Annotated in this window: 63 protein-coding genes, 1 tRNA gene and 1 pseudogene (1 of these 65 only partly in view); 24 read left to right on the plus strand and 41 right to left on the minus strand. The window is 52.0% G+C overall.

Going from position 1 to position 56,007, the window contains the following annotated elements; translation table 11 throughout:
* The 5 genes from SK32_RS16595 to SK32_RS16615 form a co-directional block, all read right to left on the minus strand.
* Window positions 1-831, minus strand: an 831-nt coding sequence (locus SK32_RS16595; RefSeq protein WP_048213510.1) for a phage tail protein, incomplete at its 3' end; no start/stop codon positions are given.
* Entirely contained in the window at window positions 828-1,433 is a 606-nt protein-coding gene (locus SK32_RS16600) for a phage tail protein I (protein WP_048213295.1), read from the minus strand. The genes SK32_RS16600 and SK32_RS16595, both read right to left, overlap by 4 nt.
* On the minus strand, window positions 1,426-2,334 hold the full coding sequence (locus SK32_RS16605; RefSeq protein ID WP_048213296.1) for a baseplate assembly protein: 909 nt from the start codon (window positions 2,332-2,334) through the stop codon (window positions 1,426-1,428). The genes SK32_RS16600 and SK32_RS16605 overlap by 8 nt, the downstream gene beginning before the upstream one ends.
* Window positions 2,321-2,680, minus strand: a complete 360-nt coding sequence (locus SK32_RS16610; protein WP_048213297.1) for a GPW/gp25 family protein — start codon at window positions 2,678-2,680, stop codon at window positions 2,321-2,323. The genes SK32_RS16605 and SK32_RS16610 overlap by 14 nt, the downstream gene beginning before the upstream one ends.
* Window positions 2,677-3,255, minus strand: coding sequence for a phage baseplate assembly protein V (locus SK32_RS16615; RefSeq protein ID WP_048213502.1), 579 nt, complete (start codon window positions 3,253-3,255; stop codon window positions 2,677-2,679). The genes SK32_RS16610 and SK32_RS16615 overlap by 4 nt, the downstream gene beginning before the upstream one ends.
* Before the next feature lie 95 nt (window positions 3,256-3,350).
* Between SK32_RS16615 and SK32_RS16620 the strand changes: the two genes are divergently transcribed.
* Entirely contained in the window at window positions 3,351-3,881 is a 531-nt protein-coding gene (locus SK32_RS16620) for a hypothetical protein (RefSeq protein WP_048213298.1), read from the plus strand.
* A gap of 11 nt (window positions 3,882-3,892) precedes the next feature.
* On the opposite strand, the gene SK32_RS16625 is transcribed toward SK32_RS16620, so the two are convergent.
* From SK32_RS16625 to SK32_RS16675, 12 genes are all read right to left on the minus strand, one after another.
* Window positions 3,893-4,339, minus strand: coding sequence for a phage virion morphogenesis protein (locus SK32_RS16625; protein ID WP_048213299.1), 447 nt, complete (start codon window positions 4,337-4,339; stop codon window positions 3,893-3,895).
* Window positions 4,332-4,763: a phage tail protein gene (locus tag SK32_RS16630; RefSeq protein WP_048213300.1), complete on the minus strand. Its 432-nt coding sequence runs from the start codon at window positions 4,761-4,763 to the stop codon at window positions 4,332-4,334. The genes SK32_RS16625 and SK32_RS16630 overlap by 8 nt, the downstream gene beginning before the upstream one ends.
* Complete coding sequence (gene lysC / locus SK32_RS26490; RefSeq protein WP_231591587.1) at window positions 4,726-4,974, minus strand: Rz1-like lysis system protein LysC; 249 nt, start codon at window positions 4,972-4,974, stop codon at window positions 4,726-4,728. The genes SK32_RS16630 and lysC overlap by 38 nt, the downstream gene beginning before the upstream one ends.
* A complete protein-coding gene (gene lysB, locus SK32_RS16635; protein ID WP_197081320.1) occupies window positions 4,859-5,287 on the minus strand; it encodes an Rz-like lysis system protein LysB in 429 nt (142 codons plus the stop codon). The genes lysC and lysB overlap by 116 nt, the downstream gene beginning before the upstream one ends.
* The gene (locus tag SK32_RS16640) at window positions 5,284-5,661 is read right to left on the minus strand and encodes a DNZ54_00345 family protein (RefSeq protein WP_048213302.1); all 378 of its coding nucleotides are present in this window, start codon (window positions 5,659-5,661) and stop codon (window positions 5,284-5,286) included. The genes lysB and SK32_RS16640 overlap by 4 nt, the downstream gene beginning before the upstream one ends.
* A gap of 4 nt (window positions 5,662-5,665) precedes the next feature.
* Window positions 5,666-6,175 (minus strand): lysozyme, encoded by a 510-nt coding sequence (locus SK32_RS16645; protein ID WP_048213303.1) that lies wholly within the window; start codon window positions 6,173-6,175, stop codon window positions 5,666-5,668.
* On the minus strand, window positions 6,156-6,371 hold the full coding sequence (locus tag SK32_RS16650; RefSeq protein WP_048213304.1) for an HP1 family phage holin: 216 nt from the start codon (window positions 6,369-6,371) through the stop codon (window positions 6,156-6,158). Before SK32_RS16650 ends, SK32_RS16645 begins: the two co-directional genes overlap by 20 nt.
* Window positions 6,372-6,374: 3 nt before the next feature.
* Window positions 6,375-6,578, minus strand: coding sequence for a tail protein X (locus SK32_RS16655; protein ID WP_045344753.1), 204 nt, complete (start codon window positions 6,576-6,578; stop codon window positions 6,375-6,377).
* Complete coding sequence (locus tag SK32_RS16660) at window positions 6,578-7,042, minus strand: head completion/stabilization protein (RefSeq protein ID WP_048213305.1); 465 nt, start codon at window positions 7,040-7,042, stop codon at window positions 6,578-6,580. Before SK32_RS16660 ends, SK32_RS16655 begins: the two co-directional genes overlap by 1 nt.
* 93 nt (window positions 7,043-7,135) lie before the next feature.
* A complete protein-coding gene (gpM, locus tag SK32_RS16665) occupies window positions 7,136-7,786 on the minus strand; it encodes a phage terminase small subunit (protein ID WP_048213306.1) in 651 nt (216 codons plus the stop codon).
* Between the two features lie 3 nt (window positions 7,787-7,789).
* Window positions 7,790-8,857 carry a phage major capsid protein, P2 family gene (locus SK32_RS16670; RefSeq protein ID WP_048213307.1) on the minus strand — a complete coding sequence of 356 codons (1,068 nt, stop codon included), beginning with the start codon at window positions 8,855-8,857 and terminating at the stop codon, window positions 7,790-7,792.
* A gap of 16 nt (window positions 8,858-8,873) precedes the next feature.
* Window positions 8,874-9,707, minus strand: coding sequence for a GPO family capsid scaffolding protein (locus SK32_RS16675; RefSeq protein WP_048213308.1), 834 nt, complete (start codon window positions 9,705-9,707; stop codon window positions 8,874-8,876).
* Between the two features lie 142 nt (window positions 9,708-9,849).
* Between SK32_RS16675 and SK32_RS16680 the strand changes: the two genes are divergently transcribed.
* Window positions 9,850-11,616 carry a terminase ATPase subunit family protein gene (locus tag SK32_RS16680; RefSeq protein ID WP_040233363.1) on the plus strand — a complete coding sequence of 589 codons (1,767 nt, stop codon included), beginning with the start codon at window positions 9,850-9,852 and terminating at the stop codon, window positions 11,614-11,616.
* A complete protein-coding gene (locus SK32_RS16685; protein WP_048213309.1) occupies window positions 11,616-12,635 on the plus strand; it encodes a phage portal protein in 1,020 nt (339 codons plus the stop codon). The genes SK32_RS16680 and SK32_RS16685 overlap by 1 nt, the downstream gene beginning before the upstream one ends.
* 48 nt (window positions 12,636-12,683) lie before the next feature.
* On the opposite strand, the gene SK32_RS16690 is transcribed toward SK32_RS16685, so the two are convergent.
* On the minus strand, window positions 12,684-14,450 hold the full coding sequence (locus SK32_RS16690) for an AIPR family protein (protein WP_048213310.1): 1,767 nt from the start codon (window positions 14,448-14,450) through the stop codon (window positions 12,684-12,686).
* Between the two features lie 593 nt (window positions 14,451-15,043).
* On the opposite strand from SK32_RS16690, the gene SK32_RS16695 reads away from it, so the two are divergent.
* Both SK32_RS16695 and SK32_RS16700 read left to right on the plus strand, forming a co-directional pair.
* Window positions 15,044-15,532, plus strand: a complete 489-nt coding sequence (locus SK32_RS16695; protein ID WP_040233356.1) for a helix-turn-helix domain-containing protein — start codon at window positions 15,044-15,046, stop codon at window positions 15,530-15,532.
* Window positions 15,533-15,656: 124 nt separating this feature from the next.
* The gene (locus SK32_RS16700) at window positions 15,657-16,301 is read left to right on the plus strand and encodes an Abi family protein (RefSeq protein WP_197081318.1); all 645 of its coding nucleotides are present in this window, start codon (window positions 15,657-15,659) and stop codon (window positions 16,299-16,301) included.
* Window positions 16,302-16,359: 58 nt separating this feature from the next.
* Here SK32_RS16700 and SK32_RS16705 read toward each other — a convergent pair whose 3' ends face one another.
* The 11 genes from SK32_RS16705 to SK32_RS16750 form a co-directional block, all read right to left on the minus strand.
* On the minus strand, window positions 16,360-16,620 hold the full coding sequence (locus SK32_RS16705; RefSeq protein ID WP_048213311.1) for a hypothetical protein: 261 nt from the start codon (window positions 16,618-16,620) through the stop codon (window positions 16,360-16,362).
* A gap of 73 nt (window positions 16,621-16,693) precedes the next feature.
* The gene (locus tag SK32_RS16710; protein WP_048213312.1) at window positions 16,694-16,927 is read right to left on the minus strand and encodes a DinI family protein; all 234 of its coding nucleotides are present in this window, start codon (window positions 16,925-16,927) and stop codon (window positions 16,694-16,696) included.
* An 11-nt stretch (window positions 16,928-16,938) separates the two neighbouring features.
* Window positions 16,939-17,127, minus strand: a complete 189-nt coding sequence (locus tag SK32_RS16715) for a hypothetical protein (protein ID WP_001154444.1) — start codon at window positions 17,125-17,127, stop codon at window positions 16,939-16,941.
* A gap of 158 nt (window positions 17,128-17,285) precedes the next feature.
* A complete protein-coding gene (locus tag SK32_RS16720) occupies window positions 17,286-19,694 on the minus strand; it encodes a replication endonuclease (RefSeq protein WP_048213313.1) in 2,409 nt (802 codons plus the stop codon).
* Window positions 19,688-20,542 (minus strand): DNA adenine methylase, encoded by an 855-nt coding sequence (locus tag SK32_RS16725; protein ID WP_048213314.1) that lies wholly within the window; start codon window positions 20,540-20,542, stop codon window positions 19,688-19,690. Before SK32_RS16725 ends, SK32_RS16720 begins: the two co-directional genes overlap by 7 nt.
* Window positions 20,539-20,766, minus strand: coding sequence for a TraR/DksA family transcriptional regulator (locus SK32_RS16730; RefSeq protein ID WP_048213315.1), 228 nt, complete (start codon window positions 20,764-20,766; stop codon window positions 20,539-20,541). Before SK32_RS16730 ends, SK32_RS16725 begins: the two co-directional genes overlap by 4 nt.
* The gene (locus SK32_RS16735) at window positions 20,766-20,999 is read right to left on the minus strand and encodes a DUF2732 family protein (RefSeq protein ID WP_001244238.1); all 234 of its coding nucleotides are present in this window, start codon (window positions 20,997-20,999) and stop codon (window positions 20,766-20,768) included. The genes SK32_RS16730 and SK32_RS16735 overlap by 1 nt, the downstream gene beginning before the upstream one ends.
* 67 nt (window positions 21,000-21,066) lie before the next feature.
* Complete coding sequence (locus SK32_RS16740; protein ID WP_000963480.1) at window positions 21,067-21,408, minus strand: DUF5347 family protein; 342 nt, start codon at window positions 21,406-21,408, stop codon at window positions 21,067-21,069.
* Window positions 21,372-21,572, minus strand: a complete 201-nt coding sequence (locus SK32_RS25040; protein ID WP_075551427.1) for a phage filamentation protein Fil family protein — start codon at window positions 21,570-21,572, stop codon at window positions 21,372-21,374. Before SK32_RS25040 ends, SK32_RS16740 begins: the two co-directional genes overlap by 37 nt.
* Window positions 21,573-21,579: 7 nt before the next feature.
* Entirely contained in the window at window positions 21,580-22,089 is a 510-nt protein-coding gene (locus SK32_RS16745; protein ID WP_000460858.1) for a phage regulatory CII family protein, read from the minus strand.
* A 34-nt stretch (window positions 22,090-22,123) separates the two neighbouring features.
* A complete protein-coding gene (locus tag SK32_RS16750; RefSeq protein ID WP_048213316.1) occupies window positions 22,124-22,360 on the minus strand; it encodes a hypothetical protein in 237 nt (78 codons plus the stop codon).
* Between the two features lie 100 nt (window positions 22,361-22,460).
* On the opposite strand from SK32_RS16750, the gene SK32_RS16755 reads away from it, so the two are divergent.
* The 5 genes from SK32_RS16755 to SK32_RS26070 all read left to right on the plus strand — a co-directional run bounded on the left by SK32_RS16755 (window position 22,461) and on the right by SK32_RS26070 (window position 26,017).
* Window positions 22,461-23,075 carry a phage repressor protein CI gene (locus SK32_RS16755; protein WP_048213317.1) on the plus strand — a complete coding sequence of 205 codons (615 nt, stop codon included), beginning with the start codon at window positions 22,461-22,463 and terminating at the stop codon, window positions 23,073-23,075.
* Between the two features lie 11 nt (window positions 23,076-23,086).
* Window positions 23,087-23,980: a BRCT domain-containing protein gene (locus SK32_RS16760; RefSeq protein WP_048213318.1), complete on the plus strand. Its 894-nt coding sequence runs from the start codon at window positions 23,087-23,089 to the stop codon at window positions 23,978-23,980.
* 3 nt (window positions 23,981-23,983) lie between these two features.
* Complete coding sequence (locus tag SK32_RS16765) at window positions 23,984-25,021, plus strand: phage integrase (RefSeq protein WP_048213504.1); 1,038 nt, start codon at window positions 23,984-23,986, stop codon at window positions 25,019-25,021.
* 5 nt (window positions 25,022-25,026) lie between these two features.
* Window positions 25,027-25,803 carry a hypothetical protein gene (locus SK32_RS16770; RefSeq protein ID WP_156182771.1) on the plus strand — a complete coding sequence of 259 codons (777 nt, stop codon included), beginning with the start codon at window positions 25,027-25,029 and terminating at the stop codon, window positions 25,801-25,803.
* Window positions 25,804-25,940: 137 nt separating this feature from the next.
* Window positions 25,941-26,017, plus strand: a tRNA-Met gene (locus tag SK32_RS26070).
* A 232-nt stretch (window positions 26,018-26,249) separates the two neighbouring features.
* On the opposite strand, the gene SK32_RS16775 is transcribed toward SK32_RS26070, so the two are convergent.
* The 5 genes from SK32_RS16775 to SK32_RS16795 form a co-directional block, all read right to left on the minus strand.
* Entirely contained in the window at window positions 26,250-26,573 is a 324-nt protein-coding gene (locus tag SK32_RS16775; RefSeq protein ID WP_001573898.1) for a DUF1889 family protein, read from the minus strand.
* Window positions 26,574-26,686: 113 nt separating this feature from the next.
* Complete coding sequence (locus SK32_RS16780) at window positions 26,687-28,498, minus strand: diol dehydratase reactivase subunit alpha (RefSeq protein WP_048213320.1); 1,812 nt, start codon at window positions 28,496-28,498, stop codon at window positions 26,687-26,689.
* 10 nt (window positions 28,499-28,508) lie between these two features.
* Complete coding sequence (locus tag SK32_RS16785) at window positions 28,509-28,937, minus strand: glycerol dehydratase small subunit DhaB3 (protein ID WP_005131409.1); 429 nt, start codon at window positions 28,935-28,937, stop codon at window positions 28,509-28,511.
* A gap of 2 nt (window positions 28,938-28,939) precedes the next feature.
* Window positions 28,940-29,524, minus strand: a complete 585-nt coding sequence (locus SK32_RS16790; RefSeq protein ID WP_040230555.1) for a propanediol/glycerol family dehydratase medium subunit — start codon at window positions 29,522-29,524, stop codon at window positions 28,940-28,942.
* A gap of 11 nt (window positions 29,525-29,535) precedes the next feature.
* Window positions 29,536-31,203, minus strand: coding sequence for a propanediol/glycerol family dehydratase large subunit (locus tag SK32_RS16795; protein ID WP_048213321.1), 1,668 nt, complete (start codon window positions 31,201-31,203; stop codon window positions 29,536-29,538).
* Between the two features lie 393 nt (window positions 31,204-31,596).
* Here SK32_RS16795 and SK32_RS16800 point away from each other — a divergent pair, with 393 nt between their 5' ends.
* The 4 genes from SK32_RS16800 to SK32_RS16815 are packed head-to-tail and all read left to right on the plus strand — an operon-like array spanning window position 31,597 to window position 34,111.
* Window positions 31,597-32,025, plus strand: a complete 429-nt coding sequence (locus tag SK32_RS16800) for a GlcG/HbpS family heme-binding protein (protein ID WP_048213322.1) — start codon at window positions 31,597-31,599, stop codon at window positions 32,023-32,025.
* Between the two features lie 22 nt (window positions 32,026-32,047).
* The gene (gene dhaT / locus SK32_RS16805) at window positions 32,048-33,211 is read left to right on the plus strand and encodes a 1,3-propanediol dehydrogenase (protein WP_048213323.1); all 1,164 of its coding nucleotides are present in this window, start codon (window positions 32,048-32,050) and stop codon (window positions 33,209-33,211) included.
* A gap of 15 nt (window positions 33,212-33,226) precedes the next feature.
* Window positions 33,227-33,580, plus strand: a complete 354-nt coding sequence (locus SK32_RS16810; RefSeq protein WP_048213324.1) for a glycerol dehydratase reactivase beta/small subunit family protein — start codon at window positions 33,227-33,229, stop codon at window positions 33,578-33,580.
* On the plus strand, window positions 33,581-34,111 hold the full coding sequence (locus SK32_RS16815) for a cob(I)yrinic acid a,c-diamide adenosyltransferase (RefSeq protein ID WP_048213325.1): 531 nt from the start codon (window positions 33,581-33,583) through the stop codon (window positions 34,109-34,111).
* Here the strand turns inward: SK32_RS16815 and dhaR are convergent.
* Window positions 34,089-36,014, minus strand: a complete 1,926-nt coding sequence (gene dhaR, locus SK32_RS16820; RefSeq protein WP_048213505.1) for a dihydroxyacetone kinase operon transcriptional regulator DhaR — start codon at window positions 36,012-36,014, stop codon at window positions 34,089-34,091. The two genes, SK32_RS16815 and dhaR, sit on opposite strands and share 23 nt — an antisense overlap.
* 92 nt (window positions 36,015-36,106) lie before the next feature.
* Window positions 36,107-37,204, minus strand: coding sequence for a glycerol dehydrogenase (locus SK32_RS16825; protein ID WP_005131422.1), 1,098 nt, complete (start codon window positions 37,202-37,204; stop codon window positions 36,107-36,109).
* A gap of 562 nt (window positions 37,205-37,766) precedes the next feature.
* On the opposite strand from SK32_RS16825, the gene SK32_RS16830 reads away from it, so the two are divergent.
* Entirely contained in the window at window positions 37,767-39,425 is a 1,659-nt protein-coding gene (locus SK32_RS16830) for a glycerone kinase (protein ID WP_048213326.1), read from the plus strand.
* Between the two features lie 90 nt (window positions 39,426-39,515).
* Here the strand turns inward: SK32_RS16830 and cfa are convergent, their stop codons facing one another.
* A complete protein-coding gene (cfa, locus tag SK32_RS16835; protein ID WP_048213327.1) occupies window positions 39,516-40,670 on the minus strand; it encodes a cyclopropane fatty acyl phospholipid synthase in 1,155 nt (384 codons plus the stop codon).
* 67 nt (window positions 40,671-40,737) lie between these two features.
* Here cfa and SK32_RS16840 point away from each other — a divergent pair, with 67 nt between their 5' ends.
* Window positions 40,738-41,586 (plus strand): helix-turn-helix domain-containing protein, encoded by an 849-nt coding sequence (locus SK32_RS16840; RefSeq protein ID WP_040230561.1) that lies wholly within the window; start codon window positions 40,738-40,740, stop codon window positions 41,584-41,586.
* On the opposite strand, the gene SK32_RS16845 is transcribed toward SK32_RS16840, so the two are convergent.
* The gene (locus SK32_RS16845; RefSeq protein WP_048213328.1) at window positions 41,583-42,365 is read right to left on the minus strand and encodes a siderophore-interacting protein; all 783 of its coding nucleotides are present in this window, start codon (window positions 42,363-42,365) and stop codon (window positions 41,583-41,585) included. The two genes, SK32_RS16840 and SK32_RS16845, sit on opposite strands and share 4 nt — an antisense overlap.
* 238 nt (window positions 42,366-42,603) lie before the next feature.
* On the opposite strand from SK32_RS16845, the gene SK32_RS16850 reads away from it, so the two are divergent.
* Entirely contained in the window at window positions 42,604-43,287 is a 684-nt protein-coding gene (locus SK32_RS16850) for a PadR family transcriptional regulator (RefSeq protein WP_048213329.1), read from the plus strand.
* Here the strand turns inward: SK32_RS16850 and SK32_RS16855 are convergent.
* Together SK32_RS16855 and SK32_RS16860 are read right to left on the minus strand one after the other, a co-directional pair.
* A complete protein-coding gene (locus SK32_RS16855) occupies window positions 43,284-44,849 on the minus strand; it encodes a methyl-accepting chemotaxis protein (protein WP_048213330.1) in 1,566 nt (521 codons plus the stop codon). The two genes, SK32_RS16850 and SK32_RS16855, sit on opposite strands and share 4 nt — an antisense overlap.
* Window positions 44,850-45,166: 317 nt before the next feature.
* Window positions 45,167-46,687, minus strand: a complete 1,521-nt coding sequence (locus SK32_RS16860) for a methyl-accepting chemotaxis protein (RefSeq protein WP_048213331.1) — start codon at window positions 46,685-46,687, stop codon at window positions 45,167-45,169.
* A 430-nt stretch (window positions 46,688-47,117) separates the two neighbouring features.
* Between SK32_RS16860 and ygjG the strand changes: the two genes are divergently transcribed.
* From ygjG to SK32_RS16875, 3 genes and pseudogenes are all read left to right on the plus strand, one after another.
* Complete coding sequence (gene ygjG / locus SK32_RS16865) at window positions 47,118-48,497, plus strand: putrescine aminotransferase (RefSeq protein ID WP_167335587.1); 1,380 nt, start codon at window positions 47,118-47,120, stop codon at window positions 48,495-48,497.
* A 70-nt stretch (window positions 48,498-48,567) separates the two neighbouring features.
* Window positions 48,568-48,969, plus strand: a pseudogene (locus SK32_RS16870) (MGH1-like glycoside hydrolase domain-containing protein); the annotation flags it as partial.
* A 145-nt stretch (window positions 48,970-49,114) separates the two neighbouring features.
* Window positions 49,115-51,133 carry an NADPH-dependent 2,4-dienoyl-CoA reductase gene (locus tag SK32_RS16875; protein ID WP_048213333.1) on the plus strand — a complete coding sequence of 673 codons (2,019 nt, stop codon included), beginning with the start codon at window positions 49,115-49,117 and terminating at the stop codon, window positions 51,131-51,133.
* 54 nt (window positions 51,134-51,187) lie between these two features.
* Here the strand turns inward: SK32_RS16875 and rlmG are convergent, their stop codons facing one another.
* Window positions 51,188-52,324 carry a 23S rRNA (guanine(1835)-N(2))-methyltransferase RlmG gene (rlmG, locus tag SK32_RS16880; RefSeq protein WP_048213334.1) on the minus strand — a complete coding sequence of 379 codons (1,137 nt, stop codon included), beginning with the start codon at window positions 52,322-52,324 and terminating at the stop codon, window positions 51,188-51,190.
* A gap of 84 nt (window positions 52,325-52,408) precedes the next feature.
* Here rlmG and SK32_RS16885 point away from each other — a divergent pair, with 84 nt between their 5' ends.
* From SK32_RS16885 to sstT, 4 genes are all read left to right on the plus strand, one after another.
* The gene (locus SK32_RS16885; RefSeq protein WP_048213335.1) at window positions 52,409-52,912 is read left to right on the plus strand and encodes a M48 metallopeptidase family protein; all 504 of its coding nucleotides are present in this window, start codon (window positions 52,409-52,411) and stop codon (window positions 52,910-52,912) included.
* 69 nt (window positions 52,913-52,981) lie between these two features.
* Complete coding sequence (locus SK32_RS16890; protein WP_048213336.1) at window positions 52,982-53,980, plus strand: Gfo/Idh/MocA family protein; 999 nt, start codon at window positions 52,982-52,984, stop codon at window positions 53,978-53,980.
* 270 nt (window positions 53,981-54,250) lie between these two features.
* Complete coding sequence (locus tag SK32_RS16895) at window positions 54,251-55,219, plus strand: TerC family protein (RefSeq protein ID WP_048213337.1); 969 nt, start codon at window positions 54,251-54,253, stop codon at window positions 55,217-55,219.
* Window positions 55,220-55,461: 242 nt separating this feature from the next.
* Window positions 55,462-56,007: the 5' end (the start) of a serine/threonine transporter SstT gene (sstT, locus tag SK32_RS16900; protein WP_048213338.1), read on the plus strand. 699 nt of this gene lie beyond the right edge of the window; the window shows 546 of its 1,245 coding nt (coding positions 1-546); it begins with the start codon at window positions 55,462-55,464; its stop codon lies off the right edge, out of view.

The following is a 56,007-nucleotide window of genomic DNA, read 5'->3' on the forward strand; positions in this document are numbered from 1 at the left end:
TCCCAAACCAAGGTTTTTGAGAAACTCTGAAACATCAGCAATGTCTTTTCCATTGGCTGCCTTGTCCATCTTTCCGGCAAGCGCATTTGTCATGGTGGTGGCAAAATTAGGATCGTTTCCCAGCGCCGCCGCCAGTTCGTTAAGCGTATCGAGTGCAGCTGGAGAAGATGCCACCAGTGCAGCAATTGCCGCCTGCACAAAAGCCGTGTTAGCAAGTTGCGTGGAATTATTGCCTGCCGCTGCCGTCGGTGCTTTTGGCGTGCCAGTGAATGTCGGACTGGCTTTTGGCGCATATTGCGTATGTGGATCTGCAGCAGCAAGATGTTTTGCCATCAGGTCATCCACATACACCTTAAGCTCCAGCACCTTGTCATCCACATATTTGCGGGTTGCCAGAACCACAGCAGGGTCAATTTTCAGGGTGATGTTATCGGTGCTGCTGGTAATCAGCACCATGCGTACGGTCTGCGTGCGTCCGCTGCCCTCCGCCAACTGCGGCTTATAGCTCTCCGGGCAGTTTCCCACAGCAATCAGCGCACCGGTTTCATCAAACAGGCCGACTTCACGAATCCACCACCCGCCCTCATTTTCCGGGATCACCTGCTCAGCAATAATCTGGCTGCTGTTCTGCGGGTCGATATACAGCATATTCAGCGCTGCGCGGCGCTTTTCAGCCACTAACGCGGTCTGTTGTGCGCTGGGAGTGGGCAGTGCTCCACCACCGTCACCCACCGCCATCTGGGTAATTTTAAGCGGGATACCGAGCGCGGCGGCGCTAGCCAGTTTCGCCGCGCCGATATCCGTCAGCAGGGTGTAAAATTTTGCGCTCATGGGTTCACTCTCATCGTGTCAATAACATGGACCGCTCCGCCCTCATAAGCGGTGCCGCCGGAAATAATGGTTTCGTTGATGTACGGATAGATCGTGATTTCTTCACCGATGTAGGTGGCTGCACCCACAAAATACGGACCACCTGTCTGCAAATTGATGGACATGCCAACCAGATGACGGCTGCACGGTTTGGCGTCACCGATCAGGCGCTCCAGCTCCAGATAGGTTTCTTCTGTTATGCCCTGCTCCTGCACGCCAATATCCAGACGGAACGTCCCCGGCGTTTCGCCGGTCTGCCACCACTCAATGATGCGGATCAGGAAACCGAACGGCTCCACTACACGCCGCACGGCGCTGGTTGTCCCCTTGTGCTGATGGATATAAAACGCGTCCTGCACAACGCGGCGCTTGACGCTTTCTGTCCAGCTTTCATCCCAGCGGTCAACAGAAAACGCCCAGGCCAGATAAGGCAGGAACCTGATCGGGCAGGTTGCCGGATTCCATAAATCACGCAGCGAAACCTGCAGATCGGAAATCCCGCTGCAGGTCTGCGCCAGTCGGCGTTCAAGCGGCGACGAACCCGGCGGCAACAGACTACTCATCCGTACCCCCGTTGGTGACGCTCCACTCTGTGCAGGACGCTGCCTGCGTCTTATCCAGCACCACATCATCCAGCGGGGACGCCAGCTCCACACGCTGGACGCCCTCTACGTGCAACGCGGCATAAATGGCGCTGCGGCGGATATCACGTCCCAGCCGCGTCTGACTGGCGATGTATCTCTGCAGGCTGGCTTTTGCTTCTGCCATCACCGGCTCAGCCTCCGGCCCCGGATAAAGGAAGATCGTCGCATCCACGCTGTACGGAATAATTTCAGCGCTGCGCACCGTCAGGCGGTCTGCCACCGGGCGAACCTTTTCACTGTTAAGCGCCAGCTCAACCACCGCCAGCAGGTCAGCCCCTGCCGTACCGTCACCCTCACGACTCAGCACGGTAAGTACCACCTCTGCCGGTGCCGGACTGGTTGCGCTGGCATCAGCCACGCGCCCGTCGGCGCTTCTGGCGTGGAACTCATAGGCTCCCGTCGGCCCTGCAACGGACAGCCCCTCAAATGCTGCAGGAATGCGCTGGCGTAATGCTTCATCACTTTCCATCACTGCGGCGACTGGCGGCACCGCGTCATTATCGGCAGGGACTACCGTCAGGCGCCTCACGTTGCAGTTACCTGCCAGTTGCTCAAGGTCATTTCCCATGGAATAGGCCACCATGACCGCCTGGGCAGCCTCATTAATACGCTGGCGCAGCAGGATTTCGCGGTAAGTATTTTCCTGCAGCAGTTTGGTGACAGGTTCTGACTCCAGCGCTAACGTGCGCATAACGGCCTCCTGTTCATCAGCCGGATGGAGGGCCACAAAGGCGGCCTTGCGTTCTGCCAGCAATGTTTCAAAGTCCGGCACGTCCACAATCTGCGGCGGCGGTAGTTGGGAAAGATCAATGACTGGCATTGTCTGCTCCTGTTGGTACGGAAAGGGAAACTGGCGCGCCGTTATTGCGGTGTCCTGTAAGCTCAACCACCATAGAACCATCAAAATTGCCGTTGATGGTGATGGAATCCAGCGTAAGACGCGGCTCCCAACGACTCAGCGCCACATAGACAGCAGACATAACCTGCAGGCGCAGCGCCGGGTTCTGCGGCTGGTCAATCAGGGCAGACAGCAGGGAACCATATTCCCGGCGGGCAAGACGGCTGCCCTGCGGCGTCATCAGAATATCCCGCACCGACTGGCGCAGATGGTCTGTATCTGCAATGGCCTGCCCGTCATTCCTGCTCATACCGATATACAACGTCATACCGGACCTCCCGTGTTAGCGCCGCCTTTCAGAACGCCAGTATGCTCATGGTCATCAACTACGATCCCGTTAGAACTCATTGCGCCGCCGCCCTGGGTGACGCCGCCATTGATCACCACCTTGCTGTTAATGCGCGTGGTGTCAGCCTCCACCACAAACTCACCGGTTTTGTAGGTGACACTGTCTGATGCCTCGATCACCATGGATTTGATGCCCCTGACATGCCACCGTCCGGTGGCGGGTTCATACTCAAACCATCCCCCGTCCGGGTACTCCGTCACGCAGCCGTCCACGGAATCCGACGGTGGCGGAAACTGATTGGAGTAGATGGCGGGCAGCACAAAAGCGGTTTCCAGATTGCCGCCCATGCTCAGCACCACCACCTGCTCATCCGGCGACGGACACCACCATGTACGGGCACCACCGGCACGCAGCGTCAGCCAGTTAATCCAGTTGGTTTCAAGTTCGCCTACTTTCACCCGGCACAGCCATTTCTTCCGATCCACTTCGGTCACGATGCCGGTGCGGATCAGATTGGTGATAAGGCGCATGATTTCTGTGAGTTGTGCATTCATGGAGTTAGGTTGCACGTACATTGAATCTATGGCATCAATACCTCCTTGTGTGGTGGATAACACAAATACAATTCTAATCGGAGAAGGGAAAAAGCATGAGCCATCCTATTGATTATTACGCCATAGAAGAGCATGCAAGGATAATTGAACAATTATGCTGCTCATCAGAGGTTTATTTACAGCGTATACAGTCTACCCAGAAGGAATATGATGGCGTCATGGTAACTGAATTTGAAATAGAGGAGTTATCGTACAACGGTTGGTTGGAGTATAGTATTAGCAATAATCTCATTAACCTTTGTACTAAATTACGAATTCTTCAAGACTCTAGTAAACATGAATGGGACCCAGATTACTCACCCGAGATAGAAGCATTCGAAGAATATAAAAATATATTTTTTGTTATTGATGGCCATGTTAAAGGCTCCATACGCGAGTGTTGCAATAAAGTTATTCACGCACTAAATTTTGAACTAACAAAAAAAACCTCCAAAAATGGAGTAAAGTATTGGGACGGTTCTATTATTGTTTCAGGAATTCAAAACAAAAAGAACTGGAAAATAAAAATCAACCTTTTTCTTTTTTGTCAAAGCGTAAAGCTCTATTTAAGATTATTAAGTGCGTAACCGTCCTAACTTTACATTAACAAATAACTCAAAAGTAAATCCCTTATGTCACTTTTAATATGGTCATTTAAACCTAGTAATCTTCGAGATGAATACTTAATTAGCATCCCCTTACGGCTGGCGCGATCACGCAGACCGTAGTGGTGAACACGGGCAATGCGCTGCACCTTGCCCTCAAACTGCACGCTGGCAGAGTCGGCACTGGCTGCAGTTTTCAGGTATTTTGTGGTGCGAAGCTTTGCAAACATCTGGCGTTTGATGCGTCCCTTCTTGTTACGGGCTGTCACCCGGCGCGGCTCATAGCCGCTGCCGTCAGGATTACGCTGCATCCTGATGTTCTGCTGCTGCGTCCGGCGTAGCTGTTGCGCCAGTTGCCGCATCATACGGCTGCGTGCTGCAGGCTCCAGATTTGCCAGCAATGCCGTTAGCCAGTCATCCACCCTCTGCAGTTCATCCACGTTTCACCGTCCACATTTCTTCGGATTCGTCCGGCTCCGGCACCGCTTCAACGCTTGACACGCTGCTATCAGTGCTGACCAGTACACGCTCCGTCAGTTGCAGATTCAGGCTGATATCGCACACATCATTGCGCAGAATATCCACTTCAAAGGTGAACAGTTTTTCGCGCAGCTCCGGGTTGTTGATGGCGTCCGGCTGATTTTCGCTGAGCCATAGCAACACGGGAGCCATCAGCAGATTCTGGTCACCACTGAAATCCTCGATCACCACGTTCAGGGTGTAGCGGTATTCCCATGACATGGAGCTGGCACCGGTTGCCACCAGTGAGCCGTTATCAACGAAAAGGTGCAACTTGTCCGGGTTAGATCGGACATAAGCAACCGCTTTATTCAGGGCGCTGCGTAAGGACTGCGGTTTGTTCACTGTCTCGCTCCTGACACGCAATAATCGTGTCCACTTTGTCAGCACAGACCGCCCAGGCGGCCTCGGTTTCATCCAGCGCTGCATTCAGATCACCGTTACTGCGCGGCGCTGACCTTTCCAGGCGGCACTGCGTCACTCTGGGACAACCACTCACGGTAAGCTGCACCTCCGGCGAGGACCGGACGTTCGCGCAGCCTGATAATGTCAGCAGGCAAAGGAGCGTCAGCCCAGCGGCGCAAATCCTCGTTTTCACGTTTCAGTTCCTCGATCCGGTGATGACGGCTGCGCAGTAGTGCGGTGGTCTGTTCCGCTGCCGCATAAAGCCGCATCTGCTCCCGGCTGTTGGTTTCGGTCAGAATGGACAGGCCGATCAGCTGGCTGTTTTTCTTCGTTAGTTCCTGCGTTTTGCTTTTCAGCGACGCGCCCTGCATTTCGATGGTGTGGCTGGCATTGTTTAGCCGCCACGACTGCCAGCCCAGCGCCATAAGTGCCAGCGCCAGCACTATCGCCAGCGCACGCATCAGGCCTCCATCGGCTCATGAAGCTGCGCGCGGGCAATCTGATACAAAACCAGCGTCAGCAAGTAAAACACCAGGGTGATCACCCATCCAGAAAACGCCAGGCACAGAACAATAAGCAGCCTGATTACCCATGTACGCACGGGTTTTACGGGGTGCGCCCTGAATTTCAGCAATGCCGCCCTGACCTCATCGCGCGCCCGATCTCCGGCGAACCACCCGACAGCGCACAGCGCAGCAAGCAGCCAGGCGAGGAAGCATGACACCCAGACAGACGCACCAACCAGAACCGGCGCACCGCTGCGCGGATAGAGCAGGCTGATAACCAACAGCGCAGCCCATGCCAACTGGAAAAAAACGCTCATGACTTTCTTTTTCATTCCGTTATGCCCCTTTTAAGCACCAGGCCATTTCCCGCGCGCGGCGGTTGTCCAGCCCCTGATTAAACACACCTTTGACATATACCCAGCGCGGCAGTTGATAGCAGGCATCCGCCCAGCGCCGCTGGTTCAGCAACTTAACCAGCGTGGAGCTGCAGGCGTTGCCGGTGCCCACGTTGAAAGCAAACGACACCACCGCGTCATAGACCTTTTGCGGCACAGGCTGCACCACACATTTTTCCAGCGCCCGCTCCACGCGCAGCACGTTGGTGATAAGTCCCTGCGCCGCCTGCCGCTCCGTGATGGTTTTCCCCGGCACCACACCGGAAGTATTGCCGATCCCGTCAGTCCACACGCCCGCACTGCACTGATACGGCTGCAGGCGGCATCCCTCGTAATCGGCAATCAGTTTCAGCCCCTCGACGGAGGTATGAAGCGACTGGAAACCGGGCAGCGTGGCGGCGATAGCCAGCACCGCCCCGACAAGGCAGCGCTTAACGATTGAAGGATTCATATTCCCCCCGCGAAATTTTGCCGCCACGTAACAATTTGAAAGACTGGTATTTGTAGTACCAGTTGATAGCCAGCATCAGCACACCAATCAGTACGCCGCCAACCGTTGACGCATCCTTGAGCGACAGATCGCCCAGCCATGCCAGCAGCACGGCGATGCAGTAAGTGATAAAGGCGCTGATTCGTTCAAGCGTCATAATTCAGTCCCATAGCTGGACGGTCTGCGCCGTGGTTGACGCCGTAATGTCCGGCAGCTCCACCTGCAGCCCGTGCGGTAAAAATGGGCCGTACTCAGCCAGCCCCGGATTTGCCTGCAGAACCTGCTCAGTGACACCCTGCGTGCGCCCGTAATGACGCCAGCAAAGCGCGTCCACCGTGTCATACTGATGCGCACACACTTTCATCAGATAAGCTCCACCGTACAGTGCGGTGCATCCTGCACCCGGCTGATAGCCCAGCGGGCATCACGCCACAAATCACCGCTGGCCTCCGCCAGTTCCTCCCCCCGTTTCACACCTGACGCCGTGGCGTCATAGTCCTGATAACGCTCATTGAGTACGGCACGCGTCCAGCAAAAAACGGCGTTATGGTAGTGCTGGATACGCTCGCTTTTACCGTCCAGCATGTCCGCCGGAACCTCAGCCAGTGCCCGGTAGCCCAGCAACTGCTGGCGGTTGCGGAAGTCGTACAGCTCAGCGTTAACCTCAGAAATAGCCATCAGCACAACCTGCTTTAAACGCGGCTGCGTCACCGTGCCGTCAGTTCGCATCACACTGCGAAATTCCGACAGGTCCACATCAGGCCAGAACGGCGTATTTTTGATGACCTCCGCCTGTTCCGGTGCCTGTTCGGGCGCAACAAACTTCATGCGGCTTTCTCCTGAATAAGTGGGCGGTGGACGGAATTTTGATATGGCAGTGCCTTTCGCCATCCCGTGCCGCCCGTGCGCGGGGCACGTTCTTTAGCGGCTGTCATTGCGCAGTCTGCGCTCCAGCTGCTGCTTTTCTTTTTTCACACCGCAGCGGGGATCAAGCTGCAGCGCATGGGTAAGGTGATTCAGGGCAGACGCCGGGTTGCTTTCGCTCAGTACAGCGCCTATGGCTTTATGCAGGCGCGCCCGCGACTGGTCCGGCATATCCAGATCGGTTGTCAGGTCCAGCGTCTGCAGAAGCAAATCGGCATCAAAACCGGCAGCGGCAAGCAGAGCGCTTTGCGCCGCGTCTGCCATTTCTTCTGCCAGCACGGTCTGCACGTTACGGTTGCCCAGCGGCATCACCCAGCCATGGCTCAGCGCATGACGCCCGATTTCCAGCGCACCGGCATAATCACCGGCGTCGATACGCCACAACATCACGTACATCAGCACGTCATCCTGCTGCGCACCTCCGGCAGCCAGTACGCCCTCTGCCCAGGCAGAATATTTCGGCAGCAGCTCCACCTTGATTTCCGCCTTTTTCACCGTGGACTGGATGCCTTTAAGCCTGCGGCGATCTTCTGCCAGTTGCAGCAGCATCAGGTCATAACCCGACGCATGGCGAACACTGCCGCCCTCACGGGCGGCCTGTTCGGCCTGAATGCGCAGGCGGTGCTGCCGTGCGGGACTCAGGCTCATGCGTTACTCTCCGTTTCCTGTTTCTGCTGCAGGCGGGGTGAAATCACCGATTTCGATGTTTTCAACCAGCGCCGCGCAACGGTAGTCCTCGACCACATACGCCTCGTTGACGGATTCAAAGTTTTCGATCCGGTCACGTTTCGGGTTGTCGATAACAGAACGGCGGCGGGTGTCTTCCTGCCAGTAGATGGACAGGTTATCCAGACGGGTGATCAGCAGCGCATTTGCCGGGAAGAAAGGCGCACGCACGGCCTGCAGGCCGCCCATGCGTTTCTGGCTGATGATCAGATCGGCGGCGATTTTTTCGCTGTTGTCCTGCTCTTTGTTAACCAGCGGGAAATACTTGTCAGACAGCAGTTCACGACCACAGACGACAACCAGCTCGTCATCGTCCTGATACTCCACATCGATCAGCTCGTTGACGGTATCCATCACCACCGCGTCAAGATTTAGATACTTACCACCCGGACCAACTTTTACCGGCTCCGCCGTAGTGGTGCCGTCTTCTGCGGTTTTGCTACCCATGACATGATCCGGCGCGTCTTCGCGGATTTTCTGCAGCCAGCCTTTATTGACGTCCTGCAGCAACGGGTTTTCAGCGCGACTGGAGGTTTTGGCGCGCTTCACGCCGTTAAAGCCAATCATGATGCGGTCCAGCGCCTGACGCTTGACGATGGCGTTGCGGATACGCACCTGGAAGTCCTGGAATTTCGCCCACAGGTCCAGTTTTGCGTAGGTCAGCACCGTATCAAAGTTGGTCTGCTCGCATTTGTATTCCACGTCTTCCATCAGCGTCGGATCGGTAGGCTCTCGCTCTTTGGTGGTGGTATCGGTGGTTCCGGCAATGGTGCTGCCCACGCCCAGCCCCAGCAACTGCCCTGACTGCTCAGTGACCGGCGTGATGTTAATCAGCGTCAGGAAAGCGGCTGACTGCTGGATCTGGTCTTCCAGCGTCTGCTGCACGGACGGCTCCACGGTGAACTTGCTGGAGAGCTCTTCAACCTCCACACCGTTCAGGCGCGCCAGTTGCTGCAGGTAAGCGTTAAAGGCAAAGCGGGTTTTCTTTTTCATCGGGTTTTATGCTCCATCAGCAATTGGTCAGGGTGCCTGCCGGTGCGTCACCGCCCGGCGCGCGCTGGCGGTAATCCTTGCGGCTGTCTTCACGGCTCAGCTGCTGCTGTAACTCGGCAAAGGCGGCCTGCTGCTTCTGCAGGGAGGACTCCAGCGCGGAAAGGCGTTCACCGTTTTCAGTCAAGGATTTATCAGTGCGCTCGCTCAGGTTCTGCTGCTCGGTGGCGACAAGTTCCACGGCTTTATGCACGTCTGAGAAACGCGCATCGTCGGTCTGCTCTTTTTTGGTGAACAGCGCGGTGACGCGGGCAAAGAGGGACGGCTTTTCGTCCTGGGCTTCTTCGAGTTCGATCAGCGTTTCTTCGGCAGCGGTAAAAAGGTTTTCAGGATTCTGCTTACGGTTTGCCAGCGGGTTATGTGCGGCACTGGCGCTGAATGCCAGCATTTCGGTGCCGAGACTTGCCGGATCATCTGTTGCCGCCAGCCCCACAAGATAGGCTTTACCGGTGTCAGCAAACTTCGGGCTGACCTCCATGGAGGTAAACAGCTTCTGGCCTTTTTTCACCAGTGCCACCAGGGAGTCTGTCGGTTCAACATCGGCGTAAAGTGCCATCTTGCCCGCCAGCGGACCGTCCTGGATTTCTTCCGCAACCAGCGCCGTCACTTTGCCGTAACGGTTGAAGGCACTGTCCGGGGAATAAGACTTGATGTGCTCAAGGTTAATCAGCGCGGTATAGACCGTCGGGTTGTAGCTGGCAGCCATCTGTACCAGCCATTCACGCTGGATCTCGCGCCCGTCAGTGGTGGCACCTTCCACCCCGATACGGAAACGCTTTGCTTTCACTGTCATGAGCCGTGCTCCGTTAGAAATAACTTACTGGAGCCTTATGTTTGCGGTGATGGGGGGAGTGAGACAACGCGCTGTATTTGTACGGTAAACCACACAAACCGCAGCCGGGGAAAGCCGCCATCCAAGGCCGTATGTTTGGGCCATGAACACGACACTGACCCCCGCAGACCTCGATCCCCGTCGGCAGGCCATGCTGCTGTACTTTCAGGGATACCGCGTAGCCCGCATTGCCGAAATGCTGGGCGAAAAAGTTGCAACCGTTCACAGCTGGAAAAAACGCGACAAGTGGGGCGACTATGGGCCGCTGGATCAGATGCAGCTCACCACCGCCGCACGTTACTGCCAGCTCATCATGAAGGAGCAGAAAGAAGGGAAAGATTTCAAGGAAATTGACCTGCTGGCGCGCCAGTCAGAGCGCCACGCCCGGATCGGCAAATTTAACGACGGCGGGAACGAAGCTGATTTAAACCCGAAAGTCGCCAACCGTAACAAAGGTCCGCGCAGACAGCCGGAAAAGAACGTTTTCACCGACGAACAGATCGAAAAGCTGGAAGAAGTCTTCCACGCCTCTATGTTCGACTATCAGCGTCACTGGTTTGAAGCAGGGAAAACAAACCGCATCCGCAATCTGCTCAAGTCACGCCAGATTGGCGCCACGTTTTATTTTGCCCGTGAAGCATTGATCGACGCCCTGCTGACCGGACGCAACCAGATTTTCCTTTCTGCCAGTAAGGCACAGGCGCACGTTTTTAAGCAGTACATCATCGACTTTGCCAAAGAAGTTGAAGTGGAACTGAAAGGCGATCCCATGGTGCTACCCAATGGGGCAGCATTGTACTTCCTCGGCACCAATGCCCGTACGGCGCAGAGCTACCATGGCAACCTGTATCTTGATGAATATTTCTGGATACCGAAATTCCAGGAGCTGCGCAAGGTGGCCTCCGGGATGGCCATTCACAAGAAATGGCGACAAACCTACTTTTCCACACCGTCCAGCCTGACCCACAGTGCCTATCCGTTCTGGTCCGGTGCGCTGTTTAACCGGGGCCGCGCCAAAGCGGACAAGGTGGATATTGACCTGACCCACAGCAACCTTGCGCGCGGCCTGCTCTGCCCTGACGGACAGTACCGGCAGATCGTCACCGTGGAGGATGCGGTGCGCGGCGGCTGTAACCTGTTCGACCTCGACCAGTTGCGCATGGAGTACAGCCCGGACGAGTACCAGAACCTGCTGATGTGCGAGTTTATTGACGATCTGGCGTCCGTATTTCCGCTCAGCGAGCTGCAGGCGTGCATGGTGGACAGCTGGGAAGTCTGGACTGATTTTCACGCACTGGCGCTGCGCCCGTTTGGCTGGCGCGAAGTGTGGATCGGCTATGACCCGGCGAAAGGCACACAGAACGGCGACAGCGCAGGGTGCGTGGTGATGGCACCACCCACCGTTCCGGGCGGCAAGTTCCGCATTCTTGAGCGCCATCAGTGGCGCGGGATGGACTTCCGTGCCCAGGCGGACGCTATCAAAAAACTGACGCAGCAGTACAACGTGACCTATATCGGCATCGACTCCACCGGCGTCGGTCATGGTGTTTATGAGAACGTGAAGGCGTTCTTTCCTGCCGTCCGCGAGTTTGTCTACAACCCTAATGTCAAAAACGCCCTGGTGCTCAAGGCATACGACATTATCAGCCACCGGCGTCTGGAGTTTGACGCCGGACACACCGACATCGCGCAGTCCTTTATGGCTATCCGCCGCGCCACCACCGCCAGCGGCAACCGCCCCACCTATGAAGCCAGCCGCAGCGAAGAAGCCAGCCACGCCGATTTGGCCTGGGCAACGATGCACGCACTGTTTAACGAACCGCTGCAGGGCGAATCCGCCAATACCAGCAATATTGTGGAGATTTTTTGATGGGTAAGAGTAAGAGAAACCGCACTGCAGTTAAGCACAGCAGCAGTGCATCTGCAGAGGCATTCAGCTTTGGTGATCCGATCCCGGTACTGGACCGCCGCGAACTGCTGGACTACGTGGAGTGTGTGCAGATGGACCGCTGGTATGAACCGCCGGTCAGCTTTGACGGGCTGGCGCGCACCTACCGTGCCGCCGTGCATCACAGTTCTCCGATAGCCGTTAAGCGCAACATCCTGACCAGCACCTTTATCCCGCACCCGTTGCTGAGCCAGCAGGCATTCAGCCGGTTTGTGCAGGACTATCTGGTGTTCGGGAACGCCTATCTGGAGAAGCGCACCAACCGGCTCGGCGGCATTCTGTCGCTGGAGCCATCACTGGCAAAATACACCCGCCGTGGTCTGGATCTCGATACCTACTGGTTTGTGCAATACGGCATGACCACGCAACCCTACGAGTTCACCAAAGGCAGCATTTTTCACCTGATGGAGCCGGATTTAAACCAGGAGATTTACGGCCTGCCGGAATACCTGTCCGCCATCCCTTCCGCCCTGCTCAACGAGTCCGCCACGTTGTTTCGCCGTAAGTATTACATCAACGGCAGCCACGCGGGGTTCATCATGTATATGACCGATGCCGCACAGAACCAGGAGGATGTGAACAATATCCGCCAGGCGATGAAAAGCGCCAAAGGGCCGGGCAACTTCCGTAACCTGTTTATGTACTCCCCCAACGGCAAAAAGGACGGCATCCAGATCATCCCACTGTCAGAAGTGGCGGCAAAGGATGAGTTTTTGAACATCAAGAACGTGAGCCGCGATGACATGATGGCAGCGCACCGCGTTCCGCCACAGATGATGGGAGTTATGCCGAGCAATGTTGGGGGGTTTGGGGATGTGGAAAAAGCCAGCCGCGTTTTTGTTCGCAACGAATTAATGCCGCTACAGAAGCAGCTCCAAGAAGTAAATGAATGGTTGGACGGGGACGTAATCAGATTTGAGGAATACAACTTAAGCATTTGAATACACAACAAAAATAAAAAAGGGGATTCCCTCCCCCCTTTTTATACATTAATTATTATCGTATAGCTCCTGAATTTTTGCTGGATTAGCAAAAAATCTTGCAGGATAAGCATTGGGATAATTATCTTCAATATAGTTTTCTGTCCTAGTTATTAACGCTGCTAAATCAGTAGCGAGTTGCGCTGAATTAGGGGGCAGCTGATTGGTACTATTATGTAAATTAGGCACCATATTCAACAGCACTGAAGCATAATATCTATTACCATGAGTTATTATTAAATGACGGCGACTATGTGTTGATTTATCTGTAGCAGCCAAAGTTGCGCTAATAGCACGTTCTATCACACGAAAATGGTTGACAGCATTTATTAATTTGACACCACTTAATCGCGGGTTGAAGATTGTTCTATATAATGACCCTTCAAAGTTTTCAAAAAATCTACCGCGATTCGATTTTAAAGTTGCAACTATAGTATTATTTTTACTTAGGCAAGCTAAAGCATTCAAAGCCTCATCGAGATCAATTACCTTGACGTTAGACTGTGAATAATCCTCATCGGTTCGCAATAATTGGTATTGATATCCTTCAAGTACAAGCTCTCTCGCCAGTCTATGCTGATCGGGTTGTTGTGAAGCAAAATCTCTTCCTAATACTCTATTCTGGAAATTATTAGCTCTGGTTATTGCATTAGCATTGAGATCATTTACATCATTATTAATTTCAATAAAACGAACAGGGACTTTAACTTGATAAATTCTATCTCCTAACACATCCATAACACTACCTAAACTACTCACGGTTTGCGCACCGTTGATCACACTAACATCTTTAAAATCGAAAACCCCTCTCTCAGTGCCTGCAGCGGCGTTTCTTCTATGAGGAATTAACTCGTTCACTAGTAACGTAATACCGTTATTGTAAAACCAAAACATTTCTGGACTATCAATTGCAGTTTTTTTAATTTCTTCGTTAACATCTGTTTTACCAAGCATATTTCTTATGTTTTTAGTAAAAAGACGGGTTCCATATTGTTTCCACCAATTCCCAACCTGGTCTCCAGCTAAAGTTCCATAAAACGCTCTGTAAGGTTCATTGATAAACCCATAGCGTTCCACTTCTACGCCATCCAAATCAATTTGGCCTCTTGAGCCAGTCTGCAACCAATGGACTAAATCCTCTGATGAAATCAAATGAACTTGAAAACCCCATTCTTCTTTCGGTGTTTCGGCCGGGGTAAAGGACGCTTCATTTAGCTCACGTTGCCACTCTTGCATATCACGTAAAATATCTTCTGAAGCACCTTTTTTTCCTGTGTGAGTCATGGCGAAGATAAATTTATAATCAAATGAATTAAGGGCTGTGCTTATATCTGAGCTCTTATCTTGAAGAATCTGGTCAAAAAGTTCATATCGTTCATTCTGCAGTTTTTCACAAGCATCCTTGAAGCACACAAAATCAGGTCTGGTCCAAGTGCCATTTCCGGCCTGATTAAATTTTGACTGAACAACTACAACGATTTTTTCACTATGATTTATGACTATGCCATCAATGCCCCCATCCTCAGAACTGTCGCAAACCGATTCGCCTGCATGCTTTTCATCAACACCACCGAGCTGGTACATCGTAAACGCCGCCAAAGCCCTACTTGCCATTTTAATGTTGTAATCTTGTTGGCCGGGTTGGCACTCTCGTTTATGAATATAGTCTTCAAATCTTTCTCTTAAAACACCGCCAAGTCTTTGGGCTATAACTTGCGCCGTCGCCGCTGCAGCTACAGCGTTATCCTCAACTCGAAGGTCTACAACGAATGCCATTTATTTTTCCTTATAAAATTTTTACAGCGTTAGCAGTAATTAAAAGGTTACTCGTTAAGCGGCAATTGTACTACACCAGTCTACTAAATATGGATATATCAATGAGTAAACTCTCATCTTTGCGAACTCACATACATTGTGAAAAAAATACTTAACTTAGCTATTCAACCCGATGCCGCGCGCTCGTATCCCCGCCACGCCTGCCCGCTTTATGCAGTGGTTTTCATGCACCTGCATGACATAAACAAAAGCCCGCCATTCCTGGCGGGCTTCAGCTAAAACGATCCTTAAACGATCATGCAGATTCATGCGGCATAGACATGCACGTTCATTTGGTTCTGGTAAAGGAATGGGGAAAAGAATTTTTTAGCTTGCCCTGTAGACATCTACGACTAGTCCCCCAGTATATCCTCATTGGTATCTTTCCGATTATCCTGGTTTCCCGATTATCCTTATTAGGGAGACGTTTCCGCCTAGAGGGTATGAGACATTCTCACCCCCTGCCCTATGGACATCTGCGACCAGTGGTAAATGCTATAACTTACTGCAATAAGGGTATAAAGTGTGATTATTGAAAATCACGGAGAACTTAGATGAATATAGTTACAAGCGATAATGAAAGCAACGACGACGTTACCGTTTCAGGCAGCCCAGCCAAAGCAAAGTCTAGCCGGGTAGCCGATGAAAAATGGGGAAAAGAAGTGATGAAGGCCGGGTTCTGCATAATCCCATCGCTTTTACTACGATGCCAGCAACGCTTAGGTCTAAACCCTTCCCAACTCGCAGTTCTGTTGCAACTGGCAGATTTTTGGTGGGAGGCAGGCCGAAAGCCATATCCAAGCAAGCAAACGCTATCTGACAGATTAGGGCTAAGCACACGCCAGATTCAACGATATATGGCAGAGCTTGAGCAGGCAGGTCTACTCGTCAGGATCGTTCGTTCTGCGGATGATAATGGAAAACTCAGTAACGAATACGATCTGTCAGGATTAGTTAAGAAGCTCCGGGAACTCGCGCCCGAAGTTTTGAAAGCCAAAGAAGATACCAAGCAGGTAACACGCAAAGGTGGGTTAAAGAAATGATGGGCGTAAAAAAACCCGCAAAGCGGGTTTCTTTAGTACTGCTGTATTCTTATGTCCCGGGAGGAGGCTTTCGCCCGCAAGGCCCGTGGCTCTCAGGGAAGATAGTATACGCTTGGAGGATAGGATGTCAATTATGACTCAAGAGGACATGGAATCCGTTCGTTTCGCACTATCACACGCCCGCATGTCTACCTACGAGGCTGCAATGGCGCATGATTATATGTCAGCACTCAGATTGTACGCCTGGAATGCCCAAGTGTCCGCAGCATTGTTTGCGTCTATACAAATCTGCGAAGTGGTTATTCGCAATGCTGTATCTGATGCGCTGGAAGAGATTTACGGTCAACAGTGGGCATGGAATGCAACATTCATTAAAAGTTTACCTTTTCGCAGAGGGCAGGAATTAGAGACAGCGAGAGAAGGCTTACAAACGGTGGGCCAAGTTATACCGGAATTAAGCTTTTATTTCTGGCAGCAAATGTTCACTAGCCGACACTTTGGGCGAATCTGGGAAAACCACATTGAGCGCATTTTCCCTAATATGGATAAAAAAATGGAAAAACAGCTTAAGCGTATCCATATCCATGACGAACTTGAACATATTAGGAATCTGCGTAATCGAATAGCTCACCATGAACCGATTTTTCGGAGTGATCTTGAAGCTGACTTCCAAAGGATTGTTAACTTGGTGATGTTGAAGTGCTCCACGTCAGCACAGTGGCTGGTGCAGAACAACTTATTCACTACTATCTATTCGCAAAAACCTTAGTCGCATATGCCATGCACTGCAGGCTCAGAATCACCCATCCTAGTCTGAGCCCAGGCATTTAATCAAAGGGGGAGTAATTCGCGTCACACTCATCACTTCTCTGCTCAACCCTAGTGACTTCTATCAAAAACCCCAGGCCGTCATGCAACGAAACAGGGAAATCCAGCTCAAGCCAGAAACAATCCTCATAGATGCGGCCCAACCAAAAACCCCCGCAGCACTCCTTTTGACGCTGAAAAAAGCCCCATCCGCCAGTGGTAAACCGCTCCAGCACCTTACCCCGATAGATAATCTGGTGATTAATGTCTTTTTTACCCATGGCTAACGCCTCGCTACTCTCGTTGTTCAACCTCGCAGGCGTCACAATAAAGTTCTGACGCCTGCAACGTTTCTTAATGTAACCAGCTGTCGTCCTCCCAGACCTGCTGCATAATTTCCATCACTCGCTTTTTGTCTTCATCCAGTTTTACCCCACTCAGTTCAACACCATTGGCGCAGCCCTTTCGGATACGAATTGCTGTTTTGGGATACAGAGGGTGCAAATTACGGTAAAGCTCGGATTCAAGGACTTCCAGTGTGGACTGGCTAATCTTCTGCTCTTTGTCGATCATTATTTCAATGCGCATACAGATTCCCTTTAACTGGTAACGTCCATTGACCGGCTGTATTCATGGCTGCGAATTTTCGCCATCAGCTCGTCTGTCAGTTCAGACACCCACTGGATAGCCAGCCGCTTTTCTTCATCACTACACTCACTAGCCGCTACAAGCTTGATAAAAAAATCAATACGCTGGAGCTTCAATGACTCCAAAAGATAGTCCTGCATCTTCCCTCCTATCATTACACGGATACACAATTACTGTATATATATCCACTGTTTATATAAACAGTATAGTAGGAACAGAAAAATGTAAAACTGTTTTTTGTCAGTTAATTGGATGCACTGACCCCAGTCAATAAAGCACAAAATGTTAAACAGCAGTCTTAGTACCACTGACGCCATTTGTCATCTTCCTGCAGCCGCTGGTTACGGTAAAAAATACGTAAACCGGCACCGGATAGGATGCTGCCGCCACGCAGAAGCAAATCAATCTCAGATGCACTACCTTCAAACCCTCTGGCTGTCAGTTCTGCCTCAAGCAGCAGGCGCTGCTGCTCCGAAATACTCTGTTTGTACGCTTTTTTCCGCTTCGGTTTTACCAGCCTCAACCTGGCTGTCAGCTCCCGCCGTTCCTTCTGGCCCATGTTGTAGAGATATTCCTGCAGCTCCTTCTCATCCATGGTTTTAATATCGAGTAAATCCCCCCCTGTATGGTTCAAATTTTCAACAGGGGGACAGTTATTGCCACGAGTCCAAGGGGCGCAAGCGCCCTGGTCGGCTGCCGCCTCCTGAACGTCAACGGCCTTACGAACCTTTTTCCACTTCATCGCGTGCGTGCAAATCTTGCCCTCTACAATCGGGGACCAAATGCCATAGATACGGATACCATGATCGCCGTAGGCGCTCGGTTCGTCGTTAAGCTCGTAAGCCGTGCGGACAAGGTGATGTTTGCGGGGAACCAGTACACCGCCCTGCTTCATGATGTAGGTGGCAAAGCAACCCGCGTCTGCAGCTGCCAGTACCGCATCCAGACGCGGATTATCCAGTACCGGCGCACCCGCTTTGCGTTCGCCTTGCACTCTCGCCGCCTGGCCAGCCAGCAAGCGCAGCTCGCGGTATGCCTGACGACCCGGAATACCAAAGAAACGGAACTGCTGAACTCGGTGCAGTGACGCCCAGGCGGTGACGTGCTCGGCGCTGTCACGCAGTGACCGGCCTGTTTCTTTACTGATTTCTTTAGCCAGCCCGCGCCCGTCGATGTTCTTACTGATGTATTTGGCGATGTAGCTGGTCGGCGTGCCCTTGCGCGGGTTGATAAGCTCAGACTTGAAGCGCGGCCCGGTATTGGTGCCCAGCTCCTCGCGGTCTTCACGGATTGCAAACTTACGTAGCAGCGCGGTGATGGAGCGGCGGTCTTTTTTGCGCATAAAACACAGCAGATGCCAGTGCACAGTGCCATCATGATGTGGCTCAGCAACGCGGACGCCATACCAGCGCAGTCCGGCCTTGTGCATGGCCTTGCGAAAAGCGGCGAATGTATCAACCAGATAGTCACTGCTCTGCCGGACCGTGGCGCTGGTCCATTTCGGATTAGGTCTGCCGTTGTTGAGGGTTGCGTGGAAGCGTGACGGGCAGGTGATGGTATAGAACACGGCGCAGTCTCCACGCATTTCCGCGATCAGCTCCAGCCCTTTAACACAGGCCATCATTTCATTACGGCGGTGCGCCGGGTTGCTGTTGCTGGCGTTCACCACATCTTCCATATCCAGCGTGTCACCGTCTTCGTTGACCAGTTCATGCGAGCGGAAGAACTCCAACGATTTGCGACGCTGCTCGCATTTGTGTATCACGGCTTCATAGCTGACATACGGGGACGCTTTCTTGTTGACCAGGCAGACGGCGCGCAGCTGCTCCTCCCGCCACTCGCAGCGCATCTGCCACAATTTGCGATACCACCAGTCCGCGCACAGCATGCGCGCCAGCGACGGTGGGATCAGTTCATAAGGCACCGGCTTGCGGCGGCGCTTTTTGCGGCGCAACCTCTCAAAGGCAGGCGGGATGACCTCAAGGCGCATGGCTTCTGCAGCAACCCTTTCCCATGCCTGGCGGATTTCTTCTGGTTTAACATCGTCACTGACAAACAGATCACCGCAAGCCGCATCAAGACACATGCTCATATGTGCCGCAACCAGCGTGGAAAGGCGCTTGACCTGCTCCTGATTCATTTCAGGCAGTACCAGCAGCCCCTCCAGCCCGTCCTGGCTCGCCATGAACCGGAAAGACGCAGACACCTGGCTGTCACGCACGCGCTCCAGCCGCTCAAGACAAGGCCTGATTGTTTCGCACAGATAGCGGGAATAAGCTTTAGCCCTGCCCAGGCTATGGAAGTATTTAATCCGCTCCAGCAAAGGCTTGCTGATATGGGCAGGCATGGCGCTAACATCGGCAATAATCACCAAATCGGGATTAACGCGCTGCTGTTCGCGGGCCATTTTGGCATGGCTAATCAGCCGATCCTGCTCCATTTCACACTGGACAGGATCGCGGGATTCATTGAAGAAATAACGTTCCCAAACCTTATCACTCAGCGCCTCACGGCGCAGATGCTCCTGCTCGTTATCCGCAGCGTACAGAGTGATGAGGTTTGAAAGCGCAGACTCCGGCGCAACTTCCGCCGGGTCCAGATACGGGTTAACCGCGTTTTTTCGGGCATTCCATGGAAAGGCCACGGCGGCCTCATTCGAGCCGCCAGTGGTTTGTGCATGATGTAATGTGAATTTACTCACTACCACGCCCGCACCTCAGCTTCCACCGAGAGATCAGGAGCAGACGCCAAATCAACACCAAACCAGCATGCTGATTTTGTGGCGATGATTTCTACTGCAGTTTTACTATCACCGGCAGTCACGCCCATGCTGCGCTTTGCAGTGATACGATGGCGGGTAAAGTTACGATAAATCGAACGGGTCAGGGACGTGTCGCTGTTGGACACGATAACCGGATGACCTTCTGATGACCGGCGCTCAAGAATAGACGCCAAATGATACTGGTCGTCCTCTGTAAAACCGGCAGTGTGATATCCGTTAAACGTGCCGTCATATGGTGGATCGCAATAGACAACATCACCCGTTTGCAGCAGTGCCAGTGTCTCGTCATAGCTGGCGCAGATAAATGTTGCGCGTTTTGCTTTTTCTGCAAATGCACGTATTTCGTTTTCAGGGAAGTACGGTTTTTTATAATTACCGTAAGGAACATTAAAATAACCGTCCAAGTTATAGCGACACAGTCCGCGATAACCATGGCGATTTAGATATAAGAAATACAATGCACGTTCAATTGCGCCACCATGGCGCAAGTTAAACTCCTGTCTCGTCTTATAATATGCCTCTGGATCATTACGGGCTTCAAAAAGATATCTGCCCTCTTTGATGAAGTATTCAACATCATTCTTAATCACCTGATAGAGATTAATCAGGTCCGGATTAATATCCGCGACAAGATAATGAGGATAGTCTGTCTCCATCATCACAGCGCATGAACCCGCGAAAGGTTCAACCAGTCGCGGGCCTGCTGGAAGGTGTTTTTTCAGTTCTGCCATGATGGCGGTTTTATTACCCGCCCATTTCAGGATAGTGCTCATATAGCACCCCCTACGTAATGTTTGCCTTTCAGCTCCGCAATCTCCTGACAAGTGACACAGCACTGCACACCTGGAATAGCGCGACGGCGAGCTGGCGGGATCGGTGCATCGCAATCAATGCAAAGCACACGAGAAACGCCCGGCGTCCTGTTGAGGGCGGCGTGGATGTGGCGCTGGCGCTCTTCTTCAACGCGTTGCTGTACAAGGTCCATTGAATCTGCCATCAGTGGATCTCCTGAGCTTCGTTCTGAATGTTTTCAGCCGCAATACGAAGCAGTTCCGCCGCTTCAACGTGGTTAAGCTGGCGTGACGTGATATGGCAAGCCAGGCTATCAAGACGGGCTGCCATTGCCGCGGCCCGTGCACGACGTTCTTCCATGCGTGCATCAGTCAGCATCTGGTTAAGGCCAGCATCATCTGGTCCTGTTTTGGTGATACGGGTTTCAATATTTCGCATTGTTGTTTCTCCTGAATTTGGGCAATAAGAAGCCCGGCGGGTTTACGCCTATAATTTCGGTTGTTGGTTAATTCGGCATGGCTAGCCGATTTGGAAATAAACTCACCACTGTACGGAAATGGTTCATTGCTTTAATCAGCTCCCGCTTTTCGTCAGTCGTCAGCTCACTAACATTGACGCTATGACGTTCCGCCGGAATCTTTGCCATAAAGAATATTGCGGCTAGTGCGCGTTTATTCTGCTCATGGTTAATATCCCGTTGGTCCCGCATATCGCTAATAAAGCGCTCCAGTTCTGAATCAATATTTAAGCCAAACACTTTCGCCCTTAATTCCGCGATGTGGTTTAACCCATTAAGGCGGAGGCCAGCGCTTAGCGGAACAGTCGCTGCATCGCCTTCAATAGCCATGGTTTCCTCTGCTTTTTAGTAGACAGTTCAGCCAGCAGCGCATCCTGAGAGCGGCACGGGTGCCAGCGCTTGCCATCCTTCCCCATAATCCAGCCATGACCGCAGTGCATTGCAGGACTTTGCTTAACGAGAAGTGATGCAAAAGATGGTTCATTAGTCAGCATAACCACCTCAGATCAGACCGAACGAAGCGCCCAGGCCCGTCACGGTATCTACCGCGCTTGCCATCGCCGGATTCGCCTGCAAACGCGCATGTAATGAAACTGCGGTGAGTGCCATCAGGCGTGTGACAGAGTTGATGCTGTTGATAACATCGCGGCGGCCCGCACTGGTTTTTACATCACCGGATACTGCGCCTGCAGCTACTCGTCCAATCTCCGCAGTTGCACTCATGACGTAATGCGGCAGGTTCTCTTTTGCCACTTCATTCAATGGCACACACGGCAGGCAATGGATTTGAGCCAGAAAACCGTCAACCAGCGTTGAGTCTTCTGTGATATCAGTCAGCAGCCAGATCTCCGGCGGCGTAAGTTGATGCGGTTGCTCTGGGTTCAGCTTATTGCGCAGCGTCTGGACATTCATTCCTGCGCGTTCTGCCAGCTTAGCCATGTTGTGACGCAGCGCAAATGCCCGGCAGGCTTCGTCAAAGTGCGGATGTTTGGAAATCTTATAATCAAACATGTAAAGCACCTCTCTATATCCCAAAATGGAACTATCAGGCTTGCATTGCGATTTCACAGCCTTGAGCTGCTTCCATCGTCAACGCAAACATGTTTACTTCCACAAGGCTGTTTACCCCTTCTTTTTTACGGATAGGTAAACGACCTTCGCGGACCATCTGGCGGGCATAGCTAAGCTTGTAACCAGTACGGCGGCAGAACTCATCCAGTGTGATGAATGGTTCAGACACCACAAGGTTGATGCTGGGGCGCATTGAAAAATTGCTTTTCATGATGCACTATTCCTCAGTTTGTGTTTTAAACTTCACTATTCGGAACTATTCGCAGTTATTCCGAACACCACAAAACCGATGATAGGATCGCATTTTAAATATGTCAAACACAAAAGAAACCCCACAAGCGATCTCACCCTATAACTTTTCATCTCAAAATGGTGGGAAAGATGCAATAACACGCATACTTCAGGCCTACGGATTCAGTACAAGACAGGCTCTATGTGATCATTTGGGTGTGTCCCAAAGCACCATGGCGAACCGCTGGATGCGCGATACTTTCCCGCATGACTGGCTAATTGCCTGCCATCTCGATACAGGTGTGTCTATGCTGTGGCTTACCACGGGACAAGGAAAACTCACTACAGAGTCAAGCTCTGACGCAACATTGCTTTTGCAACTAAAGGAAATCACAAATGGGGTTTACGCTTCCATCACGCAGGTTGCCTATGATTCCAACCTCGTGCCTCAAAACGCCGCAGATCCGTTCTTTGTAAAGTTCGAAAGCACATACTATCTAGCAGAAGAATTTACAGGCGAGATCACCGATGGAATATGGCTCATTGAGCTAGATGGGCTTTTGAGTATCAAACAGGTGTACCGCCTCCCAGGCGGGCGCTTGCGAGTAGAAAATGGCCCAGCATCATTTGAATGTTCAGTATCTGAAATAAAGGTTCAAGGTAAAGTCATCAGCAAAACTGAGTTTATGGAATAAGGAGATTGAAAATGAGTCAGTTCAGCGCATTAAACTACTCGCATAATAGAGATAAGGCCATTGCAAACCTTATAAATATTATCGAGGGTATGACATGCGATGGAAAAGTCAGTGAAAAGGAAATGATTTTTCTTGATACATGGTTATTAGAATCTGAAATAATTTCGCAAAATTATTATGTGGGTTGCATTAGAGATAGGATTGCAGACATTCTTTCTGATGGTATCGTGGAACAAAACGAACTAGACGATTTAAAAGAATTGCTACTTGAGATGCAGCGCGGACTGATAGACACACCAAACATTGACCTGTATTCAGTTGACTCTGACAAGCATTTACTGGAAGGGTTATGCAAAGGACTGGCTTCTGATTATCATCTTAGCAATGAAGAAATTAGCTATCTTAATTGGTTTCTCTCCACGAATGCCTCTCTTAAAAATAACTACCCCGGAAAACATTTATATGAATTGATCAGGGAAATTCTCAGTGATGGGGTCATCACTGAAGACGAGCGCATTTCGTTATTGCAAGAGATTACCGCTTTAACTGGTTCTAATATTTCTGAGGGAATAGTTGACGGATATTCCACAACATCACCAGTAGATCTCATAGACACATTTACCCCTGAAAATAGCAAAGTATGTCTTACAGGGAAATTTCTATGCGGTTCCCGCCGCCAGTGTGAAGCCGACTTAATAAAATTAGGGTGCAAAATATCTGATCGCATCACTCAAGATCTGGATTATCTCATCATCGGAGCGCTTAGCTCTAAAGACTGGAAATTCCAGAGTTTTGGTAGAAAAATTGAACAGGCAATAGAGTACCGAGATAACAAAGGTGCTTCTCTTAAAATCCTCAGTGAAGAACATTGGCAAAGCTTAATGCGTTCAGTAAGCCAGGGTTAAATGATGGCTGTCAGCAAATTAAGCAATGGAAAATGGCAGGCGCAAGTCTTCCCAAACGGCAGAAATGGGCGGCGCATTCGCCGCCAGTTTGCCACTAAGGGTGAAGCCCTGGCATTTGAGCGCCATGAAAAAGAAAAGGCACAAGACAAGCCTTGGCTTGGTGAAAAGGCAGACAAACGACGGGTAAGGGATTTAGTCACGGCCTGGTACAACGCACATGGCGTAACACTAGCCGATGGCGAAAAGCGTAAAAGTGCCATGGAGTTTGCCTGTCTAGCCATGGGCGATCCCCTAGCAACCGAATTCAACGCTAAATTATTTTCTACGTATAGAGAACAGCGGTTAAGCGGAAAAATAACACGTTCTGATCGGGTAAAAGCAGTGACTCCCCGTACCGTTAATCTTGAGCTGGCGTATTTCCGCGCCATGTTCAACGAACTGAAAAGACTGGATGACTGGAGTGCGCCCAATCCGCTCGAAAACGTCCGGGAATTTAAAATTGATGAGGCAGAGCTAGCCTGGCTGACAGTTGAAGAAGTTAAGCAGCTTCTGGCTGAGTGCGAGAAAAGCAAGGCGAAAGATTTAGTGACTATAGTAAAGATATGCCTTGCAACCGGCGCACGATGGGGCGAGGCAGAGTCACTGACAGGCAAGCAAATAAGCCCCGGCAAAATCACTTATATCAAAACCAAGGGCAAGAAAAACCGCGCCGTTCCAATAAGTGATGAGCTTTACGAAATACTCCCAAAAGTAAGAACATCAAAACCAGTCTTTACGGGGTGCTATTCTGCGTTTCGTGGGGCAATTAAGCGAGCGGGGATTGAACTACCTGACGGGCAGCTGTCACACGTTCTACGGCATACATTTGCAAGCCACTTTATGATGCGCGGGGGTAATATTCTTGTACTGCAGCGCATCCTTGGACACACTGATATTAAGGTGACGATGCGCTATGCTCATTTAGCTCCTGATCATTTATTTGAAGCTATAGCATTAAATCCTTTAACAGGCTTAGATACTTACAATTCAACTTTGGGATAATGGTAATGTCAAAAATTGATATTTGGTCCGCTAGGGCGGCTAACTTCTCTCAGATAGGTGTTCTTGCATTAGCCGCTTTCGGTTACTTTTACACTGTACTCCCAGTATATCAAAAATCACTTCTTGATGAAGAAATCGCGAAAAAAACACTCGAACTCGAAAAAAAAGATAAGCAAATAAGTGAGTTTAATAAAATACTTTCTGAAAGAGGCGCGGAACTGAAAAAATTATCTGATGATGCTAGTAAGGCAAAAGCTGAGGCTAATTCCGCCAAACAAAACCTCAAAACAATGCAAGGGAAATATTCAAAGCAATATTCAGAATTAAGAATCCATCTTTTCTCGCAGTTTATGTCTTTAGCTCGCCAACAGTGCTCAGATGGAAAAATGGAAAAAAATAAAATCACTGAATGCTTTAACAATATAGCTAATTCAGCAGACCTCAAAGAACTTAACGCATTGGATATGACAAAGCTGAAAAGAAGCATTCAAATAGAAGCTCCAAAGTTGATGAATAACTATTATAAAATAAAGCAACAGTTTGATACATCTATGCAATCAATAAAGTCTGAGATTATAGCGATCGAAACAGAATGTCAAAACAACAGAACAAAAAAAGATTACGAGGATAGTATTAAAAAAATCACCATAGATTATGAGTGCGATATGAAGAAAAGCAAATCTGACACTAAAAAATATAAATTGGAGATAGATTTTTTATTTGGCAAAGAAGAAATCTTATCCAAATCACTTGAAAACATTGCCAATATGGCTGTGAACTGACCAACCTTGTCACTCGCAGTCAAGTTATGGCAATAACGCCCGAACCAACAACAAATGGCAGCAAAATGGCAGCAGAGCTATTTACTATACCGCAATATTGATAACTATTCGAAACGACAAGATGTTGAAAACAAAGTAACTTATTGTTTTATAAGTTTTAAGTTTGGGACTCATAATCGCTTGGTCGCTGGTTCAAGTCCAGCAGGGGCCACCAAATAAAACAAGGACTTGCGAGAAATCGCAGGTCCTTTTTGTTATGGGAAATATATTCAATTGTTGGCAAACCAATAATTGAGTAGTTCGGGATGTGTAATGGTCTCTGGGAACACGCCACGCGGGGAATAAGGATATATCATGCGATACGCCAGCCCATATCGCTGGCATTCCATTTGGACGCCGCCATCCCGAGATGGAAACGTCCGTTAGAGTTTGATTCGATAGTCAGCTCACACTAGCTCTTTGAGCTGCTCCTGCATATAGGTTGAAAAATACTCTGGGTTCTTGATAAGGATACGGTTACCGGAGGCGACTTTTTCTGCCCATCCGGCTACTTTTTTCGTGAACTCAGGATTCCATCCCTCCTGCTCACCCCGTGCCATTACAACTTCCGGACTCGCTGGCACACCTAAGTCATGCAAATACTTTAGGATTCCCTTAGCGGTACTTTCATCCATTGAATGGGGTACTGACGCCGAAGTGTTCATACCACCAATAAAATCCAATGCTTTCTCAATTGCTGTTGGCATGCTCTTATCCTTAAAATTAACCACGTGAGAGACACATTTATACTATGTACCCAACTCCGCCGGGATATCAAAGAGAACGTTGCCTTTATTTGATTTACCCCGCAGCTAAACGCTTGCAGCGGCTGTTTTCTGCACGATTAATTCGCCATTCCGGCCAAAACCAGCCCGGTCGCCACCGCATTACGCGGCCCTTCGGTACCACGAATGTTGCCCTGTCCGGCGACAACCCCGTAATGTGCCAGCGCGTCGGTAATCATCTGTGGGATTTCGAAATCCAACGAGGAACCGCCCACCAGCACCACGAAAGAGATATCGCGAATGGATCCGCCGGGAGACACCTGGCGCAATGCACGCAGGCAGTTGGTCACAAAAACCTTCTCTTTGGCCTGACGGCGCACCAGACGAATTTTTTCCAGCGAAGTCTGGTTATCTACCGGGATCAGCTCGCCACCTTTCAGATACACCACTTTGGCGAATACTGATGGGCTGAGCGGTTCGCGGAAAAACTCCACCGCACCGTTCTCATGACGAATACTGAACAGGCTCTCTACTTTCGCCAACGGGTATTTTTTTATTTCCTCGGCCAGAAACGGATCGCTCAGACCCAGCTCCGTCTGAATCAACAGGCTGACCATATTACCCGCACCGGCCAGATGTACCGCCTTTACTGTCCCTTCGCTATTGATGATGGCTGCATCAGTGGAACCTGCGCCTAAATCGAGGATCGCCAGCGGTGCAGCGCATCCAGGCGTCGTTAACGCACCTGTCACGGCCATATTGGCCTCTACCCCTCCTACTTCAACGGAGGTGTTTAATCGCGCGCTCAACTCGCTGGCAATAGCCTGCATTTGTAAACGATCGGATTTCACCATCGCCGCAATGCCGACAGCATTTTCCATCGAACACTCCCCGGCGATGCCGCCCTGCACCTTGCGCGGAATAAACGTATCAACCGCCAACAGATCCTGAATATGCACCGCGTTCATATCATGCCCAGTCAGCGAGGCCATCACCTTTCGCACTCGCTCCAGCATGCCGCCTGCGTGCGTACCAGCTTCCCCACCAATATCGCGCACGGGCGCGCAGGCGTTCATCGCCTGCATAATGGCCTGCGCACCTTGCGCTACGTCGGCTTCACCGCCGCGCTTTTCACCACGGATAAAGATCTTACCCGCCGGGATCACTCTTGATTGCACATCGCCCTGCGGGGTTTTTAGCACCACGGCGGAGCGGTTACCAATCAGCGCTCTGGCAATAGGGACGATGGTTTGTGTTTCCTCCGGCGTCAGGGCAAAGAACGTGGCGATGCCGTAGGGGTTAGACAGCGCACGAACAACCTGGCCCGCGGCCGCCACTTCCACCGCCGCCAGCACGCCTTCCGGCACCTTCTCCAGCAGGGTGACTTCATCAACCACCGGCATTGGCCGACGCAGGCGATTATTCACCAACACGCCATCATCTTTTTTCAGGATGGCCGCCACCACGTTGATTCCGCGATCCAGCGCTTCATTGATAAACCAAACCGCCTCAAGGAAATCCATTGCCTCACCCACCAATGGGATCCAGCCCTGAGCAAATCGATCCTCACTCAATGCCGCCAGCTTCTCCACAGCAATGGTGGTTCCCATTCCCACGCCAACGCCGCCGGGCGTTTGTGGGTTATGCCCTATCATCGTTGATTCGGTAATGATGGTTTCCGTGATGGTTTCCATCGCCACATCGCCAATCACCGGTGCGGCTTCATTGATACAGATTTTCGCCACATCTTTAAGCGACCATGGTGTTTTTTCCAGCGCCTGCTGCAGGGAAGCGACCACCCCGGCAATATTGTCCCGCGTTCCTTTCATGCCCGTGGTCGCGACAATCCCGCTGGCGATAAACCGGTCATGCTGCGCCAACGCCACTTCCGTGGTGGCGTTGCCGATATCAATCCCTGCAATTAACGGCATATTCCCTCCGTCACTGGCTGCCTTTACGCAGCTTGTTTCTCTGCTGATACACCTCTGCCGACTCACGCACAAATCCGGCGTTCACCGTCGCGTGCCAGGTATGTTCCAGCTCATCAGCGATCGCCTGTAGCTCCGCGAATGAAGAGCGAAACGGACGTAGCGCGTTGTAGATTTCCAGAATGCGGGTATCCGGGATGGCAATCAGTTCGGCCGCGCGGCGGAAGTTGCGCGCCACGGCGTGACGTTGCATCTGTTCGGCAATCTGCGCCTGATACTCCAGCGTTTGCTGAGAAATACGCACATCCTGCGGCCCTACATGTCCCGCCAGCACATTCTCAAGGGTGATATCGGTTAGCGGTTTCCCGGTGGGGGTCAGGATTTTCTCCGGGCAGCGGGTAGCTAAAGGATAATCCTGCGCGGTCATGATGTTGTCGTTCATTGTCATTCCCTTACCAGTGCAATATGCAACGTGACAGGCGCAGCATCCTGCACCACGTGTTTGGTTTCTTTGATATGAAACAGCGCGGCCTTGGCCATAAATTTAGGGCGCACCATCTGGTCATTGACCACTGGCACCGGCGAGGGCGACTCTTTGCGTGCATAGCGCGCGGCGTTTTTACCAATCTGACGATAGGTTTCCAGCGTCAGCAGCGGAGCCTGAGAGAACAGCTCGAGGTTGCTTAACGGCAGCAGATCGCGCTGATGAATCACCGTGGTTCCTTTCGACTGGATGCCAATCCCGATGCCGGAGCCACTGAGGTTCGCCGCATCCCACGCCATAAAAGAGACATCAGAGGTGCGCAGAATTCTCACCACTCGCGCATGCAGCCCCTCTTCTTCAATCCCTGCCACCAGCTCTTTCAGAATCGCGTTGTGCGGCATATCAATCAGGGTTTTATGCTGGTGCTTGCCAAAGGCCGGCCCGACGCCAATCACCACTTCATCAGCGCGATCGTCTGCTTTTGCCGCCTCGCCTTCACTGACCTGCAAGGTAAAAACGGGCTTACGTTCAGTTGTGCATTCCACGGTGTACCGCCTTATTCAATCGAGCTGGGCTGAACCACGCCCGCAATATTTTTAATTTCTGCCCAGCGTTCGGCACTGATGCGATAGCCGGTGCCGGGTCCCTGATAATCATTGATGTCATTCACGGCGCTGACCACGTCGAACTGACGATCCAGAATGGCCGATGTTTGCAGGTAATCACCGGTCACGCGCTGTCTCAACATATTGAGAATATTGCTGGCGATATCGTCAAATCCGCTACCGCTTAGCGCCCCGACGATATCCAGCCCGGTAATGTTGCGCTTCATCATCTCTTCCACTGCCGCCAGATCTTCCACCACATTGCGCGCAGGCATGTCTTTGCTGCCGTGAGCGTAGGTGGCAGCCTCCACTTCCTCATCACTGATAGTCGGCAGGCCCAGTTCGCGGAATACCGCCTGGATAGCCCGCGCCGCCTTGTTACGGATAGCGATGGTTTCTTCTTCGGTTACCGGGCGCAGGCCGCCGTCAACCATCAGGTCACGTTGCAGTATGTTGTAATCATCGAAGTCTTCAGCATCGAAGTTAGAACCGGCAAACATGTTGTCGTAATTGGGGACGGCGCTATAGCCAGAGAAGATAAAGTCGGTGCCGGGCAGCATCTGCATCAGGGTGCGGGCGGTACGGCGAATATCGGAGTGTGAGAAGGTCTGGTCATTAGCAGAGGCCACTTCAAGGTCGAGCATCGACGCAATCAGGTTTTCCGCCAGTACCGCGCGGATCCCCGACGGCACTGCGCCCGTCATCCCGATACAGCTAACCGCGCCGTTTTGCAGCCCCTGTACACCCGCGCCTTTGGTGATAAAAATGCAGCGCGACTCCAGGTACAGCATCGATTTACTTTCGGAATAGCCCATCAAGGCTTCCGAACCGGTACCGGAGGTATAGCGCATCTTCAGGCCGCGGGACGCATAGGCCGAGGCGAGAAATGCTTTTGACCATGGCGTATCGTCGCCGTCAGTGAATACCGATTCCGTTCCGTAGACCGACACCGTTTCGGCGTAGCTGGTTAACCCACGCATTCCCAGCTCCAGCTCAGTAGCCTCTTCAACAGAGCATTGTGTCAGTACGCCAGGGCGACCACACTGAGAACCGACCAACAGCGCAAGGGCGTTAAACGGCGCATAGCGGGCAATCCCGACCGTCGTTTCCTGCTCGGAAAAACCACGAATCCCCGCTTCAGCGGCATCGGCGGCAATCTGCACCGGATTATCTTTCAGGTTGGTCACGTGGCACTGGTTAGAGGGGGTGCGTCGGGCGCGCATTTTTTGCAGCGCCATCATCATCTCTACCACGTTCATTTTCGCCATCACCTCCACCGCTTTCGCCGGGGTAATAGCGGTGGTAATGGCAATGATCTCTTCGCGACTGACGTGGATATCCACCAGCATTCTGGCGATCTCCAGTGCGTCGAGCTGCATGGCACGCTCGGTTTCAGCCACGTTTATCGCGTAGTCGGCAATAAAGCGGTCAATCATGTCGAACTCGGCGCGGCGCTTGCCGTCCAGTTCAACGATACGACCCTTTTCCACCTTCACAGAAGAGGCTGGATCGTAGGGACTTTCCATGGCGATCAGACCTTCTTCCGGCCATTCGCCAATAAGCCCATCCTGATTTACAGGGCGCTTCGCAAGAACTTCGAATCGTTTTGATCTTCTCATAGTTTATAGACTCAAAAGATAAAGAATAGGGACGCCAGGCTGTATCGCTGGTGCTCTATCCCCCCAGCAATCGCCTTTATCAGCAATAGCCGAACTTTAAATGAGCAGGCCGATAAAAAAATAAAATTAATTACGTTCCAATTTGATACATATTTAAATGTCAGCGTTTCATATTGAAACGGTCAACAGGAATATCCATAAAGAATTGTGACGCGCTTAAATGATCATTATCAACAAATGCCGAACGCAGGGAATTAAATTAATATTTTAGAAAAATCCACACTATTGACTTAATAACGCGTCGCGAGAAAATACAGAAAACCCAATGAGAAAAAATAGCTGTAGCGCGATATTTTTTGCGACCTCAGCCCTACAACCTTGTCAGGAGATACTGTGAATAAGAGCCAACAAATCGCCACCATTACGCTGGCGGCCGCAAAGAAAATGGCGACTGCCGTCGAGGCAAAAGCGATTGAAATCAACGTTCCGGTGGTCTTTTCCGTGGTGGATCGCGGCGGAAACACGCTACTGATGCAGCGCATGGACGAGGCGTTTGTCACCAGTTGTGATATTTCTCTCAATAAAGCCTGGACCGCCTGCTGTCTGCGGCAGGGCACCCATGAAATTACCGATGCAGTACAACCAGGTGCTTCTCTATATGGTTTACAGCTAACCAACCAACAGCGAATCGTTATTTTTGGTGGCGGTTTACCTGTTGTATTTGACGGTCAATTAATTGGTGCCGTCGGCGTTAGCGGCGGCACCGTGGAACAAGACAGATTATTAGCAGAAACCGCATTGAATTGTTTCTCTGAATTATAATTTAAATCTAAGAAGGTATATTATGAGCTATCGTATGTTTGATTACCTGGTGCCGAATGTTAACTTTTTTGGCCCAAATGCTATTTCCGTTGTCGGCGAACGTTGCAAACTATTAGGCGGTAAAAAAGCGCTGCTGGTCACCGATAAAGGTCTGCGGGCGATAAAAGACGGTGCGGTAGATAAAACGCTGGCACATCTGCGTGAAGCCGGGATTGAGGTGGTCGTATTTGACGGCGTAGAGCCGAACCCTAAAGATACCAACGTGCGCGACGGTCTGGAGGTCTTTCGTAAAGAGCAGTGCGATATCATCGTTACTGTCGGCGGCGGTAGCCCGCATGACTGCGGTAAAGGTATCGGTATCGCAGCCACGCACGAAGGCGATCTCTACAGCTATGCCGGGATTGAAACCCTGACCAACCCGCTGCCGCCGATTGTCGCGGTGAATACTACTGCCGGTACCGCCAGCGAAGTCACCCGCCACTGCGTGCTGACCAATACCAAGACCAAAGTGAAATTCGTGATCGTCAGCTGGCGTAACCTGCCGTCGGTTTCCATTAATGACCCGCTGCTGATGCTCGGTAAACCCGCCCCGCTGACCGCCGCCACCGGGATGGACGCCCTGACCCACGCCGTGGAAGCCTATATTTCCAAAGATGCCAACCCGGTCACCGATGCCGCCGCTATCCAGGCGATCCGCCTGATCGCGCGTAATTTACGTCAGGCTGTGGCGCTGGGCAGCAACCTGAAAGCCCGTGAAAATATGGCCTATGCTTCGCTGCTGGCGGGTATGGCCTTCAACAACGCCAATCTCGGCTATGTTCATGCGATGGCGCACCAGCTCGGTGGTCTGTACGACATGCCGCACGGTGTGGCAAATGCCGTACTGCTGCCGCACGTGGCGCGCTATAACCTGATCGCTAACCCGGAAAAATTTGCCGATATCGCTGAGTTTATGGGCGAAAACACTGACGGACTTTCCACCATGGATGCCGCCGAACTGGCCATTCACGCCATTGCTCGTCTCTCTGCTGACATCGGCATTCCGCAGCATCTGCGCGATCTGGGTGTCAAAGAAGCCGATTTCCCGTACATGGCGGAAATGGCGCTGAAGGACGGCAACGCCTTCTCTAACCCGCGCAAAGGGAACGAGAAAGAGATCGCTGAGATCTTCCGTCAGGCTTTCTAATCCAAAGGGGGCGCAATGTCACTTTCATCACCGGGCGTACATCTGTTTTATCACTCACGCTGGCAGGATACCCGCGCGCTTGATGAACTGTGCTGGGGACTGGAAGAGCAAGGCGTCCCATGCAGGACGGTCTGTTGCGACGAGAATGACTGTGCGCTGGCGTTGAGCAAACTTGCGGCCAAAAGCTCCACGCTGCGTGTCGGTCTTGGTCTTAACGCCACGGGTGATATTGCTTTAACCCACGCCCAGTTGCCCGAGGATCGGGCGCTGATCCGTGGTCATATCGCCGCCGGAATGGCGCAGATCCGCACGCTTGGTGCCAATGCTGGTCAACTGGTCAAAGTGCTTCCTTTCAGCGAGATAACATAAATGTACCGTATCTATACCCGCACTGGTGATAAGGGCACAACCGCGCTGTTTGGCGGCAGCCGTATCGACAAAGACGATATCCGCGTGAATGCCTATGGCACCGTGGACGAACTGATTTCCCAGCTTGGCGTCTGCTACGCCAGCACGCGACTGACAGAGCTTCGCCAGGATTTACATACCATCCAGAAGACGCTGTTTGTGCTCGGCGCGGAACTTGCCAGCGATGAGAAGGGTCTTGCTCGCTTAACGCAGACGATTAGTCCCGAGGATATTCAGGCGCTGGAGCAGCTTATTGATCGCAATATGACGCAAAGCGGTCCGCTAAAAGAGTTTGTTATTCCGGGGAAAAACCTCGCATCGGCACAGCTACACGTTGCGCGCACGCTGGCGCGTCGGCTGGAGCGACTCCTCATCGCCATGGACAGAACGTTGACGCTGCGTGATGAGCTTAAGCGTTATATCAATCGTCTGTCAGATGCGCTGTTTTCGATGGCCAGAATCGAAGAAACTACTCCAGATGTTTGCGCTTAAACTGGCTGGCATCGATGTCGTACTGCTTCATCTTGCGCCACAAGGTGGTGCGGCCAATATTCAACAGTTGCGACATTTCCTGCACACGTCCGCTGGTGACGCGGGCAGCATGAATAATCGCCTCTTTTTCGATGGCGGTAAACGTCAGGCTGGCCGGCAGCAGTGAAGATGCTGCTTCCAGACCCGGACGTTCGGCAAACAGATAATCCGGCAGATTACTCAGGCGAATATGGCCATTGTCGCTACTAATGGCGATATTTTCGATAATGCTGTTGAGTTCAAAATCATTGCCCGGCCACGAGTAGGCCACCAGTTGCGCCAGCGCGTCATCATCCAGCTTCAGGCTGGATGAAAAGCGTTTTTTCAGGCTATTTAAGCGTGTATGAATCAGCGCCGGAATGCTGTTACGCCGTGCCCGCAGCGGTGGAATAACAATTTCAAAGGAGTGTAACGCGTAATACAGTTGGCGGCTAAAGCGGTTTTGCTCCACCAGATTGGCGAGATCAACCGTGGTGGTGGCGATCACTTTGACATCCACAGGAATCAGCCGGCGGGCATCAAGGCGGGTCAATACGCCCTGCTTGATAACCTGCAACAACGCGGATTGCAACTCTGGTGCCAGATACTCAATTTTTTCCAGAAACAGCGTACCGCCGTTCGCCAGTTCAAGGCGGCTCAGCCGACCGTTTTCATCATCGGTTGGCGCACTGCCCATAAAATCCTGCCCCAGCACGCTGTTGGCATACAGTTGGCAGTTCACGGCGATATACGGCCCGCTGGCACGTTCACTTTCATTGTGAATAGCCTGGCTCAATAGCTCTTTACCCACTCCCTCTTCACCACACAACAGAATAGGGAAACTCCCTCTCGCCGCCTGGCGACCAAAATGGATCAGCCGACGGGTTTCCGGGTCATCCGTCGACATCTGTTCAAAGGTGTGGCTGACTTTTCCGAGCTGGCTGGTCATCAGTTGGCGCATTTGTTCGACCGGGTGCAGCAGCAGAATAAAGCTGTTGCCCTGCTCTTCAACAATCGGCTTCAGGGTAATGACGGCATCAACAAACTGATGCTGACTTTCAAAGGTGACTTCGACGTGATTCAGGCCGCGGGCATGTTTTATCGCCCGGCGCAGCAGCATGGGCAGATTGAGCAAGTCATTAATGTTTTTACCCTGGCTGGCCTGTGCATCCAGATGTAAAAGCAAAGCGGCACGGGCATTAAGAAATTGCAGAACGCCCTGCTCGTTCCACGCCATCACGCCATCATCCATGCTTTCCAGCAGTCCGTACATCTGATTCAGATGGCGGTTAGATTCGGCCAGCAGGCTATCAGTCAGCAAAGAGTTGCCGACTTCTCTGGCAATCGCCAGCGTCAGGGACAAATCAGAAACGCACTCATGCTCTACCAGACAGCACAAAGAAATAGAGCCAAACAGTCGACCATGGTTATCGAAGACCGGCGTCGAGCAGAACGACCACGGATGCAGCGCCTGCTTAAAATGCTGATCGCCAGAGGTTTTTGTCGGCTGCCCTGGCATCGTTGCCAGCGATAGCGCACAACTGCCGATAATGCTTTCCGCACAGTAGCTACCGTCACGAAAGCCAAGTTCCGCCAGCTGTTCCACCGTCTGCGGATCGCCGCACCGGCTGAGAATACAAGCCGATTCATCCAGAATCAGCAGTGCGCACGGACGTCCATCCATAAACTCCCAGGCATCTTCCAGCGCAGCCTGTCCAATCGTCAGTAGCGCAGTCTTACGGCGACAAATCGACGCAAAAGTCAGTCCCTGTGCCTGATGCGGTGCCTGCCAGGTTTCCCGCTGCATAAACTTGCTGCAACGATGCCATGACTGAGCAATGACCGAAGAGACTTCCTTCCCGATGCCATGAGTGTGCGCCGTCATATCCATTTCCGCTGTTTTACCATAGACAACCCCTCCGGCAGAGACTGCCAGAGGGGGAGAAGATGCCAAATAAAAGGCTTACCGACGTCTGATTAACGTGCCAGCCACTGCTGTCCCAGCAGGTCTGCCGTCAGAATAGCGGCATGGACGCTTTCAGGCGTCACCGGGAACGGCATATTGTGAATGGTTTCACCTTCCGCGCAGGTGGCTTTCGCAACGGCCATAATCTTAGCGTCGATGCCGTCTTTCACGCCCATTTGCGCCAGCGTTACCGGCAGATCTACTTTCTGGCAGAAATTCAGCACCGTTTCGATCTCTTCCATCGGGCTGTTCTGCAGCACCAGTTGCGCCAGCGTACCAAAGGCGACTTTTTCACCGTGGTACAAATGGTGGCACTCTTCCAGAATCGTAAAGCCGTTGTGGATCGCATGCGCCCCTGCAAGACCGCTGCTTTCAAAGCCGATGCCGCTGAGGTAAGTGTTCGCTTCCACGATACGTTCCAGAGCATCGGTCACCACGCCAGCTTGCGCCGCCAGGCGAGCCTTTTCACCTTCTGCCAGCAACGTATCATAGCACAAGCGCGCCAGGCTCAGGGCCGCCGCCGTGGACTGTCCTCCCGCCATGCTGGTCGCTCTGGCATCAAAACACGCTTTTGCTTCAAACCAGGTCGAGAGCGCATCGCCCATCCCGGCTACCAGCAGACGTACCGGCGCTTTGGCGATAATTGCCGTATCCATGACAACCATATCCGGGTTTTTCGGGTAGATCAGATATTCTTCGAACTCACCGGCTTCGGTATAGATAACAGACAGCGCACTGGTTGGCGCATCAGTTGAGGCGATAGTTGGGATCACCACCACCGGCAGTTTCTGGTAGTAACCGATCGCTTTGGCTGTATCCAGCGTTTTCCCACCGCCAATCCCAACCACACCACGGCAACCGTGCTGCTTCAGAATGGCAATCAGGCGATTAATTTCAACATGGCTGCATTCGCCATTGAAGCGTTCCGCGTGGCAACTAATACCGTGGCTGTGCAGGCCATTGAGTACTTTGTCTCCCGCCAGTTTCATGACGAAGTCATCTGCAATCACGAAAAAGCTGTCTGCCAGATTTTTAGCGTATTGACCAAATAAGGTAGAAGCGTCAGGACCCTGGAGATATTTGGCTGGAGATTGAATAACTTTTAGCATTCCTTTCATCCTCAAATAAGTACATGTTTTTACATGGTGAGCCCTGGCGTTAACCTGTTTAGCCTATTGCGAACGGCGAAAACGGGAGGTACCGGAGCGATGCAATAACTGTATGGCGAGGCGGGAACAAAAAAATCATTCGTCTTTTTGTTCTGATATGAAACAGATAAAAATGACATGCGTTCCATATTGAAACGGTTAACCCTGAAAATACTAAGGTTTGCGATCCCGATCCGTTCATTTTCCGACAAATCCTTGCAGAACGCGAAAATCAAATTCCCTTTTCCCCTCTCTGACGCCGTTAAAAGCAGTAACAAAACGTTTACTGTGCGGTGTGGCCAGCACTGAAAAGGCGATAAAAAAGTCGAGCGGGCTCGCATTGTGATCGTTCATCTCACAAATGCGTTCCATTACGGAACAAAAAATAACAATTACGTTCCGTAATGAAACCCATTTTGCCGCTGTTTTTTTCCACGCTGACTCCGCCAGAATCTCCCCATCGCCTCCGCACCATGACAATGCATTCGGGGGTTTGTCTTACACTCAACCTCGAGGAGCCGTTATGTCTCAATTCTTTTTTAATCAGCGTACCCAACTCGTTAACGACGTCATCGACGGTACGATTATCACCAGTCCGTGGAACAATCTGGCGCGTCTGGAAAGCGATCCGGCTATTCGCATCGTGGTACGTCGCGATCTCAACAAAGATAACGTGGCGGTCATTTCCGGCGGCGGTTCAGGGCACGAACCCGCGCACGTTGGGTTTATCGGTAAAGGTATGCTCACCGCTGCGGTCTGTGGCGACGTTTTCGCCTCCCCGAGCGTGGATGCGGTACTGACCGCCATTCAGGCGGTGACCGGCGAGGCAGGCTGTCTGTTGATCGTGAAAAATTACACCGGTGACCGTCTTAATTTCGGTCTCGCCGCCGAGAAAGCCCGTCGCCTTGGCTATAACGTCGAAATGCTGATTGTCGGCGACGATATCTCCCTGCCGGATAACAAGCATCCTCGCGGGATTGCGGGCACTATCCTGGTTCATAAAGTGGCAGGCTATTTCGCTGAACGCGGCTACAACCTCGCTACCGTCCTGCGTGAAGCGCAGTATGCAGCAAGTAACACCTTCAGCCTGGGTGTCGCCATTTCCAGTTGCCACCTGCCGCAGGAAACCGACGCTGCACCGCGCCATCATGCGGGCCATGCCGAACTGGGCATGGGCATTCACGGCGAACCGGGTGCTTCGGTTATCGACACGCAAAACAGTGCGCAGGTGGTGAATTTGATGGTGGATAAACTGCTGGCGGCACTGCCCGAAACCGGCCGTCTGGCAGTAATGATTAATAACCTGGGCGGCGTGTCCGTTGCTGAAATGGCTATTATCACTCGGGAACTGGCAAACAGCCCACTGCATCCGCGTATCGACTGGCTGATTGGCCCGGCCTCGCTGGTCACCGCCCTGGATATGAAAGGTTTCTCGCTGACCGCCATCGTACTGGAAGAGAGCATCGAAAAAGCACTGTTAACCGAAGTAGAAACCAGCAGTTGGCCAACCCCGGTTCCACCACGCGAAATCAACTGTGTGCCGTCATCGCAGCGCAGCGCGCGTGTCGAATTCCAGCCCTCAGCCAACACGCTGGTTGCCGGGATTATTGAGCAGGTCACCGGAACGCTTTCCGATCTGGAAACACACCTCAACGCGCTGGATGCCAAAGTAGGCGATGGTGATACGGGTTCAACTTTTGCCGCTGGTGCGCGTGAAATCGCTGACCTGCTGCATCGTCAGCGACTGCCACTGGATAACCTTGCCACGCTGTTCGCCCTGATCGGCGAACGCCTGACCGTGGTGATGGGCGGGTCCAGCGGCGTACTGATGTCCATCTTCTTTACCGCCGCCGGGCAGAAACTCGAACAAGGGGCTAACGTTGCCGAGGCGCTGAATACGGGCCTGGCGCAGATGAAGTTCTACGGTGGTGCAGACGAAGGTGACCGTACGATGATTGACGCGCTGCAACCCGCACTGACGTCTCTGCTGGCACAACCGCAAAACCTGCAAGCCGCTTTTGACGCCGCACAGGCAGGCGCAGAACGTACCTGTCTGTCGAGCAAAGCCAATGCGGGCCGCGCATCGTATCTCAGCGGCGAAAGCCTGCTGGGCAATATGGACCCCGGCGCGCACGCCGTCGCAATGGTGTTTAAAGCGCTGGCAGAGAGTGAGTTGGGATAAGCCATAAGTGCCTGATGCGCTGCGCTTATCAGGCCTACGAGTGCAAAGCTTTGTAGGCCGGATAAGGCAACGCCGACATCCGGCAGAACGTTAACGATAAACGCGGATCCCGCCCTCTACCCCGCGGCTAAACAGTACTTGCCACAGCTCAATATCTCTGGCGCGGAACGCACCAGCACAAGCGCACAGGTAATAATTGAACATCCTTCTGAAAGTCGCGGAATAACGCGATGACAGCTCCGGCCACGCCTGATTAAACCGCGCATGCCAGGCCATCAGCGTTTTATCATAGTCACTGCCAAAGTTATGCCAGTCTTCCATCACGAATCGCGACTCGCTCGCTTCAGCAATATGAGAAATCGCCGGTAAGCAGCCATTCGGGAAAATATATTTATTGATCCACGGATCGACGCTCATCCCTTTTTTATTGCTACCAATAGTATGTAACAGGAACAGCCCATCCGGTTTTAAACAACGGTCGGCGATGCTGAAATAGGTGTCGTAGTTTTTCGGCCCTACGTGTTCAAACATCCCCACGGAGACAATACGATCGTAGTGTTTATCGAGGTCGCGATAATCCTGCAGCAGAATATTAACGTCCAGCCCTTCACAGCGCTGCTGCGCCATTTTTTGCTGCTCTTTCGAGATAGTGACGCCTTCTACCGCCACGCCGTAATGACGCGCCGCATATTCGGCCAGCCCGCCCCAGCCACAACCAATATCGAGTAAACGCATACCCGGTTTCAGTTGCAGCTTCTCGCAAATCATTTTTAATTTGGCGTTTTGCGCGTCTTCTAAAGTGGTTGCCTCTTTCCAGTAGCCACAGGAATATTGCATGTGGGGATCCAGCATGAGTGCAAAGAGATCGTTGCCAATATCGTAGTGTTCTTTACCGACAATCCACGCACGACTGCGAGACTGCAAATTAAACAGGCGAGCGCTGGCAATACGTAATATATCTTTCAGATTTCCCGGCATTTGCTGGTCGAGTTTTGCTTTCAGAATTTTGCAGAACAGAACATCGAGGCGTTCACAGTCCCACCAGCCTTCCATATAGCTTTCGCCAAGCCCCAGGGAGCCTTGTTGCAGCACCCGTTTAAAGAAACCGGCATGATGAAGTTGAATGTCCCAGGGGCGGGAACCATTGATCTGAATATCTGCTTGCTGGAGCAGCTCTTTTCCCATTCGGGTCCAGTTATCATTTGTTTCATTGACAATGACAGCATCTGAACAAAGCGTGTTCATGGTATTTACCAAAAGTGGGGTATTAATTATTACGCAAGATTATTATGGAAAAAAGAATGTATGTATTATGATTTGCGGACAAGATCTATCGAACAGCGGCCACACCACCGGGAGCATTGACGATTTATTTATGGAAACTCTCGCGCAAAAACATTGGAATTCCTTCCCGGACGATTCCATGGCAGAACTGCCGCAGGACGTTTACTTTCGCTCTTATGTCCTGGAAGCCAACCACCATGTTCCGCAGCACTCACACGCTTTTATGCAGTTTCATTTTGCCCGCAAAGGCAGTATGCGCATTGATGTCGCCGGCAAGTGCTGGATAATCCCCGCGCATTACGGCATCTGGATCCCTAATAATACTGAGCATGCAGTTTGGGCGCTGGATGATGTGCATTTAGAGAATCTGGATATTAAACCGGGTTTTCTCGAAGAAAGTATCCATGAGTGTAAAGTCGTGGCGATCAGTGATTTCGCCAGAGAGTTTATTCATTACGCCACGAATTCAATTTCAGGCCATTATGATAGCCAGTCAAAAGAAGGCAAACTGGTCAGTGTGCTGGTTGACATTATTCTGCAATTACCAGAGGTCGCCTTTGTATTACCCTGGCCGCAGGATCGTGAATTAACCCATGTGTGCCGAACAATACAAGCGTCACCGGCGCTGGAACATTCAGTAGAGTATTGGGCACAACATTTGGGTATGTCTGCCCGTACCTTTTCGCGTCATTTCAAAAAAGAAACCGGATTACCCTTCAGCGTCTGGAAGCAAAAAATGCGAATTCTGGAGTCTGTACTCATGCTGAAGAAAAATAAAAGCGTAACCGCCGTGGCGCTCGATGTGGGATATTCAAGCACCGCAGCGTTTAGTTATGCATTCCGCCAGGCGTTTGGCGTTTCACCGTCACATTATTAATTAACGTTCCGACGTTGATGCCAGTAAGCCGCGGCACGCACCAACTGCTGATCGAAAGCCTCAGTAGCAAAGCGGGCGCTCAGGTTTTTCACCACTTTTCCTTCGCCAGTTATCCAAATGAAATAATCCTGTGCAGGTACGGTCAGCTGTGAAAGCTGATCATTCACTGCCTGTTCGTCATGGCCGACAAACCACTGAATCGTAAAACCATCGAGATGAGCGAAATAATCCTGATACGCTGCATCGTGTACGCTAACCAGCGCCGTCACGTTTGGACGTACCGCTAAACGACCGATCGCCTCTAGCCGACGACGTAGCGCAGGCATTCCAGATTCATCACACACGTAAACCTGGTACGCATAATCTTCTGGTACCACCAGCGAGCCACGCGGTCCGCCAATCGTCAATTTGTCACCTTCACGCGCATTCATCGCCCACGTACTCGCCACGCCGCCGTCGTGGATATAAAAATCCAGCGCCAGTTCATGGCGTGCCTGGTCATACAACGGCGTGTAATCACGGGATACCGGACGCACACCCTCCGGCCAGACAATCACCTCATCCGTCACTACGGGCGGCACAAAGTGACTGCCCGGCTCAGGGAAAAAGACCTTGGTGTGGTCGTCAAAACCATGTGAGCTAAAACCATCCAGAGCGTCACCGCCCAGTACAATGCGCTGGAAACCCGCGCTGATACGTTCAACCCGCAGGACGGTCAGTTCACGGAAGCGCAGCTCATTGCGAACGCGCTGTGGATAGCGTGGAGTGTTATTTGTCATTTTTTCGCCTTCGTGACAGAGATTAGATATATCTAAATAAATTTTAAATGATAATGATTGCTAATTGAGAATATTGCAAGAACTTTTTTGATAGAGTATGGATAGCGCACCCCAAACGCGAAACAAAAAATAAATATATATAAATCAATAAATTAAATTAATATTCCTGCATGCACTTGCAAATAGAAAAAGTTTAGATATAAATTAGATATATCTAAATAACGTCAGGAGATGAATGATGCAAGATCATCATGAAGGGTGCTGCAAACATGCAGAACACCAGCACGAAGGCTGCTGTAAGGGTGAAGGACATCGCCACGAAGGTCATCACAGCGAACACCACGAAGGTTGCTGTAAAGGTGAAAAACGTCATCACGAAGGCTGTAACAAAGAACACCATCATGAGCATGGCTGCGGACACCGCCACGGTCGCGGCGGCGGTGGCGGTGGCGGTCGACGTCAGCGTTTCTTCGGCCACGGCGAATTACGGCTGGTGATTCTCGATATTTTGACCCGCGATGCCAGTCACGGTTATGAGCTAATCAAAGCCATTGAAACATTGACTCAGGGTAATTACACCCCAAGCCCGGGCGTGATTTACCCGACACTGGATTTCTTGCAGGATCAGTCGCTTATCGCCATCCGTGACGAGGAAGGCGGACGTAAGCAAATCACAATCACCGAGCAAGGCCTGCAATGGCTGGAAGAGAACCAGGAACATCTGGAACATATCCACGAACGTATTAAAGCACGCTGTGTCGGCTTTGAATTACGCAAGAATCCACAGATGAAAAGAGCACTGGAGAATTTTAAAGCCGTGCTGGATCTGCGGGTCAATCACGGTGACACCAGCGAAGCGCAAATCAAGAAGATCATCGGTATTATCGATCGCGCATCGCTGGACATCACCCAGCTTGATTAAGCAGGCTGCGCGTCCTCTTTACGTACGCGGAACACTTTAATCATCTCTTTTAAGTGTAATGCCTGTTCGTTTAATGACGCCGCTGCCGCAACGGACTCCTCTACCAGACAGGAGTTCTGTTGCGTGGTGGTGTCGATAAGGCCAATCGCACTGTTAATCTGCGAAATACCGTCCGTCTGCTCGCGGCTGGCCTGACCGATTTCCCGCAATATCACATCCATTTCTTCAACGTTAGTGACCATTCCATTGATCAACGCGTTGGCTTTTTCAACCAGCACCAGTCCTTCCCGGGTTTGACTGGTGGAGTCTTCAATCAGATTGCGGATCTCACTGGCAGACGATGCGCTTTTTTGCGCCAGTTGACGCACTTCTCCGGCTACTACCGCGAAACCACGTCCATGCTCACCGGCGCGCGCCGCTTCGACAGCCGCATTCAGCGCCAAGATATTGGTTTGAAAAGCAATCGAATCTATCAGGTTGATAATCTCTGACATACGGTTAGAGGTTTCATTAATCACGCGTATTTTCTGCGTCACCTGATTCATCATCTCACCGTTGTTTTTCACGACCGCCGCCGCTCCCGTAGACAGCTTCGTCGCTTCATGGGTATGGTCTGCCGTCGTTTTGACCGTCGCTGTAATTTGTTCCATCGACGCCGCTGTCTGTTCTACCGAGCTTGCCTGTTCTTCGGTACGCGCAGCCAAATCCTGATTACCCGCGACAATCTGCGCCGCCGCCGCAGAGATATTTTCGGAGCCGTTTTGCACTTCCTCGACAATCTCTAACAGTCGGGTTTTCATTGCCATCAGCGCTTGCAGCAGCACACCGGTCTCATCCTTCTGTTCCATACTGATGTTGCGAGTAAGGTCGCCCTGCGCAATCGCCTCGGCAAACTGCACAGCTTCATTAAGAGGTCGGGTAATTGAGCGCACAATATACCACCCCATCACACAACCGGCGGCAATGCTTATCAGCGCCAGAGTAATCAACAGCGCGCGATTGGTGTGGAAATCATATTCCACCTGAGCGCCCGCCTTCTGCATCTGGGCATCTTCAATGGCGATCAATTCCTGCACTTTTGCTTTATACGCCTGCTGCACATTCACCGTGCGGGTCATCATCTCGTGCATCGCACCGGAGCGATCGTGATTCTGCAGCGCCTGCAGAATGCGGAATCGGGAAGCCAGATACTGCTCACGCACATCGCGGATATCCGCAACAATTTTTTTGGATGCATCATTGAGAGGTGCAGCACTCAGCGCATCCAGCAGAGCAGAAATTTGCTGGCTGATGGTATCGAGCTTTTTCTGGGACGCCTGGGTCCATTTGCCTTCCTCATCCAATAACATCAATTGTTGAGTACTGACAAACTCCTGAAAATTATCAATGAGCAGATTGGCTTTTACCGTAATCGGATAGTCATTGGTAATGATGTTCTGCATCCCACTGTTACTACGATCCAGACTCAACAGCGAAAGGCCCGAACTCACCATCATCAGTACAATAAACAAACCAAACGCGATAAATAATTTCGAGCGAATCTTTACGTTATGCAAGAACATATTTTCTCCCTGGAGACAGTTTTCTTCAGACAGATATCCTTATCGGTCAACACTCATCTAACTTTATGATATTGATCGTTTTTTAATTTCCACCAATGTTACGAAATAGTTTTTGACGATGAATAAAGCAAGACCGATCGTTATATAAGCGATATTTAACAATATTTAAAAACAGGACACTCGCGGTCAGAACGGAATAAGGAAAATAGAATCGTAATACCAAAGTGGTATTATTTAATATATGATTAACAAAATCATTACAAAAACGCCTACCGGGGACGATAAGCGTTTGGCGGGAAAATGGGATAGGGTGAGAATTAATGCAGCACGGTCACCGCATCTTCCAGGCGACCGGCACGATGTTTCACCATTGCTGAAATCTGCGCGCTCTCTTCGACCAGTTCGGCATTTTTCTGCGTAATATTGCTCAACTCATTTACGGCACGGGTCAGGCTGGAAAGACCATCTGACTGCTCCAGCGTTGAATGGCTGATTTGAGCAATCAACTGCGTCACATTCTGGACCTGCGCCACAATATCATCCATTGTCCGCCCTGCGGCATGAACCTGATCGGAGCCGGACTGCACCTTGTCGGCGCTGGCATCAATCAGTTTACGGATGTCATTTGCTGCGCTTGCACTACGACTGGCAAGATGGCGTACCTCTCCGGCCACCACCGCAAATCCTTTTCCTTGTTCACCAGCCCTGGCCGCTTCAACCGCCGCATTCAGCGCCAGAATATTTGTCTGGAAGGCGATATCGTTAATCAGGGTCGTGATAGTGCCGATCCGTTGGGTGCTGTTGGCAATATCGTCCATTGTTTTAATGACTGTATCCATCGCCTCACCGCCCTGTGTCGCTGCGCTGCTGGCGGCAATAGACAGCTTGTCAGCCGCCGCTGCTGTCGCAGAGTTTTGCTTCACCGATGCCGCCATCTGATTCATGGTGGTGACCGTTTCCTGCACATTTTCTACCGTCTGCTGCGTATGCTTGTTTAAATCATCGCTGCCTTTCGCCAGCGTTTCACTGTCGTTACGCACACAACTGACCTGACTCGACACGTCATGAATAAGCCAACGGCACATTAACCCTAGCTGCCCCACCGCCCGTAGCATCAGACCCAGTTCATCGCTACGGTTAAGATGGGTCACGCTGTTGCGCTCACCGGTCGCGACTTTCAGTGCCTGCTGGGCAACATTCTCAATGGGGCGCACAATCTGCCATTCGAAAATAACCGTCGCCAGCATCATCACCAGCGCGCTCACCAACAGTTGCGGCCATTCAGCGCCCATCTGCTGTAGCGCAGTTGCCAGGATGACAAACATAAAAGCCATGACACTGCGTACCCGCCAGCGAACCGGAAGCGACGGGAGTTTACCCAACCAGCCTTTACGTACCACCAGCCCCTTATGGACGCGCCGATGACAACGGCCTTCATTGAGTGCTTTATATAAAGGTTCGACCGCCGCGATTTCCGCTTCCGTCGCCCGGGTACGGATCGACATATACCCGGTTACGCGTCCTTCCCGCACCATCGGCACCGCATTGGCCCTCACCCAGTAGTGATCGCCATTCTTCCGCCGGTTTTTCACAATACCGCTCCACGGTTCCCCCTGTTTCAGGGTGTACCACATATCCGCAAACGCCGCTTTCGGCATGTCCGGGTGACGAACCAGGTTGTGCGGCTGAGCAAGCAATTCATTCAGCTGATAGCCGCTGACCTGAACAAAGGTATCGTTCGCATGGGTGATATAGCTTTGTAAATCGGTGGTCGACATGAGGGTGATATCATCATCCAGCGGTGTATTTTGCTGACTAACGTAGGGATGAGAAGACATGGTTGCGTCCTGTGCAGGTTATCTGGTTGTTAACTCTTTCGGCTTATGTTATTTCGGCGCTAATCTTTTTAACTTTAGTTGTTAAATTTGATTTAGATCGCAATTTGCGATTAAACCTCAAAATTTGTATGTTTTCTAATTCATTGATTTAAAATACTTTCATTGCGTAACTATTCAATGCACCTTCACTCAGCGCACTGCAATAGTGCAATTTTTGCCCACTTTTAGCGCAATAACGCGTTTTTCTCGTCGGTTTTACGCGCGTAAACCTGGGCAAAATGCCAGCAAATGTTAATGTTTGAGATTAAATGTTGTACAAGCAAGATCTTCCCTGGTGTTTATCCCGATTTTCGTTAAGCGCGTCGGGATGGCGCAATCCCTGCAATACTTAATTCAGTATCATGTGATACGCGAGCTCCGGGAGCATATTTTGAACAGGTTACCTTCCAGCGCATCGGCTCTGGCCTGCAGCGCACACGCACTGAATCTCATCGAGAAGCGAACGCTTGATCATGAGGAAATGAAAGCACTAAACCGAGAGGTGATTGATTACTTCAAAGAGCATGTCAATCCGGGGTTCTTAGAGTATAGAAAATCTGTAACTGCCGGCGGGGATTACGGAGCCGTAGAGTGGCAAGCGGGAAGCCTGAATACGCTTGTCGACACCCAGGGACAGGAGTTTGTCGATTGCCTGGGAGGTTTTGGAATTTTCAACGTGGGGCACCGTAATCCAGTAGTGGTCTCCGCCGTACAGAATCAACTCGCGAAACAACCTCTGCACAGCCAGGAATTACTTGACCCATTACGGGCCATGCTGGCAAAAACGCTTGCTGCACTGGCTCCCGGAAAGCTGAAATACAGTTTCTTCAGTAACAGTGGGACCGAGTCGGTTGAAGCGGCGCTAAAACTGGCGAAAGCGTATCAATCGCCGCGCGGTAAATTTACATTTATTGCCACCAGCGGAGCCTTCCACGGTAAATCGCTGGGGTCGCTATCCGCCACCGCTAAATCAACCTTCCGCAAACCGTTTATGCCGCTGCTGCCGGGCTTCCGCCATGTTCCTTTTGGCGATATTGATGCCATGCGCACCGTCCTGAGCGAATGCAAAAAGACCGGCGACGATGTTGCCGCCGTGATTCTGGAGCCAATCCAGGGGGAAGGAGGCGTGATCCTGCCGCCGCAAGGGTATTTAACCGCGGTACGTAAACTTTGCGATGAGTTTGGCGCGCTGATGATCCTCGACGAAGTGCAAACCGGCATGGGGCGCACCGGCAAGATGTTCGCCTGCGAACATGAAAACGTGCAGCCTGACATTCTGTGTCTGGCCAAGGCGCTTGGGGGTGGCGTAATGCCAATTGGCGCGACCATTGCCACTGAAGAAGTGTTCTCCGTCCTGTTCGACAATCCTTTCCTGCATACCACCACGTTCGGTGGCAACCCGCTCTCATGCGCGGCGGCGCTGGCGACCATTAACGTCCTGCTGGAGCAAAATTTACCCGCTCAGGCAGAGCAGAAAGGCGATATGTTGCTGGATGGTTTCCGTCATCTGGCGCGTGAATATCCGGATCTGGTACACGACGTTCGCGGCAAAGGCATGCTGATGGCGATTGAGTTTGTCGATAATGAGATTGGCTACAGCTTTGCCAGTGAAATGTTCCGTCAGCGAGTGCTGGTCGCCGGAACACTGAATAACGCGAAGACGATCCGTATTGAACCGCCGTTAACATTAACGATCGAGCAATGCGAACTGGTATTGCGATCAACCCGCAAAGCCCTGGCCGCATTACGGGTGAGCGTGGAGCAGGTCTAACCACTGCCGGATGGCGATACTAACGTATCTTATCCGGTCTACTAAAGGACCTCCTTTGTAGGCCGGTTAAGGACCGGAAGGCTGGTCACCGCTGTTTAACGGTGCGGCCACACAATCCCATGCGGATGCGGTAGTTAGCGTGATGCTCGATCCGAAAGAGTTCAACACATATGTCCCACTTGGCACCGCAGCACTGACCAATCCGGCCTTCGGCGCGGACATATACTGGCGCGGACGCGTCTGGGAGGATCAGTTCTGGTTCGGGCTAAAAGGGATGGCGCGTTATGGCTATCGCGCTGAAGCATTAAAACTGGCCGATACTTTCTTCCAGCATGCCAAAGGGCTGACGGCAGAAGGTCCAATTCAGGAAAACTACAACCCGTTGACCGGCGCACAGCAGGGCGCACCTAACTTCTCCTGGAGCGCCGCGCATCTCTACATGCTGTATAACGATTTTCTTAAACAGCAGTAACGTCGACTGGCTCTCCTGAAAAGGAGAGCCTCTTTTTTGAATCCCATCACAATCACGGCATTCCCCTTTTCCCTTTTACGCGGCGACGGCTAAATTAGTAACTCATCCGACCACATAACAATAATTTTACATACTGGACACCTTTATGAGCTATCCGTCGCTGTTCGCCCCGCTCGATTTGGGATTCACCACGCTTAAAAACCGCGTGCTGATGGGTTCAATGCATACCGGGCTGGAGGAGTATCCCGACGGTGCAGAACGGCTGGCCGCGTTCTACGCCGAGCGCGCTCGTCACGGCGTAGCGTTAATTGTGAGCGGAGGCATTGCGCCTGCGCTTTCCGGCGTGGGAATGGAAGGTGGCGCGATGCTGAACGACACCAGCCAGCTCGCACACCATCGCGTCATTACCGATGCGGTTCACGATGAAGGTGGCAAAATCGCCCTGCAAATCCTGCACACTGGTCGCTACAGCTATCAACCGCATCTGGTTGCGCCTTCAGCCATTCAGGCCCCTATTAACCGCTTTACGCCGCATGAGCTGACGCACGATGAAGTGCTGCAACTGATTGAAGATTTTGCCCATTGCGCCCAACTGGCGCGGGAAGCGGGCTACGATGGCGTGGAAGTGATGGGATCCGAAGGGTATCTGATCAACGAATTCCTGACTCTGCGCACCAATCAGCGTAATGATGAATGGGGCGGCGAGTATGCCAACCGCATGCGTTTTGCCGTTGAGGTGGTACGGGCGGTACGCCAGCGCGCCGGCAATGACTTTATCATTATCTTCCGCCTGTCGATGCTCGACCTGGTGGAAAACGGCGGAACCTTCGACGAAACCGTCCAGCTTGCACAGGCGATAGAAGCTGCAGGCGCCACCATTATTAACACCGGTATTGGCTGGCATGAGGCGCGTATTCCCACTATCGCGACCCCGGTACCGCGCGGCGCGTTTAGTTGGGTGACGCGAAAGCTGAAAGGGCATGTGACGATCCCACTGGTTACCACCAACCGCATTAACGATCCTCAAGTCGCCGATGATATTCTGGTCCGTGGCGATGCCGATATGGTGTCGATGGCTCGCCCGTTCCTCGCCGATGCCGAACTGCTGTCAAAAGCGCAAAGCGGACGAGCGGATGAGATCAATACCTGTATCGGCTGTAACCAGGCCTGCCTGGATCAGATCTTCGTCGGCAAAGTCACCTCTTGCCTGGTCAATCCGCGCGCTTGCCATGAAACCAAAATGCCGATCGTTGCGGCCACTCATCCGAAAAATCTGGCGGTGGTCGGCGCGGGCCCTGCGGGTCTCGCCTTCGCCATTAATGCCGCCGCGCGCGGGCATCACGTTACGCTGTTTGACGCATATGGCGAAATTGGCGGGCAGTTTAATATCGCCAAACAGATCCCCGGCAAGGAAGAATTCTATGAAACCCTGCGCTACTACCGCCGGATGATCGACGTGACTGGCGTAACGCTGAAACTGAATCACTTTGTCAGCGCACGCGATCTGCACACCTTCGACGAAGTGATCCTCGCCAGCGGGATCGAGCCGCGCATGCCGCCGATCGAGGGGATCGATCACCCTAAAGTGCTGAGCTATCTCGACGTCCTGCGCGATAAAACGCCAGTGGGTAAACGCGTGGCGATCGTTGGCTGTGGCGGGATCGGTTTTGATACCGCCATGTATCTGAGCCAGCCTGGCGATCCCACCAGCCAGAACATTGCCGAGTTCTGCGTGGAATGGGGAATCGACACCAGTCTGCAACAGCCCGGCGGTTTACGTCCGGAAGGCCCACATCTACCCCGCAGCCCACGCCAGATAGTGATGTTGCAGCGTAAAGCCAGTAAACCAGGGCAAGGTTTAGGCAAAACAACGGGATGGATCCACCGTGCTACCCTGCTTTCACGCGGCGTAAAAATGATCCCGGCGGTGAGCTATCAGAAGATCGATGATGACGGGTTACACGTGATGATCAACGGCGAGCTACAGATCCTGAATGTGGATCACGTGGTGATTTGCGCCGGACAAGAGCCACGCCGTGAACTGGTCGATCCGCTGCACGCGGCAGGTAAAACGGTGCATCTGATCGGCGGCTGCGATGTGGCAATGGAACTGGATGCCCGACGCGCTATTGCACAAGGCACCCGACTGGCACTGGAAATTTAACGTCACGTCTTTCGTAGGCCGGATAAGGCGTTAGCTGCTATCCGGCACACGCGATTAGCGGCGACGACCGGTTTTGACCGCTTTCAGCACCACGAATTTATTATTGGTGGCGATGGTCACGCAGTTGCCGAAAATCTTCTTCAGCTTATGGAAGTAGTCGAGGTGGCGGTTGGCCACGATGTACAGTTCACCATTGATTTTCAGGCAGCGGCGCGCGTGGTGGAACATCTCCCAGGCGATATTATCGGTCAACGCATGCTTCTGGTGGAATGGAGGGTTGCAGAACACCGCGTTGAAGCGGAACGGTTCTACGCCGGAGAGCGCGTTATTAATCATAAATTCGCTGCGATCCAGCGCGTCCGGCAGGTTGGTTTCCACGTTAAGACGGCTGGAAGCGACCGCCATCGGTGATTCATCAACAAACACCACGCTGGCTTCTGGATTCTTCGCCAGCAGCGTCATGCCCAGCACGCCGTTGCCACAACCGAGATCGACAATCTCGCCTTCCAGGTTTTCCGGCAGATGTTCCATAAAGAAGCGCGCGCCGATGTCCAGCCCGGTACGGGAGAAGACGTTGGCGTGGTTGTGGATGGTCCAGTCGGTGCCTTCCAGCTTCCAGCTCAACGTTTGCGAGGCAGCGGCCAGCTCAGGTTTGCTGAACGTACAGTTGATCAGACGGGCTTTTTTCCACGCCAGCGTCGTGGTGGTTGGCCCCAACACTTTTTCGAACAGATCCAGCGTCGAGGTATGCACATCGCGCGCCTTCGCGCCCGCGATGATGCGCGTTTGTGGCGTCACCACTTCACGCAGCGCGCGCAGTTGCTGTTCCAGCAGCGCCATGGTTTTTGGCAGCTTAATCAGCACCACGCCCGGCGCCTGCGGATATTCAGCGGTACTGTCGAGGAATTTGACGCTCGACTCGGCAATATCGTTGTGACGCAGGTTCTCGCGTGTGGCAAGCTCGCTGAGATAAGAGTCGCCAATGCTATACGGCGTATGTTCCGCCAGCGCACAGCCCAGCGCGCCGAAAGTATCATTCAGGAGAAGCACCGGGCCGCTAATCTCGGTATCGTCCAGCTGTTGCAGCAGATATTCATCTGCAGCTTCCCACGCCAGCAGCGGGTTAACGTCATCCGTCTCCGGGAAACGTTTAAGTGACAGCGAACGGAAACCGTTGTCTATGTGGCTCATCGGCCCTCCTGAATGGTAAAATTTCGGCGTATCCCTGAAAAGGGTGCGTGAGTATACACTTTTTATACTTTATATGGGGCACTAATGAGTCAGTTGACCTATCTGCAAGGCTACCCGGAGAATTTACTTTCCCAGGTTCGTACGCTGATTGCTGAACAGCGTCTGGGGGCGGTGCTGGAGAAGCGCTATCCGGGTACGCATGACTTCGCGACCGACAAAGCGCTCTGGCAATATACCCAGGATCTGAAAAATCAGTTTCTGCGAAACGCCCCGCCGCTGAATAAAGTCATGTATGACAGTAAGATACACGTGCTGAAAAATGCGCTGGGACTGCATACTGCCGTCTCCCGCGTGCAGGGTGGCAAGCTCAAAGCCAAAGCGGAAATCCGCGTGGCGACCGTTTTTCGCAATGCCCCCGAACCCTTTTTACGCATGATCGTCGTGCATGAACTGGCGCATCTGAAAGAAAAAGAGCACGACAAAGCGTTTTACCAGCTCTGCTGCCATATGGAGCCTCAGTATCACCAACTGGAGTTCGATACCCGCCTGTGGTTAACGCAACAATCGTTAAAGCAAACTGCGCCGTAGCGCACTGGCTTTGTCTTCAGGGCATGCTAAATTGACGCAAGGATCCCTTTTCGCAGCCTGAAGGCCTTTATGATACGTTTCGCAGTAATTGGCACAAACTGGATCACCCGCCAGTTTGTCGATGCCGCCCATGAAACCGGCAAATATAAGTTAACCGCAGTGTATTCCCGTAGCCTTGAACAGGCACAGACCTTCGCCAACGATTACCCCGTCGAGCATCTGTTTACCTCGCTGGAAGCCATGGCGCAAAGCGACGCGATTGATGCCGTTTACATTGCCAGTCCGAACTCTCTGCACTTCCCGCAGACAACGCTGTTTCTACAGCACAAAAAGCATGTCATTTGCGAGAAACCGCTGGCCTCAAACCTGGCGCAAGCCGAAGCCGCTATCGCCTGCGCGCGTGAAAACCAGGTGGTGCTGTTTGAAGCATTTAAGACCGCCAGCCTGCCTAACTTCCTGCTGTTACAGGAATCGCTTCCCAAAGTTGGAAGAATCAGAAAAGCGTTTATCAATTACTGCCAGTACTCCTCGCGTTACCAGCGCTATCTCGACGGTGAAAATCCCAATACGTTTAATCCGGCGTTCTCCAATGGCTCGATTATGGATATCGGTTTTTACTGCCTGGCCTCGGCGGTTGCGCTGTGGGGCGAACCACTGAGCGTTCAGGCCAGCGCCAGCCTGCTGGAAAGCGGCGTGGATGCCCACGGCGTGGTCGTACTCAATTACGGCGATTTTAGCGTCACGTTGCAGCACTCGAAAGTCAGTGATTCCGTACTGGCCAGCGAAATTCAGGGCGAATCAGGGTCACTGGTTATCGAGAAGATTTCCGAGTGTCAGAAAGTGTGCTTTATTCCGCGCGGGGGCAAAACGCAGGATCTTACGGTGCCTCAGCACATCAATACTATGCTGTATGAGGCAGAGGCGTTTGCTCATTTGGTTGAATCCGGCGAAGTGGATCACCCGGCACTGGCCGTCAGCCGTATCACCGCTAAACTACAAACGGAGATTCGCCGCCAGACCGGCGTGGTTTTCCCGGCAGACGAAGCGGTAACCTCGCTGACTGCGTAAATGTGTGTAAAACGAATGTTGCAGGCCATTGACTGAATGCATGGCCTGTAATATTTTGTAACCCGCAAAGGGGAGTAACTTCGTTGTCGGTTGATCGTCATTACGATGTGTGAAAAACCACATCCGGTCACCGGGCGATAACAAAGGAATACGCCATCGTATTCCTTTGTTGTTGTAAGTGAGACCTTGCCGAATGGCAAGGTCTATGCATAAAAAGCAGCGGCTAACGTCATTCGGCGTTGGCCGTTTTTTTATGCATGGGGAAATAAAATGAATACTGTCGGCACACCGTTGTTATGGGGTGGCTTCGCTGTTGTGGTGGTCATTATGCTGGCCATCGATCTGCTGCTACAGGGTCGTCGTGGCGCACATACGATGTCGATGAAGCAGGCCGCGGCCTGGTCAATCGTCTGGGTAACGTTGTCGTTGCTGTTTAACGCGGCATTCTGGTGGTACCTGGCTGAGACTCAGGGCCGCGCCGTTGCCGACCCGCAGGCGCTGGCGTTCCTTACCGGCTATTTAATTGAAAAATCGCTGGCAGTAGATAACGTCTTTGTCTGGCTGATGCTGTTCAGCTACTTCTCCGTCCCCCCTGCATTGCAGCGTCGGGTACTGGTGTATGGCGTACTGGGTGCGATTGTATTACGTACGATCATGATCTTCACGGGCAGTTGGCTTATCGCCCAGTTTGAGTGGCTGCTGTACGTGTTCGGCGCGTTCCTGCTGTTTACCGGCGTGAAGATGGCGCTGGCGAAAGAAGACGCTTCCGGTATTGGCGACAAACCCTTAGTGCGTTGGCTGCGCGGCCATTTACGTATGACCGATACCATTGAAGACGAAAAATTCTTTGTGCGTAAAAACGGTCTGCTATTTGCGACGCCGCTGATGCTGGTATTGATCCTGGTTGAGCTGAGCGACGTGATTTTCGCCGTTGACAGTATTCCGGCTATCTTTGCCGTTACCACCGACCCGTTCATCGTGCTGACCTCGAACCTGTTTGCTATTTTGGGGCTGCGTGCGATGTACTTCCTGCTGGCAGGTGTGGCGGAGCGTTTCTCCATGCTGAAGTACGGTCTGGCGGTCATCCTGGTGTTTATCGGTATCAAGATGCTGATCGTCGATTTCTACCATATCCCGATCGCTATTTCGTTAGGCGTAGTGTTCGGTATTCTGTTTGTAACGCTGATTGTGAACGCGTGGGTCAACCACCAGCACGATAAAAAGCAGCAAATACAGTAAGGTTATCTGCTAGCTGAAAAGCCCGACGGCACACTATGTGCGTCGGGCTTTTTGTTCATCATGTCAAAACAATGTTAATTCAAAGTTATAAAATATGATCTCAACGGGGAATCCAGGATATTTCTCTTCCCGAAGCGTTATCTTTCCTTATACTCAACCACGCAAACACTTTGTTACATCCAGAAAGATGCGTCGTAAGAGCGCACGATGGATGAGCAACAACACAATGAAAGGATCACGACATGACTACGCAACGTTCATCGGGGCTACTCTCGCGTTTGGCACAAGGGAGCCTGGTTAAACAAATTTTGATTGGCCTGGTACTGGGGATTTTACTCGCACTGGTGTCAAAACCTGCGGCAGAAGCCGTTGGTCTGCTGGGTACGCTGTTCGTCGGCGCATTAAAAGCCGTCGCGCCAATTCTGGTTTTGATGCTGGTCATGGCCTCTATCGCCAACCACCAGCACGGGCAAAAAACCAATATCCGCCCGATTCTGTTCCTCTACCTGCTCGGAACGTTTTCAGCCGCGTTAGCGGCCGTCGTTTTCAGCTTCGCCTTCCCGTCGACACTGCACCTTTCCAGCAGCGCTGGCGATATCGTGCCGCCATCCGGTATTGTTGAAGTGATGCGTAGCCTGCTGATGAGCATGGTTTCTAACCCCATTGATGCCCTGGTTAACGCCAACTATATCGGTATTCTGGTCTGGGCCGTCGGTCTGGGCTTTGCGCTGCGCCACGGTAATGAAACGACCAAAAATCTGGTCAATGATATGTCCAATGCCGTCACC

Source organism: Citrobacter sp. MGH100 (genome assembly GCF_001034465.1).
In the GTDB taxonomy this organism is placed as follows: domain Bacteria; phylum Pseudomonadota; class Gammaproteobacteria; order Enterobacterales; family Enterobacteriaceae; genus Citrobacter; species Citrobacter youngae.

Bases quoted from the DNA above. Each gene is read 5' to 3' on its own strand.
- SK32_RS16600 (WP_048213295.1), bottom strand. From the start codon at position 1,433: ATGAGTAGTCTGTTGCCGCCGGGTTCGTCGCCGCTTGAACGCCGACTG.
- SK32_RS16785 (WP_005131409.1), bottom strand. From the start codon at position 28,937: ATGAACGACAACATCATGACCGCGCAGGATTATCCTTTAGCTACCCGC.
- gpM (WP_048213306.1), bottom strand. From the start codon at position 7,786: ATGAGCCTGAGTCCCGCACGGCAGCACCGCCTGCGCATTCAGGCCGAA.
- SK32_RS16645 (WP_048213303.1), bottom strand. From the start codon at position 6,175: ATGAATCCTTCAATCGTTAAGCGCTGCCTTGTCGGGGCGGTGCTGGCT.
- SK32_RS16700 (WP_197081318.1), top strand. From the start codon at position 15,657: ATGTCAATTATGACTCAAGAGGACATGGAATCCGTTCGTTTCGCACTA.
- SK32_RS16810 (WP_048213324.1), top strand. From the start codon at position 33,227: ATGTCACTTTCATCACCGGGCGTACATCTGTTTTATCACTCACGCTGG.
- SK32_RS16765 (WP_048213504.1), top strand. From the start codon at position 23,984: ATGGCTGTCAGCAAATTAAGCAATGGAAAATGGCAGGCGCAAGTCTTC.
- SK32_RS16795 (WP_048213321.1), bottom strand. From the start codon at position 31,203: ATGAGAAGATCAAAACGATTCGAAGTTCTTGCGAAGCGCCCTGTAAAT.
- rlmG (WP_048213334.1), bottom strand. From the start codon at position 52,324: ATGAGCCACATAGACAACGGTTTCCGTTCGCTGTCACTTAAACGTTTC.
- SK32_RS16850 (WP_048213329.1), top strand. From the start codon at position 42,604: ATGCAAGATCATCATGAAGGGTGCTGCAAACATGCAGAACACCAGCAC.
- SK32_RS16725 (WP_048213314.1), bottom strand. From the start codon at position 20,542: ATGAGCACTATCCTGAAATGGGCGGGTAATAAAACCGCCATCATGGCA.
- cfa (WP_048213327.1), bottom strand. From the start codon at position 40,670: ATGAACACGCTTTGTTCAGATGCTGTCATTGTCAATGAAACAAATGAT.
- SK32_RS16840 (WP_040230561.1), top strand. From the start codon at position 40,738: ATGATTTGCGGACAAGATCTATCGAACAGCGGCCACACCACCGGGAGC.
- SK32_RS16875 (WP_048213333.1), top strand. From the start codon at position 49,115: ATGAGCTATCCGTCGCTGTTCGCCCCGCTCGATTTGGGATTCACCACG.
- dhaT (WP_048213323.1), top strand. From the start codon at position 32,048: ATGAGCTATCGTATGTTTGATTACCTGGTGCCGAATGTTAACTTTTTT.
- SK32_RS16860 (WP_048213331.1), bottom strand. From the start codon at position 46,687: ATGTCTTCTCATCCCTACGTTAGTCAGCAAAATACACCGCTGGATGAT.
- SK32_RS25040 (WP_075551427.1), bottom strand. From the start codon at position 21,572: ATGCTGACTAATGAACCATCTTTTGCATCACTTCTCGTTAAGCAAAGT.
- SK32_RS16815 (WP_048213325.1), top strand. From the start codon at position 33,581: ATGTACCGTATCTATACCCGCACTGGTGATAAGGGCACAACCGCGCTG.
- SK32_RS16750 (WP_048213316.1), bottom strand. From the start codon at position 22,360: ATGAAAAGCAATTTTTCAATGCGCCCCAGCATCAACCTTGTGGTGTCT.
- SK32_RS16655 (WP_045344753.1), bottom strand. From the start codon at position 6,578: ATGAAAGTGTGTGCGCATCAGTATGACACGGTGGACGCGCTTTGCTGG.
- SK32_RS16710 (WP_048213312.1), bottom strand. From the start codon at position 16,927: ATGCGCATTGAAATAATGATCGACAAAGAGCAGAAGATTAGCCAGTCC.
- SK32_RS16855 (WP_048213330.1), bottom strand. From the start codon at position 44,849: ATGTTCTTGCATAACGTAAAGATTCGCTCGAAATTATTTATCGCGTTT.
- SK32_RS16825 (WP_005131422.1), bottom strand. From the start codon at position 37,204: ATGCTAAAAGTTATTCAATCTCCAGCCAAATATCTCCAGGGTCCTGAC.
- dhaR (WP_048213505.1), bottom strand. From the start codon at position 36,014: ATGACGGCGCACACTCATGGCATCGGGAAGGAAGTCTCTTCGGTCATT.
- SK32_RS16705 (WP_048213311.1), bottom strand. From the start codon at position 16,620: ATGGGTAAAAAAGACATTAATCACCAGATTATCTATCGGGGTAAGGTG.
- SK32_RS16735 (WP_001244238.1), bottom strand. From the start codon at position 20,999: ATGCGAAATATTGAAACCCGTATCACCAAAACAGGACCAGATGATGCT.
- SK32_RS16890 (WP_048213336.1), top strand. From the start codon at position 52,982: ATGATACGTTTCGCAGTAATTGGCACAAACTGGATCACCCGCCAGTTT.
- SK32_RS16610 (WP_048213297.1), bottom strand. From the start codon at position 2,680: ATGACGTTGTATATCGGTATGAGCAGGAATGACGGGCAGGCCATTGCA.
- SK32_RS16755 (WP_048213317.1), top strand. From the start codon at position 22,461: ATGTCAAACACAAAAGAAACCCCACAAGCGATCTCACCCTATAACTTT.
- SK32_RS16660 (WP_048213305.1), bottom strand. From the start codon at position 7,042: ATGAAGTTTGTTGCGCCCGAACAGGCACCGGAACAGGCGGAGGTCATC.
- SK32_RS16885 (WP_048213335.1), top strand. From the start codon at position 52,409: ATGAGTCAGTTGACCTATCTGCAAGGCTACCCGGAGAATTTACTTTCC.
- SK32_RS16770 (WP_156182771.1), top strand. From the start codon at position 25,027: ATGTCAAAAATTGATATTTGGTCCGCTAGGGCGGCTAACTTCTCTCAG.
- SK32_RS16680 (WP_040233363.1), top strand. From the start codon at position 9,850: ATGAACACGACACTGACCCCCGCAGACCTCGATCCCCGTCGGCAGGCC.
- SK32_RS16615 (WP_048213502.1), bottom strand. From the start codon at position 3,255: ATGAATGCACAACTCACAGAAATCATGCGCCTTATCACCAATCTGATC.
- SK32_RS16690 (WP_048213310.1), bottom strand. From the start codon at position 14,450: ATGGCATTCGTTGTAGACCTTCGAGTTGAGGATAACGCTGTAGCTGCA.
- SK32_RS16830 (WP_048213326.1), top strand. From the start codon at position 37,767: ATGTCTCAATTCTTTTTTAATCAGCGTACCCAACTCGTTAACGACGTC.
- SK32_RS16695 (WP_040233356.1), top strand. From the start codon at position 15,044: ATGAATATAGTTACAAGCGATAATGAAAGCAACGACGACGTTACCGTT.
- SK32_RS16620 (WP_048213298.1), top strand. From the start codon at position 3,351: ATGAGCCATCCTATTGATTATTACGCCATAGAAGAGCATGCAAGGATA.
- SK32_RS16895 (WP_048213337.1), top strand. From the start codon at position 54,251: ATGAATACTGTCGGCACACCGTTGTTATGGGGTGGCTTCGCTGTTGTG.
- SK32_RS16845 (WP_048213328.1), bottom strand. From the start codon at position 42,365: ATGACAAATAACACTCCACGCTATCCACAGCGCGTTCGCAATGAGCTG.
- SK32_RS16685 (WP_048213309.1), top strand. From the start codon at position 11,616: ATGGGTAAGAGTAAGAGAAACCGCACTGCAGTTAAGCACAGCAGCAGT.
- SK32_RS16675 (WP_048213308.1), bottom strand. From the start codon at position 9,707: ATGACAGTGAAAGCAAAGCGTTTCCGTATCGGGGTGGAAGGTGCCACC.
- SK32_RS16605 (WP_048213296.1), bottom strand. From the start codon at position 2,334: ATGCCAGTCATTGATCTTTCCCAACTACCGCCGCCGCAGATTGTGGAC.
- SK32_RS16730 (WP_048213315.1), bottom strand. From the start codon at position 20,766: ATGGCAGATTCAATGGACCTTGTACAGCAACGCGTTGAAGAAGAGCGC.
- SK32_RS16740 (WP_000963480.1), bottom strand. From the start codon at position 21,408: ATGGCTATTGAAGGCGATGCAGCGACTGTTCCGCTAAGCGCTGGCCTC.
- SK32_RS16650 (WP_048213304.1), bottom strand. From the start codon at position 6,371: ATGACGCTTGAACGAATCAGCGCCTTTATCACTTACTGCATCGCCGTG.
- SK32_RS16760 (WP_048213318.1), top strand. From the start codon at position 23,087: ATGAGTCAGTTCAGCGCATTAAACTACTCGCATAATAGAGATAAGGCC.
- SK32_RS16715 (WP_001154444.1), bottom strand. From the start codon at position 17,127: ATGCAGGACTATCTTTTGGAGTCATTGAAGCTCCAGCGTATTGATTTT.
- SK32_RS16745 (WP_000460858.1), bottom strand. From the start codon at position 22,089: ATGTTTGATTATAAGATTTCCAAACATCCGCACTTTGACGAAGCCTGC.
- SK32_RS16670 (WP_048213307.1), bottom strand. From the start codon at position 8,857: ATGAAAAAGAAAACCCGCTTTGCCTTTAACGCTTACCTGCAGCAACTG.
- SK32_RS16640 (WP_048213302.1), bottom strand. From the start codon at position 5,661: ATGAAAAAGAAAGTCATGAGCGTTTTTTTCCAGTTGGCATGGGCTGCG.
- SK32_RS16780 (WP_048213320.1), bottom strand. From the start codon at position 28,498: ATGCCGTTAATTGCAGGGATTGATATCGGCAACGCCACCACGGAAGTG.